Consider the following 57671-nt stretch of genomic DNA (forward strand, 5'->3'; position numbering starts at 1 on the left):
ACCATGCGGGTCATTTCTTTGGCCAGAATACCCTGGGCGCTCTTGCGACCGGAGATCTGGGCATCAGCTTCTTCAATTGAAGTAATCTCTTCGATGCTCAGGAAGGTAAAGAAGCGCAGGAACTTGTAGACGTCAGCATCAGCACTGTTCATCCAGAACTGGTAGAAGCTGTACGGAGAGGTCTTGGCCGGATCCAGCCATATGGCACCGGATTCGGTCTTGCCGAACTTGGTGCCGTCAGCCTTGGTTACCAGCGGAACAGTCATACCAAAAGTCTGGGACTTGTTCTGGCGACGGGACAGGTCGATACCACCGACGATATTACCCCACTGATCCTGGCCACCCACCTGAATCGTGCAGTCATGGCGACGGTTCAGTTCGGAGAAGTCCATTCCCTGCAGCAGGGCATAGGAGAATTCGGTGAAGGAAATACCGGAGCCTTCACGCTCGATACGCTGCTTTACAGATTCTTTGTTAACCATGCTGTTAACAGAGAAGTGCTTGCCGACATCCCGCAGGAAGGTCAGCATGTTGGTTTCGCCGGCCCAGTCCAGGTTGTTAACAACTTTGGCGCTGTTCTCGCCACAGTCGAAATCGATAAACTGGCTGACCTGGGCTTTGATCTTGTCAGCCCAGCCTGCAACGATATCAGGAGTATTCAGCTGACGCTCAGCAGCTTTGAAGCTCGGATCACCAATCAGACCGGTAGCACCACCCACCAGCGCAATCGGAGTGTGGCCAGCCATCTGGAAACGCTTCAGTACCAGCAGCGGAACCAGGTGACCCAGATGCAGACTGTCAGCTGTCGGATCAAAACCGCAATACAGTGCTCTGGGCTCCTTCAAGTGTTCCGCCAGCTCTTCAGCAGCGGTTACCTGATAAACAAGTCCACGGGATTCTAACTCTTGCAGTAATGCATTCTGGCTGGCAGACATTCTTCAACCTGACCGGATAATTCATAAAAATAACGATAAGCTGGCAAGTATACAGACTGGCAGAACAATTTCACCATGCTGCCAGGGAGTGTTGCTAATGAGAGATGCAATCTCTTCACTTCCCGACAGCACGGCCGACAGTTTTGCATATACTTATACTGATGCTACTGCCAAATCACGTGATGAAACCATAAGCACGGCATGAAACACCTTGTTCGTACCGTATTATCGGGGGCTTTTCCCCGGCGGCACTTTCTGCTGGCATCCTGCACAGCCGGGATGATTGGCTTCGCCCTTCTTTTACCTACACCGGAAGTTTCGGCAAAGCGAACAGAGGTTCCTCTTGAGCTGGAAGTCAGTCAACCCAATCCGGATAACTTCACCCTGAAGTCAGAAATTATTGCAGCAGCTAAACATGCTGAAGAGCAGTTATTAAAGCAAGAGAGTAAGCCTGCAGCAGAAAAACCAAAACCCTCCACACCTCCTCGCAAGAAAGAACAGGCCTCGGTATCAGTCGTCGCCAAAGTCAAACCAGCAAAATCCGATACCAAAGCTGCGGTTCCCAAAGCTGAAGTAAAAGAAGTCAGCAAAGCCGTAGCAACAGCAAAGACAACCAAAAAAGAAGCTACACAAAAGACCGGAAAAGATGGGCTGCACTGGAAACACGTTGCTATCAAGAGTGGTGACAACCTGTCAGATCTTTTCCAGAGCCAGGGCGTTTCTGCCACACACGCTCATAAAATCGCCCGCAGTAGTAGTCTTGGTAAAGCTCTGAACTGGATCAAACCAGGGCAAAGCCTGTCATTTGGTATCGACGCCAAAGGACAGCTGGCAGAGCTGAAGCATATCCGCAATAAACTGGAAACAGCCCACTTTATATATAAGGGTGGTCAGTATCACGGCCAGATGATTACCCGCACTCCGGATATTGTTGCTGTAGGCGCTGCTGGCAAGATCACCGATGCCTTGTATCTGGCAGGTCAGAAGGCCGGCATTCCTCACAGAATCACCATGCATCTGGCTGATATTTTTGCCTGGGATATCGATTTTGCGCTGGATATCAGGGAAGGCGATACCTTCCGGGTTTTATATGAGGAACATCGGCTGGATGGTGAACGGATCGGTTTTGGTGACATTCTGGCTGCCGAATTTATCAATCAGGGCGAACGTTATCAGGCTATTCGTTATACCGACAGCCGGGGTAAAACAGCCTATTACGCTCCCGATGGTAAAAGCCTGCGCAAAGCCTTTCTCAGAACCCCGGTTGAGTTTGCCCGCATTAGCTCCCACTTTAATCTCAAACGGCGCCATCCGGTACTGAACCGTATCCGTGCTCATAAGGGTGTCGATTATGCGGCTCCTCACGGTACCGCGATAAAAAGTGTCGGGGATGGCAAAGTGACCTTTTCCGGCAAGAAAGGTGGCTACGGCAATGTAGTTATCATTCAGCACGGACAGCGTTATCAGACACTGTATGCCCATATGAGTGGCTTTGCCCGGGGAGTAAAAGTGGGTAGAGAGGTTCTGCAGGGACAGGTTATTGGTTATGTCGGGATGACAGGACTGGCAACAGGACCTCACCTGCATTATGAATTCAGGGTTAATGGCAATCACGTCAATCCTGTGACGGTTAAATTCCCTAACGCGGCTCCCATTGCCAAAGCCGAAATGGGTCGATTTAAAAAGCATACAACGCTGGTTATGGCGCGCCTGAACAAGTCCTCTCCAACCATGCTGGCTTCATCATCTAAATAAACTCACCTGCTTGCCTCTGCCATCCTTATGGATTTTTTGTCATGCTAGTCCTGAATGAATGACAGGCATGTCAGCTAATGAGCAAGCTCTATATTGGTTTAATGTCCGGTACCAGCATCGATGGTATGGATGGCGCACTGGTTGATTTCAGCAACCACAAACCACAACTGCTGCAGACAGCATCGGTGTCCTTTCCCGACAAACTGCAGGATCAACTGCATCAGTTATGCAGCCCCGGCCATAATGAAGTCCACCAGCTCGGGTTAGCCAGCCGTGAGCTGGGCGATATTGCTGCCGTTACGGTAAACAAGCTGCTTGAGCAGCACAATCTTGAGGCCAGTTCAGTCACAGCGATTGGATTCCACGGTCAGACCATACGCCACCATCCCGAGCTGGGCTTTACCTTGCAGATCGGCGATGCCTCTCGAATAGCAGAACAAACCAGTATTACAACGGTTGCCGATTTCCGCAGCCGGGATGTGGCTGCTGGCGGTCAGGGTGCTCCACTGGCGCCTTTTTTTCATCAGGCACTTTGTGATTCAGATAAGCAATCAGCCGTGGTGTTGAATATTGGCGGACTGGCCAATATCTCGGTGATGCCTTCTGTTCAAAACCCTCAGCTTTGTGGTTTTGATACCGGCCCCGGCAATACCCTGATGGATGCCTGGTGCCGAAAACATCTTGGCAAGCCTTTTGATAGTAACGGCCAGTGGGCTCAAAGCGGGCAGGTGTCAGAAAAGTTATTACAGGCACTGATGGCAACACCTTATCTGCAACTGTCACCTCCAAAATCAACCGGGCGAGAGCTGTTTAATCTTGAATGGTTGTTACAACATTTACAGAATTTTCAGAATCTACCGCCACAGGATGTACAGGCAACCCTGTGTGCCTTCACTGCCGAGTCTATTGCTCTGGCCATCACTCAATATGCGGCAAACCGCCAGCAGGTTTTTGTCTGTGGTGGTGGCGCAGACAACTCCCACTTAATGACATTGTTGCAACAGCAATTGCCGAATATGTCCATCAATACGACAGCCGCTTTGGGCATTGATCCACAATGGATTGAAGCTGCCGCGTTTGCATGGCTGAGTATGCAAACAATGGAATCAAATACTATAGCCCTGCCTTCTATTACCGGTGCTTCCGGTAAACGTATTCTGGGTGCTATTTATCAGGCTTAAGGGCTGAGAACAAAATTAAAGCAGAAACCAGAAATAAATTACCCGGCAATCAGCCGGGTAAACAGGGGGAAGGAAGAAAACCTGCATGGATCTCATGCAGGCTATATTGATTCTTCAGATCGAGAAAGATGAGCCACAGCCGCAGGTTGTTGCAGCATTGGGGTTTTTCACCAGAAAACGCGAGCCTTCAAGACCTTCCTGATAATCTACTTCAGCTCCGACAAGATACTGGAAGCTCATCGGGTCAATAACGACAGCCATACCGCCCTTACGCACGACAGTATCGTCTTCAGCTACTTCTTCATCAAAGGTAAAGCCATACTGAAAGCCGGAACACCCGCCACCTGTCACATAAACCCGCAGGTGAAGACGGTCGTTGCCTTCTTCATCAACCAGGGTTTTAACCTTATTTGCCGCACTGTCTGTAATTGTTACAGGATCGGGAATAAAGGTTTCAGCCGTACTCATCCAACCTCCGGAAATTGTGGCTATCGTCTCTGTTTTATCATATGAATATCTGGCATAAGGCCAGCACACATATAACTGTCAGACGCATTCCACTGTATGCAGTCTGCTCACTGCAGCTACTACTGTGGTGTTCTAATGGTAAAATTATCCAATTACCTTAGCACTACAGTCAACTATTACACATACTAACCAATATTGTGTCAGCCATACCCTTTTCAAGGTAAAGCTGCAGCTAACCGCTATCAGGCGTGTGCTTCTTTCTGCACCGCAGCCTTCTTGTCACCGGTATCCTTACTGGTTTTGTCCGGCAGATGCTTGGTTACAGTCTCAATCCGGTGTTCCAGACTGCCATTAATCTGGGCGCCCCGGGCCATTTCCAGCAGGTTGTAGTAAACATTGCCGCTAATAACCGCTTGTGGCGCCAACTCCAGATGGTCAGTTGCAACCACATCACCTTTCACCGTGCCATTGATCAGCATCCGGGGAACCTGGATATTGCCTTCAACAATAGCGGTTTCAGACAGGGTGATATAACCGTTTTCGGCGTCAATATTACCTTTCACCCGGCCTTCCACGTGCAGGGTGCCAGTGAAACGGATATCGCCAGTGATAGCGGTTTCTACAGAAATCAGAGTCGCGGCATCCGACTCTACCCCTTCTTCACGCGTGCGCTTGTTGTTCCACATCATTAATTAACTTCTCCATCTACTGCAGAAAACTCTGCTGCAGGCCATTCAAAGTCCTGCTCTATCTGCCTGGCCTTGCGTCCGTCTTCAAGTGTGATCAACACATTCAGCAGCGCGGGCCTGAATCCATCCGGCAATTTAAGTTCAAGTACTCCGCCGTCCAGCGGAATCGATTGAAAATAGCGAAAGCCCAGTCTGACCGGATCATCCAGCTCTTCCACCAGTGAAGCCAGCGGCAATTGCTGATCTTCACCATTCTGGTCAACACCGGAAACCCAGGCTTCCAGTGTTCCCTGTTGCAGGTTGTGTTTCTGGGCCACCTGGGTCAGCACCATCTTGAGATGGTAATGGTTCTCCATCTCTGCCGGTCTCAGGTCAAGCCGCTGTACCCGGACACCTTCTGCCAGCTGCTCAGGCACAATGATGCTCTTGTAAAGCACCAGCTCCTTTTCCAGCTGCGAGCGTCTTTCTTCCAGTTGCAGCATTTCCTGCCGGGCCATCTCCAGCGCTTTCTGGTCGACCTTGCGCCCCTGCTCATAGATAGCAACCTGTTGAGACAGGCGATCAATCTGATCTTTATGTTCTCGGGCAAGCGTCTTCAGCCGCTGATTATCAGCGGCATAATCCGCCTGCTTGCTGACAATATCGTAGCGACCATAAAACCAGCTGGATATTACCAGCATCACGGTGACTGCAATCCAGATAGCAGGCCATAAATACTGCTTGCGCGGTTGCTCCCGGACTACCCGGTAATGCCCGCTATCTTTTGTACTCTGCATCCAAACAACTCACTTCATGTTTTGAACAGATCAACAGCTCCGGAAACCGTCAGATACTGGCAACACCCTGCCCCGTTTATTTAACCCCGAGATTCAGGTAAACATAACCTAGGGAGACAAAGGCACCTGCTCCAGCCCCAGCGCCGGTTCCAGACCATACATAATATTGAAGTTCTGCACTGCCTGCCCTGCAGCACCCTTCACCAGATTATCAATCACGGACAGCACGACAACCGTGTCACCATTACCCGGGCGGTGCACAGCTATACGACAAATATTCGACCCTCTGACACTGCGGGTTTCCGGATGGCTTCCTGCAGGCAATACATCAACAAAAGGCTCGTTCTTGTAGCAGTTTTCAAATAACTGTTGTAAATCAACCGAGCGATCCGGCACTGAAACATACGTCGTTGCATGAATACCCCGAATCATGGGTAACAGATGTGGCACAAACACCAGCTCCGGAGCATCACCTGCCATCATCCCCAGCCCCTGACTGATCTCGGGTAGATGCCGGTGACCACTGACCGCATAAGCCTTGAAACTGTCTCCGGCTTCACATAACAGTGAGCCAACCTGAGCCTGACGCCCGGCACCACTTACCCCGGATTTCGCATCGGCGATGATTGTGCCATTACATAATCCGGCGCGCATCAGGGGTAATACCCCCAGTTGTATTGCCGTAGGATAGCACCCCGGGTTAGCCACCAGCCGGGCAGACTCAACTGCTTCCCGATTGAGTTCGGGCAGGCCATAAACCGCTTCTTCCAACAGTTCCGGGCAGGCATGCTCCATGCCGTACCATTCCTGCCAGGTCTGCACATCCTTCAATCGGAAGTCAGCGGCCAGATCAATTACCCTGACACCTTGCTGCAACAGGGTAGGCACCATTTTCATAGCCACCCCGTTCGGGGTCGCGAAGAATACCAGATCACACTCCCCCAGTACCTCCACTGATGGCTCAGTGAAGGCAAGATCGATACGGCCTCGCAGGCTGGGATAAATATCGTCGATCCGTTTGCCCTGCTCTGCCCGGGATGTCACCGCAGCAATACTGACCTGCGGGTGGGAAACCAGCAGTCGCAGCAACTCGACCCCGGTATAACCCGTACCTCCGACAATACCGACCTTGATTTTACTCATTTTTATTCTCGTCTTTTGTTAACATCCCCGGACCATGTCCGGAAGGGTCTAATAATAGAGAGCCTTTCTTCAGGCGACAATTCCCAAGGCGACAATCAGCCGCCTTACGATTACTGCGCGCACCACAGCACTCTCATTTACCACAACAGGGAAGCCATGTCAGACCGATACCCAGCCCTGCATTCTTTCAGACACCGACTGGCTGACGCCGAAGCGCTGCCGCAACTCGCCCTGCTGGGTATTATTTCGGGACTGGTTACCGGCAGCCTGATTATTGCCTTTCGACTGCTGGCAACCCTGCCTCTCAGCAGCTGGTACTGGGAAGCTGAAACAGATTATATAGCCCGCCTGTCCTGGGAGTTTCGGCTGACTCTTCCGCTACTGGGCGCCCTGCTGATTGCCTGGTTTTTTACCCGGCTGCAGCCCCACCAGCGTCAGGTTGGTGTTCCCCATGTTATGGAGCGTCTGGCAACTCATCAGGGACGACTGCCCGCCATGAACCTGATAGCCCAGTTTCTTGGCGCTCTGACAGCTATCGTCAGTGGTAACTCAGTTGGTCGGGAAGGCCCGTCGATTCATCTTGGCGGAGCCAGCAGCAGCCTGTTTGGTCAGTGGCTGAAGTTACCAAATAACAGCCTAAGGACACTGACTGGTTGTGGTTGTGCTGCTGCGGTAGCGGCCGGTTTTAATACCCCGATTGCAGCAGTGATTCTGACCATGGAAGTGATCATGCTGGAGTACAGTTTCAGCAGCTTGATTCCGGTAATACTGGCCTCAGTCACCGGCGCTATCCTGTCTTCGCTGGTATTCGGACAGAGCCCGGCTTTTGATGTTCCTATTCTTCACTTTACCCATACCCAGGAACTGCCTCTGGTCTTTATGCTGGGGATTGTCACCGGACTACTGGCCTTTCTGTTCTGCTATCTGGTACTGAAAATCCAGCGTTTCCCTTCCCAGTCACTGTTTGTAAGACTGGGGATTGCTGGACTACTAACCGGAATCATTGCTGTTGCTGTACCACAGGTACTGGGCATCGGCTACGAATCTGTCGACCAGATACTGCGAGGGGAATTGCCACTGGAATATATTGCGCTGATTCTGGTCGGCAAGCTGATCGCCACGACAACATCCGTCGGTATGGGTATGCCGGGAGGCCTGATTGGCCCGACGCTAGTGATGGGGGTAGCAACCGGAGCTATCACCGGGATGGTGGCCGAGCACTACTTTCAGCTGGAGTCCGGCAGTAATTTTTATGCCCTGCTGGGTATGGGCAGCATGCTGGCCGCCGTACTTCAGGCTCCACTGGCCGCGCTGCTGACCATGCTGGAGCTGACTCGCAATCCTCATATTGTGATGCCGGCCCTGCTGACCATTATCACCGCAACTCTGCTATGCCGTCAGTTATCAGGGCAGCCAGGCATCTTTGCCTCACTGCTGCAGCTGAAAGGTCATAATACCGATACCAGCCCTCTGGCCCAGTCGCTGCAGCGGGTCGGGGTTGCCAGCCTGATGCAGGGCAATATCAGTACCGTCAAACGTTTTTCATCTTCCGCGCTCTGCCGGCAAATCATCGCTGAAAAGCCGCGCTGGATATTGGTCAGTGAAAGAGCTCATATCAAACAGATTATTCCGGCAGCAGATCTGGAAAAGTTTCTGGATGAGCAATGCCTGCCCGGCGATGGCCAAGACACCTGTCCGGATACCGGCACCAGCCTGATCGATCTGATCAGCATTCCGGGAGATCACTACGAAACAGGCACCATCGATGTCAGTGCCACGCTGCTGGAAGCTCATCGTATGATGCAGCAAAACTGTACCGATATTCTGTGCGTCACCATGCAAAGCAAAACCGGCATTCGGGTTCGGGGCGTCATCACCCGACAGTCGCTGGAGGCTTATTATCACTGATAAATAGCGGGAAGCGGCAGAAACTCAAAGGCATAAAGCATATACTCCGAAGCTGATATCAATAATGATGCCTAAGGACGATATATGCTCTGGGTTAAAGCCTTTCATATCATTGCTGTGGTGTGCTGGTTTGCTGCCATTTTTTACCTGCCCCGTCTGTTTGTCTATCACGCTGCCTGTGAAGACGAAGCCGGACGGGAGCGTTTCAAAATTATGGAGCGCAAACTGTATCGCGGCATTATGACGCCCTCCATGATTGCTACCGTAATTCTGGGTCTGTGGCTGATTTCCTACACCCCGGCTTACTATATGGCTGCAGGATGGATGCACGCGAAGTTAACCCTGGTGCTGCTGTTAATTGTTTATCACTTCATCTGTGGTCACTATCTGAAAAAGTTTGCCCGTGATGAGAATCCTCACAACCATGTGTTCTACCGCTGGTTTAATGAAGTACCGGTCTTCCTGCTGATCGGGATTGTGATTCTGGTAGTCGTGCGGCCTTTCTGACAGGCCCTGTTATCAGCATTACAATGGCGCAAGTGCCGGCCCGTTTTCCGGTGCTTGCTATTTTTCCCAGAAGTGAAATGATTGCTGTAGACAATAAAAATAAGTGCCCGGGCGATTGCTTTCGAATATTTTGGGGTGTGGATTTTTTCATCCTTCAAGGCGCAGCGCCGGGAGCGTAGCCATCGCTACGTGACCCTCGCTAGGAAACCCAAGCTGCAACGCAGTAAGGGTGGAAAAAGACGCCGCCAAAATATTCGAAAGCAAGTGTTTGGGCGCACCATAACAAGCCATTAAAGGGATCTTTAATATGGCTCTGCGTCTACTGGTTTTGCTTGTAAGGCACTCCTTTCAGTTTCTCCGTCGCCACCGGCGGCAAATCGTATTTTCCTGCTTTGCCCTTTTTCTAGCCATCTTGCTGACGCTTGCAGCAGGTAAAACCTATCAGATTCTGGATCGTGATAAAGACCGGGGCGGTGTTGCATTGCAAAATGGTGCCTTCGGAGAAAGTTACGATACACCGGTCTATCTGGAGCAGGGCTGGTCAGCGGCCGACAGCTTGTGGTTCTACAACACCACTCAGGGTTCGGCTCTGCTGCCGTATGATTTTTATCTAACACTGGAACAAGCGGGTTCAACCGATCAGGTGCGATCCCAGATGAATATGGACCGCTATCGCTACCTACCCCAGAAACCAACCTTTTTTAATCCGGACGGGCTGGCAGTCGGCTTTGTTAAAGAGACCTATAAAGACAAGGATTATGTCGGTCTGACTTGTGCCGCCTGCCATACAGCCCAGGTCAACTTTAATAATCAGGCGATCCGGATCGATGGCGGTCCGGCCATGGCTGATATGGTCGGCTTTCTCGATAATCTGGAAGCTGCACTGCAACAAACCATCAGTGATGATGACAAGCGCAAGCGTTTTGTGAGTGCCGTCCTGACACTTGAGAATAACTACGATACAGAAACCCAGGTGCTGGACGACCTGTACAAGTGGACGGCCACTCGACAGCTTTACAACACGATTAACCACACCAGCGTTGATTATGGCCATGCCCGGCTGGACGCCTTCGGCCGCATATATAACCGTGTACTTCAGTACGTGCTGAACAAGGCCAATGTCGAACATATTTTGTCCGACATGACAGATCAGGCCGGAATACCGCTGTTTACCCAGCAAGAAATCAACAAGGTGCTTGAAGGTATCAATGACACTATTCTGGGCGACAGCGACTTCAGCCTGATCATCAAGCGTCTGATGTCTGATAAAACGGGCTATCCCGGCCTGGATATGTCACATATGCTGCAGGTACGAAACGCCTTGTTCAATGAGCCCAACGCTCCGGTCAGTTATCCATTCCTGTGGGATATTGCTCAGTCGGATTACGTGCAATGGAACGGGCTCGCATCCAATGCCGGGCTTGGCCCTCTTGGTCGCAACACCGGAGAAGTTATCGGCGTCTTCGGTATTCTTGACTGGAAAGCTGAAGACACCGGATTCAGTCTGGCTGCACGTCTTACCGGGCAGACGCACAAGCGAAAGCACATCAACTTCACCTCATCCATTGATCTGGTCAACCTGCAGCGACTGGAAGCACATTTGAAAAGCCTCAAGTCCCCCGTCTGGCCAGAATATGTACTGGGGGAAATTGACCAGGACAAAGCCCGACGAGGACAGAAACTCTACGCCCGCTACTGCCAGTCCTGCCATGAAGTCATTGACCGCAATAACTGGGATCGCAAAGTTATTGCCAAAATGTCGAGCCTGGAGCATATCGGTACCGATCCGACGATGGCGACAAACAGTGTTCATTACACGGGCAAGTCCGGCAATTTTGAACATACCTATCAGGATGTCGGGGTTGGTACCGTACTGATTCAGGAAACAGCACCTGTCGTGCAGGTTCTGACATCAGCGACCAAAGGCGTTGTCAGCACACCGGATACGGATAAATGGATGATCCGCCGACTGGCAGACTGGGCCTATACCCTGGGCATGTCGTTTTTCACCAACGAAATCAAACCCAGCATGAAAGCCGGTAACTATGAGCCGGATACAACCGCTCAACCCTATCGTTCGTTGCTGGCATACAAGGCCCGTTCACTCAACGGCATCTGGGCAACAGCTCCATACTTGCATAACGGCTCGGTACCCAGCCTGTATGATTTATTACTACCGGTTAAGCGCCCCGGAGATCCGCAAGACGGAGAGTATCGCCCGGATAACTTTATGGTCGGCAGTCGTGAATTCGATCCTGAGAAAGTTGGATTCAAAACCGAAGGTTACGACGGCACGGCATTTGATACCTCCATACCCGGCAATCACAACACCGGACATGAGTATGCCGCCGGCCGTACCGCACAAATGGACGGAACTGTTTTACCGGCCCTGAGCAGGCAGCAGCGTCAGGATCTGGTTGAATATCTGAAAACACTCTAGAAGTTATCTATAAACGAGTCACAAGCGAGCTGAAAACTAGCCACAGGGATGAGGCGGATTCAATGGAAGCGAAAAACTATCGCATTGTTTTCAAGGGCCAGCTGCAGCCGGACCATAAGCAGGAAACAGTCCGCCACAACTTCGCCAAATTGTTCAAGATCAGCGAAGCACAGCTGAACCAGATGTTTTCCGGTAAGCCGGTAATTCTGAAAAAGGGCTTGTCACGTAATGAAGCTCGCCATTACGAACAGGCCATTGCCAGAGCGGGGGCCCACTGTCTGGTAATGCCCGTGGCAGAGCCCGAGACCAGAACAAAGGTCTATTTGAAACCTGACCCACCACAAACAACAACCAGAAACGACAACAGCCCTGAGCAACAGGAAGATCCGATTTTTCCGGAAAGGTCACTCCCCAAAGACCTGCAACCGGCTCCGGATACCGGTTTCAATACACGTGGACGCATGGGGCGAATGCAGTATGCCTGCTGGGGCTGGGGCGGTGTTTTACTGACAACGCTTGCAGCCATGCTGCTACTGACAACGCCTGCACTACATAGCAGCACCGCTCTGAGTGAAACCATGCTTTTGCTGGCTCTTTTATGCTGCAGTATTGGTACGCTGTACATGATGATGCTTACCATGCCCCGCCTGCATGACCTGGACCATTCAGGTCTGATGTCACTACTACTGGTTATTCCCCTGCTGAATCTTGCCCTGCTGTTTTATACGACGTTAGCCAAAGGATCCCCGGGAACCAATCAATACGGCTCTCAACCTGCTGCCGCCAGCCAAGCTGAAAACTTGCTTGGCATTGTATTTCCCTTGATTTGTATGGCCTTGATAGTTGCTGCCTCGGTTTATTACTTACCCATACTGGGCAGCATGATCATGCAGATCATGCCGCTGGAACGTACCTATTAGGGAGTTGGTAGAGGGCTTCTCTGTATTTGAAAATAGAAAATGAATCTGTAACCTGTATTCGCTCGTAAAAGCAGTAAGTAGCCGATCATATGAAAGCATATATTTCTGGCCAATAAACGGGGTGCTCAGTTGGGTTGCAGTGTAGGGAGCATAGCCCAGCTATGTGACCGGAGCTGCAGCACAGCTGGGCAGTCTGGAGATTGCGTCAGAAATATGTGTTTTCATGTGACCGGTTACTGGTCCCCCATTAAAACGAGAATTACGGATGTCACTGACTGAAAAACAAATCCAACTGGTTACCGAATCCTGGCAGAGTGTTGTTCCGATTGCTGATACCGCCGGTAAACTGTTTTACGGCCGGTTGTTTGAACTGGATCCGAGCCTGCGCCCGATGTTCAAGGGCGATATCACCTCTCAAGGCAAGAAGCTGATGCAGGTGCTGGGTGTAGCTGTAAATGCCCTGAACAATCTGGACAATATTATTCCGGCACTGGAAGATATGGCACAGCGCCACGTCGCCTATGGTGTGAAAGAAGAGCACTATGAAACCGTAGGTCAAGCCCTGCTGTGGACACTACAGCAAGGTCTCGGTGACGCCTGCACTGAAGAAGTCATTGAAGCCTGGACAGCTGTTTATACCCTGATTGCCAACACTATGATGGAAGCAGCGGCAGAAACAGCCTGATACATTCGAAGTTATTGAATCTGGTAATGGTGGGTTATATTGACGCCACCATTACCCAGCATTCGGGCAACAGAGCAATACTTGTCCACCGACAGTGAAACAGCCCGTTCCACCTGCTTCTCACCCACATTATTGCCAGTCACAATAAACAGCAGATCAATGTTTGTGAATACAGATGGAATACTGTCTGCACGCTCCGCTTTTACCTTGACTTCACAGTCCACAAACTCCTGTCGGGTCTTGCGCAGCAGGGTCACAACATCAAATGCAGCACATCCGGCCAGCCCCAGCAGTACCATTTCCATTGGGCGGCCACCCTGATTCTGGCCTCCGTGATCTGCCGGGCCATCCATCACAACAGAATGACCACTACCGGTTTCGCCTGAAAACTGAACACCATCAACCCACTTAACGCTGACTTCCACCTCATTCTCCTGTTTATTTTAACTGTGAAAGAAGAAAAGAATTCATTGTAAGGAGGTCGGATTTGAAAGCCAGTATTAAATAATTATTAGGTTATTCTGCTTTTACTCTGATTAAAAACCACCGCAAAACAATAATTATTCACTTAAAAAACATATTACTCATGAACTTTATACATCAAACTGAGTCGAATTGGTCTATAACGAATATATTTTCAATAAATAGCAGGAAATATCATGGCGACTGCATCATCACAGGAGGCATCTGCGGATAGCTCACTGCCAAGCCCCCCCTGTGGCGGCCTGCGTGACCTGTTAAAGTTTCTGATTCCTTCCGGGCTGGGAATTCTTCTGTTCCTGATTCCTGTTACCCATAATGGCCAACCGACAATTATTGTCGGAGTTATCGGGAATCATCTGATCAGCTGGCTGGACAGCTGGATTCCGGTTTTTGTAGTGGGCATGATGCTGATATCCGCCGCGGTATCACTGCTGGTTCGAATCACCGATATCGCCATGATCAGGGACAGCAAACTGCTTTCCTCCCTGTTTTTTACCAGTGACTTCTGGCTGGCTGTCAGATTTATCGGAGCATCTATCGGTTTACTGGTTCTGTTTCAGGCCGGACCGGCGTGGTTATATGCAGATGATACCGGTGGACTGGTACTGAATGAGCTGCTGAAGATTCTGGTGGTTTTCTTTCTGCTGGCGGGCTTGCTGCTCCCCCTGTTGCTGGACTTTGGGCTGGTCGAAATGCTTGGCAGTCTGATGCATAAGGCACTCAGACCTATCTACACCGTTCCCGGATTTGCTGCAGTTGATATTATCGCCTCCCTGTTGGGGGACGGCACTGTCGGTACCCTGATTACCAGTCGTCAGTATGAAAAGGGTTACTATACCGGGAGAGAAGCTGCCGTTATTGCCACCGGTTTTTCAGTGGTATCGATTACCTTCAGCATCGTTGTCCTGAGCTTTGTCGGGCTCGAACATATGTTCCTGTGGTATTACAGCACTGTGATGATTGCCTGTCTGATTGCGGCTGCAATTCTGCCAAGAATAAGACCACTGTCCCGTATTCCTGACAGCTACTACGTAGAAGCTGATCAAGGCACATCAAGAGAACCCACAACGCTGAAGGCGGGGTACAGCAATGCATTGACCAAGGCCAGAACAGCACCGGGTATTCTTAGCCTGTTAAAAAATGGCGTTCACAGTGCACTGGATATCTGGATTGTGTTTCTACCGGTGATCATGACCATCGCTACACTGGGGCTGGTGATTGCCGAGCATACGACTATCTTCCATACCCTCGCCTCACCTCTGGCGTATGTACTGGAGCTTTTCAGGTTACCCGAGGCCGATAAAGCTGCTCCAGCTATTCTGCTGGGTTTTGCCGATATGTTTCTGCCCGCCACACTGGCCAAAGGTATTGAAAGTGAACTGACCCGGTTTGTTATTGCAGCACTTTCCATCACCCAGCTGATTTATATGTCCGAGGTCGGTGTACTGATTTTACGCTCTAAAATCCCTCTCGGTTTTTTACATCTGTTACAGATCTTTTTGCTCCGTACCATCATAACCTTGCCTATTATCATTCTTTCAGGCCATATCTACTTTTCCATGTAAGTGCTGCACTGCCTCATGCTCTGCAAACGGATACCAAACCGAACATGAAGTCGTGCAAGAAGGAAGGTAGCTAGCCTCACCAGAAAATGTTTAAGATGTTTTGACACCCCTGTTGCTGATTGGTCTGTACAGCACGACATAAGGACCCGATAACATGTCGACCAGAACAGTCCCAAAAAACGAAACGTCCGAGCAACAACCTTCACGCACCCTGATTCTCGACTCAGGCACTCCTCAACAAAAACGACAAGAGTTACTTGATTATTTTTGCGAAACTTTTGACCAGTACGACTTGTTATTTGAAACCCTCAATAAAGAAGAAGCCTGGTACGAAAAAGCAATTACGCTCAGACACCCACTGATATTTTATTACGGACATACAGCCACCTTCTTTATCAATAAGCTGGTCGCTGCACGTCTGTTACCTCAACGCGTTGATGCCGATATTGAAGCCATGGTCGCTATTGGTGTCGATGAAATGTCATGGGATGACCTGGACGAAAAAAACTATAACTGGCCTTCGGTTGAGGCCATGAAGCAGTACCGCCAACAGGTTCGCCAAACCATTTCAGAATTTATCAAAACCATGCCCCTCGAAGTTCCCATTACCTGGGATAGTCCCGGCTGGCTGATCATGATGGGCATTGAGCACGAACGTATTCATCTGGAAACTTCTTCAGTACTAATTCGCCAGCTTCCCATTGAATACGTCAAACCCCACCCGAGCTGGAAACACTGCCCTGAATCCGGCCCGGCCCCCGAAAACAAACTGGTTGCCCATCATGGCGGTCACATCGAACTGGGAAAGCCTTACGACAGCCCTCTTTATGGCTGGGACAACGAGTATGGCCATCATGAGGAAACCGTAGCGCCCTTTTATGCCAGCGAATACCTGGTCAGTAATCAGGAATTCCATGAGTTTGTCGCTGCTAAAGGCTACAACACTGAACGGTACTGGACGGATGAAGGCTGGGCATGGGCAACCTTTGCCAGGGCAACACACCCGGAATTCTGGGTACCCAAAGAAAGTGGCAACAGCTATCGCTTCCGGACTATGCTGGAAGAGATTGATATGCCCTGGAACTGGCCTGTCGATGTCAACTGTCATGAAGCACAGGCTTTTTGTCGCTGGAAGTCAGAAGTCACCGGGTTGAATATTCAGCTCCCATCCGAAGCTGAGTGGTATTGCCTGAGAAACCAGATTGAAACTGATCAGCCCTACTGGAAACAGGCTCCCGGTAATATCAACCTCGAATACTGGGCCTCAAGCTGCCCGGTTGATCAGTTCAGAGACGGTGAGTTCTGCGACATTATCGGTAATGTCTGGCAATGGACGACAACGGCTATCGACGGCTTTGAAGGATTCCGGGTTCACCCCTACTACGATGATTTTTCAACCCCGACCTTTGACGGTAAACATAATCTGATAAAAGGCGGTTGCTGGATATCCACCGGAAACTACGCCATTCGCGATTCCCGTTATGCGTTCCGACGTCACTTTTTCCAGCATGCGGGATTTCGCTATGTAGAGTCCTCAGCAGCCAGTAAGTCTAACGTTAACCCCTATGAAACCGATGCTCTGGTTTCTCAGTACCTGGAATTCCATTACGGCAAACAGCACTTTGGCATTGAAAACTACCCTGTAGCCTGCGCTCAACTGTGTCATCAGCTTATGAGCAGCAGCAATATGACCCGGGCGCTTGATCTCGGCTGCTCTGTAGGTCGCAGCAGTTTTGAACTAGCCCGCTGGTTTCGGCATGTAGACGGTATCGACTTCTCGGCACGCTTTATCTCTGCCGCATCAGAACTACAGCACAATGGAAAAATCAGGTTCTTCACACCTACCGAAGGCGAACTGGGGAACTATAACGAGGCCCGGATTAGCGATTTTGCGGAGGATATAGATACAAACAGGATACTGTTCACTCAGGGCGATGCCTGTAACCTGAAGCCCAAATACAATAATTATGATCTTGTATTCGCCGGCAATCTGATTGATCGATTGGCTGATCCCGCTGCATTTCTTGGCCTGATTCATCAGAGAATCAGGCCGGGAGGCGTACTGGTGCTCACATCACCCTATACCTGGCTGGAAGAATATACGGCTAAAGACAAGTGGGTCGGAGGTATCAGGGAAAATGGGGAAGTACTCCACACATACGATGGTTTGAAACGAATACTCAGCGAGCACTTCGAAGAAATTCAGCCGCCGATTGATATTCCGTTTGTCATCCAGGAAACCGCCAGAAAGTTCCAGCACTCGGTTGCTCAGGCAACCGCATGGAGAAAGAAGGCGAATAGCAAGGACCAGTAGGCAAACGATAAAAAGCATCAGCAATCAGGTTAATTGCTGATGCTTTTTCTTTTCCTACAAAGCAGCGTCAAACAAATCCTGCAACCGTTCACCCGGATCATCTGCCCGCATAAAGGCTTCGCCGACCAGGAAACCGAAAATCCGGTTATCCAGCATCAGCGTCACATCATCCGGCGTATGAATACCGCTTTCAGTAATAAACAGAGAACCTTCCGGTGACTGTTTATATAAATCCAGTGTTGTATTCAGCGATACATCAAAGGTGTGCAGGTTACGGTTATTAACCCCCAACAGCTTGGGCTGCAGCTTCAGTGCCCGATCCAGTTCCTGCTGGTCATGCACTTCCACCAGTACATCCATTCCCAGCTCAATTGCCAGCAGGTTAAGATCATGCAACTGGGCATCATCAAGTGCTGCAACAATCAGTAGTACACAGTCTGCGTTGATCGCCCGGGCTTCATAGATCTGGTAAGGATCAACCAGAAAGTCCTTGCGAATTACCGGCAGGGAACAAGCTTCACGGGCCTGCTGCAGGTAGTCCTCATGGCCCTGGAAAAAGTCGGCATCAGTCAGCACAGAAAGACAGGCAGCACCGGCACGGGCATAACTTTCGGCAATCTCTGCCGGTCTGAAGTCATCACGAATTACACCCTTGCTGGGTGAAGCTTTCTTGATCTCGGCAATAATGGCGGCTTTACCTGCTGCTGCACGCTGCTCCAGCGCTATGGCAAAGCCACGAACCGAATCTGCCGTTTCAGCTGCTGTCCGAAGATCTGCCAGTGTTTTGACACGACTGCGCTCTGCGATCTCTTCGTGCTTACGGGCAATAATTTTCTGCAGAATCGTTGGAACGCTCACTCATTCACCTCCGCCATCAGGCTGGAAAAACTGGCCAGCTCACGCATTTTTTCCAACGCCAGACCACTGGCAATGGCATCCTGAGCCATCTCAATACCCTGTTTCAGGGTCATTGTCAGGTTGGCAGCATAAATACCGGCACCAGCATTCAGGGCCACCATATCAGCCGCCTTTTGGGCATATTTGCCTTCTTGCTTGCCCAGAGCGTCACGAATCAGCTCCAGAGATTCAGCCGGAGAGTCAACGTTCAGACCGATCAGGCTCTGGCTGTCGATGCCAAAATCTTCCGGTTTGATGGTGTACTCGGAAATCACACCGTCTTTCAGTTCTACCACATAGGTTTCATTGGCCAAACTGATCTCATCCAGACCATCTGCAGAATGCACGACCAACACATGGTCACTGCCCAGACGGCTCAGAACTTCTGCCATCGGACGACAAAGTTCTTTGGTGAAAACACCTATCAACTGGTTTTTAACTCCGGCTGGATTGGTCATCGGCCCAAGAATATTAAACAGGGTACGAATACCCATTTCACGACGAATACCAACCACATTTTTCATTGCAGAATGGTGAGCCGGTGCAAACATAAAGCCCACACCAACCTCTTCTACACAGCGGGCTACCAGCTCAGGCTTCAGCCCCAGCTTTACTCCAGCAGAGGACAACAGGTCTGCGCTACCGGAAGAACTGGAAACACCATAGTTGCCATGTTTTGCGACCTGGGCGCCGGCAGCCGCCGCAACAAAAGATGAGGCAGTAGAAACATTAAAGATGTGTGCGCCGTCACCACCTGTGCCGACGATATCGACCAGATGATCTGCATTGATGGTGACCGGCAGAGCCAGCTCTCGCATCACTTCTACAGCGGCGGTAATTTCATCAATACTTTCACTTTTCAGCCGCAGCCCCATCAGGAATGCACCGACCTGAGCCGGTGTGCACTCGCCGGTCATGATCAGGGTCATCACCTGCCGCATTTCTTCACGGCTTAAATCCAGGTTTTCTGCGACTCTTGATATTGCTTCTTTGATATCCATTACTGCACCTTCATTATCTGACTAATTGTTTAATTAAATTTGTTATCAGCGTCTGAGGAAGTTCGCCAGCAGCTCGTGCCCCTGCTCGGTCATAATAGATTCCGGATGGAACTGTACGCCCTCGATATCCAGTGTTTTGTGCCGCACACCCATAATTTCATCAAAATGACCGTCTTCGGTACGGGTCCATGCGGTAATTTCCAGACAGTCCGGCAGGCTGTCTTTTTCGATTACCAGAGAGTGGTAACGTGTCACAGAGACCGGATTCGGCAGTCCTTCAAACACACCTTTATTTTCATGCCATACCGGTGAAATCTTGCCGTGCATGACCTGTTTGGCCCGTACTACCTTGCCACCGAAGACCTGACCAATACTCTGGTGACCGAGACATACGCCAAGCAGCGGTAGTTTGCCGGCAAAGTGACGAATCGCTTCCATGGAAATACCGGCTTCGTTTGGGGTGCAGGGACCGGGAGAAATAACAATTCGCTCCGGATTCAGCGCTTCAATCTCTTCAATGGTAATTTCGTCATTGCGAAACACCTTGATGTCCGCCCCCAGCTCGCCAAAATACTGCACCAGGTTGTAGGTAAAAGAGTCGTAGTTATCGATCATTAACAGCATATTTTTTCTCCCCCGAATCACTGCACAGTGTTGTTTGATTCGGGTCAGTCATTCAGGCATCAACTTCCGGACAGAAAACAGCTCACGCAAAACAGCAATCCTGACCAGCTACCGAAAATTAAACGTCAGTCAGTCCCTGCTGGGTCATGGCAACCGCACGGAACATTGCCCGTCCCTTGTTGCGGGTTTCTTTCCATTCCAGATCCGGTTTGGAGTCAGCAACAACTCCGGCACCAGCCTGAATATAAAGTTTGCTGTCCTTAATAACGGCGGTGCGAATGGCAATAGCGGTGTCCATATTGCCATTCCATGCCAGATAACCGACAGCTCCACCATAAATACCGCGTTTTACCGGCTCCAGTTCGTCGATAATTTCCATCGCCCGCACTTTGGGTGCTCCACTGAGCGTACCGGCAGGCAAGGTTGCACGGAGCACATCGAGTGCATTCAGGCCGTCTTTCAACTGACCTTTTACATTGGAAACAATATGCATAACGTGTGAGTAACGTTCGATGGTCATTTTATCAGTGAGTTCCACCGTGCCGGTCTTGGCGACACGACCGACATCGTTACGCCCCAGATCGATCAGCATCAGGTGTTCGGCAATTTCTTTAGGATCGGCCAACAGCTCCTGTTCCAGCTCCAGATCACGAGCTTCTGTTGCACCACGTTTGCGGGTGCCGGCAATCGGACGCACCGCCACTTCACCTTCTTCCAGCCGGGCCAGAATTTCAGGGGAAGATCCGACAACGTGATGGTCACCCAGGTTCAGGAAGTACATATAGGGAGAGGGATTCAGGCAGCGCAGCGCCCGGTACAGGTTTAGTGGCGGACATTCAAACGGCACGGACATACGCTGGGAAACCACCACCTGCATACAGTCACCGGCCAGAATATAGTCACGGATTTTCTCTACCGCGCCCTCAAATGCTTCCTGACCGAAAGCCGACTCAAAATCATCTTCAGCAACAGGAACCAGTCCGGGCTGGGAAACCGGAGAACGCGCATGAGTATCGCGCAGCTGTCGTTCAAGTGTCTGCAGTCGCTGTTGTGCATTATCCAGCGCGTTATCAACAGCAGGATCCGCATGAACCACCAGCATCAGTTTGCCGGCCAGGTTATCAAATACCACCAGCTCATCAGTGAGCATCAACAGAATATCCGGCGTACCGATATCATTTTCGGGAACGGATGCCTGTAACCGGGGCTCAACATAACGCACCGTATCGTAACCAAAGTAGCCGACCAGACCACCATGGAAACGTGGCATATCGGGCAGCTCAGGCACATTGAAGCGGGCCTGATATTGCTCAACCCATACCAGCGGATCAGTCACTTCGGTTGCTTCCACCAGCTCACCGTTGCGGGTCACTTCAACCCGATGGTCGTAGACCCGGACAACTTCTCTTGCAGGCAGTCCGATAAAGGAATAGCGGCCCCACTTTTCGCCGCCCTGCACAGATTCCAGCAAGCATGAATAGGGACCATCTGCCAGTTTAAGATAAGTACTGAGCGGTGTTTCCAGATCAGCCAGAATTTCGCGCACCACGGGAATGCGGTTGTAGCCTTCAGCAGCCAGTTTGCCAAACAACTCCGGAGTCATGATAAATAAACCTGCGATGTAGCTAATACCCAAGTGGTATCAAGATGTTTTAAGAAACTGTTTTATTAAAAACTTGGTCAGGGTGTTTGCATCACAGCCTGAGCTGCAAGCAACAAAAAACGGAAGGCGGCGTATTAACGCCAGTGGCACCATCGCCAGGAAGGGGAGGAAATAGAAGCAGACAGCAGGACAGCTACAGAGGACTGCATTGACTCAAAAGAGGTGTTTTCGGACTGATCACCACGGTTGCCACAACCGGACGCCCCCGTCAGGGATGCACCACTACAGGGCAAGGGTGATAAATATCGGCGTACAGGTATATCCACTCTCTATCGTGTCCTGATCAGGTTCAGGCTCCCGGCTTCAAGATTAAATCAGGGTTAAATCTATAAGAAGCAAAGGAACTGCGTCAATCACTTATTCGCATTACGGCAATATTTTCTACATTCCTATAGAGCCAATTCAGGGCTTTCAGTTCCCTGTTTCAGCTGAATAGCTGCTGCTCTATCCCTGAGTGGACCTAAAGAGATGAAACTTGCCAGCAATAGGTTCAGAATAAACCTGCAGGGTCTGTAAAGGATTCACAACAGGCCGAAGTAGTGGGGGGAGAGCATAATGAAACTACAGTTTCTGGGCGCAACCGGCACCGTTACGGGTTCCAAGTATCTGGTTGAGGTTAACGGCCGGCGTATTCTAGTGGACTGCGGCCTTTATCAGGGGGTCAAGAATTATCGCCAGATGAACTGGCAGGATTTGCCGGTTAAACCGGAAAAACTGGATGCGGTGGTTTTGACCCACGCCCATCTTGATCACAGTGGCTACCTGCCGCTGCTGGTCAAAAAGGGGTTTTCCGGCCCCGTCTACACCACGCCCGGCACCAAAGAACTATGTAAAATTCTATTGCCTGATGCCGGCTTCCTGCAGGAAGAAGATGCCCGTTATGCCAGCCGTCATGGTTATTCCAAACATAACCCGCCGCTGCCTCTGTATACCGAAGAAGATGCCCGCAAGGCCCTGAAGCAACTGCAGCCTGTAGCCTTCAACGATATTCATAAACTGGCAGATGATGTCAGCATTCGTTTCAGGCCAGCAGGGCATATTCTAGGCGCTGCTTCCCTGGAAGTATTCGATGGTCATGAGCTGCTGGTCTTTTCCGGAGATGTTGGCCGGCCGGATGATGTCATCATGTATCCTCCCGAGCCGCTGAAAAGAGCAGATTATCTGGTGATTGAATCCACCTACGGTGATCGTGAGCACCTGGATCTGGATTTAGATGCCTTTGTCCGACTGATCGCAAAAACAGCCAAAGCCGGTGGCTCTGTTCTGATTCCTGCCTTTGCTGTTGGCCGGGCCCAGATGATGCTGCATATTCTGGAACAACTGAAAAGCCAGAACCGGATTCCGCCACTGCCGGTCTATCTGAACAGCCCAATGGCCATCAAGGCGACAGAGGTCTTTCACCGCTTTCATGAAAGACATCGCCTTAGCAAGGAAGACTGTGAACGTATTGATGCCATGACCCATTATGTTCGCACTGTCGAAGATTCCATGGCGCTGATGGAACAGAACTATCCCAGCATCATCGTTTCTGCCAGCGGCATGGCCAGTGGCGGCCGGGTATTGCACCATCTGAAGAAAATGCTGCCCAAACATCGCAATACCATTATCTTTGCAGGCTATCAGTCCATGGCAACCCGGGGAGAAAAACTGGTTCACGGCGCCACCAGCATCAAGATTCATGGCCAGGATGTACCGGTCAAAGCGAATATCTGCCATCTTGATTCACTCTCTGCTCACGCCGATGCCGGGCAGATGATCAGCTGGCTGAGCAGTATCAAAACACCGCCGAAACAGGTTTTTGTGACCCACGGTGAACCTGAAGCAGCGCAGGCAATGAGTGACCGGGTTGCTACCGAACTGGGGTGGAATGCCCGGGTTCCGGTGCTGAATGAGGAAGTCCAGTTGTGACATGGAAATATTCCATGTCACAAACTGGTTGTTTAGCGATTTATGCCGGAATAATTTGCTGATTCATTTCAGCATCTTTTATCCGGTCACTGACTATAAGCTCGCGAATCAGGGGGCGATTGAGCATTCGCTCCCGATAAGCCACCAGGTTGGGATACTCACTGATATCAAGACGGGCATTGTCAGATAATACAAAAAACCACGCCAGATAAGCATCCGCAGCAGAGATACGATCTCCCAGCAGGAACGGACGATCTGACAAGTGGTTATTCAGCAGTTCAAAGCGCTGTGGAGCCAGTGCCCGAATACGCTCTTTTACTTCATCTGTCGCTTCCTGATAAAACACGACCCGAAAAATTTGCTTGTGAAGTTCTGTCGCACAGAAGGCAAGCCAGCGAACCATCTGAAAGTAGTCAGGATCATCCGGGTTGCGTCGAAACTCGGTATTCTCCGACTGCGACTGAAGCCACAGGATCGTTGTCGAGGTTTCTGTAAGAACTTCATCACCCGGTAGCTTGAGCACAGACACTTGTCCCAGAGGGTTGATATCGTACAGCGAGCCACCAAGTTCAAATTCTTTCGTACGCAAGTTCAGGTAAGCAATATCGATTGGAACACCACCTTCTGCTGCCGCAAAACGGGCAGCCAGAGAACAGGTGAGCGGGGCATGCATCAGTGTTGCTGACATTGTTATTGTTCCTTTGGTCAACGTTAAAGTTCAAGCTGCTGTACGCTGCCTAATCCAATCGGATGTAGAGATCACTGTGGCATAGGCAAAACCGAGCGCCGACATATAAGCGGTATGTACATCGGCTGCTTTTACGACTTCACCATTCAACTCCAGATCTTTGGAAGCACAGGCATCTTCAACAACCGATACCGTGTACCCAAAATCAGCTGCTGCACGGACTGCGGCATCAATGCACATATGCCCCATAGCACCAACCACAGTAATCTCTTGTACCCCGCTGTCATCCAGAATGGCTTTCAGGCTTGTATCCCTGAATGAGTTCACCTGATGTTTGAGAATAACAACCTCATCAGCATCAGGTGCCACTTGTTCATGAATCTCTGCCCCATAGGTGCCGGGCTCAAAAAATGGTGCCGGGTCAGTAAGAAACTCATGATGGATATGAATAATCAGGTCTCCATCCCGGCGGCATTGATCAAGGACTTTTCTGGCATTGCTTGCTGCTGTAGCAATGTTATACAGAGGCCACTTGCCTTCCGGAAAATAGTCATTCTGAATATCAATAACGAGCAGTGCACGGTTGGTCATTTTCAGATTCCTGTTGGAGTGAGTGAACCAATCGTATGCTTTTGCTTTAGAAGACGGACTTGGCAAAAATGACATATTTCATGCAGAATTTGCCATAAATTCAGATATGTAGTCACATGAAGAGTTCCATCCAAGTCGGCATCCTGAACTACCCCAATGCTCAGGCATCTGCCATTTACGGTCTGATAGACCTTTTTGAAACTGCAAACCGACTGCAACAGGAACGGTTCGATACGAGTAACTGCCCTGCTCCACTTTTTGCTGTTGAGCGCCTGTCGTCTTTGGACAACACACGACTGTCAGTGATTATCATCCCGCCTTGTCTGGGTGAACTTACTCCAGAGAAAGAGTTGACGCCTTTAGCCTGCAAGCTGCCTGACCTTTATCATGAAGGCACCCTGATCTGCTCAATTTGCGCCGGTGCATTTATTCTGGGTCAGTCAGGCTTGCTTGATGGCCGGCCTGCAACAACCCACTGGGCTTTGCATGACAAGTTTACCGCCAGTTTTCCCAAGGTAATTCTGAACACTGACCAACTGGTTATTGACGATGGCGATATCATCACAGCAGGCGGTATCATGGCCTGGGTAGATCTTGGACTGAGACTTATTGACCGTTTTCTGGGTACATCGATAATGGTTGCTGTCGCACGTTACTTTCTGGTTGATCCCGGTGGCCGGGAACAACGCTTCTACAGTAATTTTTCTCCCCGTTTATCCCACGGCGATAAAGCCGTATTAAAAGCCCAGCACTGGCTGCAGGCTCATAGCCACGAGGCCATTACTGTTCCCATGATGGCTGAAGCAGCACAGCTGGGAGGACGCACCTTTATCAGGCGTTTTCATTCAGCTACAGGTCTGAACCCTTCCGAGTATTTGCAACACCTTCGCGTGGGTAAGGCCAAGGAAATGCTGGAAACATCCAGGCTGAGCGTTGAAGAAATTGCATGGCAAGCAGGTTATGAGGATGCCAGTGCTTTTCGGCGGGTCTTTCAGAAACTGGCCGGTCTGACACCGAGAGAATATCGCAACCGGTTTACCCTCAGCAGCGGTGTCAATCAGGCAGATTCAACATAATAAAATCAATTCGGTAATTGCACTTGGCTTATGGCAGATTGTAGTATCTCCGTGCCTGAAGAATTATAAGTCGAAGATGTAATCGGGCCGGCTCAAGGAGAACAATGATGAAAATGATCACTGCCATTATCAAGCCGTTCAAACTGGACGACGTCCGCAACGCCCTGGGAGATATTGGCATTGATGGCATGACCATCACTGAAGTCAAAGGCTTCGGACGCCAGAAGGGTCATACCGAGCTCTACCGTGGCGCAGAATATGTTGTCGACTTCCTGCCCAAAACAAAAATTGAAGTTGCTGTAAACGAAGACCAGCTGGATCTCGTTATCGAGACTGTTCAACAGGCAGCCAGTACCGGCAAAATTGGTGACGGAAAAATCTTTGTGACTGCACTGGAACAGGTTGTAAGGATCCGGACAGGCGAAACAGGTAAAGATGCCGTTTAACGTAAAGTCAGTGATTTGTTAAAGACACATTGTTTAACCAATTTGAATGCTGAATCGATCTTGATCATTTGGCATTCTTCCCTGACCTCTTCTTTCCGCCTGTATTTTCTTTCCGGTCACTTTCAGCTTTCACCACGGCATTAAAGCTCTTCATGTCTATCCTGATCTTATATACCTCTTGCTCCCTTCTTCCTGATTCATAGCAAACAGTCACCCCCGAACATCCCTGGGGCATTCCCTGTGTATGAACCCTGTACTCAGAAACAAAAACACTCTCAGGAGAGTTTTTAGCTAATGGAAGCGTGATCTCCAGCCTGTATGAAACTGACTGAAATCGGGTGCATGGCATGCACGAACAAAATGAAAATGACGGTGATTCCTGCTCTATACTGACTGTTTTTTGAACAACTATGGGTATAACTATCTGACCACTACTATCAAAAGAATAGGTTTCGATATTGGCCAGACAATAATGATTTGGCAGTCGACACGCTAAAGATGTGGACGAACAACAAGCCTGCCCTTCCCTGAACCTTTTATCCTTACAAAAAACAAACCACGGGGCTTTTTCTTCAGCAACAGCAGTGACATCAACTTTGAGTCCAGCACCAAATGCCTGAGTTAGCACTCCCAAAAGCAAGCAGAAGGCCAGTACACATGCCATCGCTCTTGCCTCATATCACCAACAGCGGTTGTATTTAAGTTCAGAGCGCACCAGTATAGACTCACAGAAACGCTCCTATCATTACAGACACTCATAATAAATGCTGACTACTCTGTGTAATTCATATGAATGGTTTACAGATGTAGTTCACGAATAAAAATATCTGGCAGGAGAGCACCATTGTCTGAGATCACACTGTCTCCGGGAAAGCTGTCACTTGAGATACTGAGAGAGATTTTTGCTGGCCATATAGCCGTCAAACTTTCTAATGCCTGTTTACCTGCCATTCAAGCCAGTGAGAGAACAATCAATAATGCCGTCAGCAGTGGGAAGGTTGTTTACGGTATCAATACCGGCTTTGGGTTATTAGCCAACACCCGGATTCCAGTCGATCAGCTTGAACAGCTACAACGCAGTATTGTGCTGTCTCACGCAGCCGGTGTGGGTGCATTTATGGATGATGCTGTTGTTCGCTTGATCATGGTGTTAAAAATCAATGCGCTTTCCCGTGGCTATTCCGGCATCAGGCTCGAAGTTATTCAGGCTTTGATAGCGCTGGTTAATGCCGAGGTCTATCCCTGCATTCCCGAGCAGGGATCTGTTGGTGCATCCGGCGATCTTGCGCCTCTGGCTCATATGAGTTGTGTCCTGCTGGGAGAAGGTCAGGCCCGCTATCAGGGAGAAATTGTTTCAGGGCAGGAAGCGCTGAAAATTGCCGGTCTGGAACCGGTAAAGCTGGCTCCCAAAGAGGGGCTGGCACTCCTTAATGGCACCCAGGCCTCTACTGCGCTGGCTCTGGCTGGCTTATTTCAGGCTCAGGACTTGTTTGCTGCTGCAACTGTCGCAGGAGCATTATCAGTTGAAGCGGCGCTTGGCAGCCGCCGACCTTTTGATCCTCGTATTCACAAGGCACGAGGTTTTGCACCGCAGGAACAAGCCGCTGCCAACTATCGCCACCTGTTGGAAGATAGCTCTGAAATCGGACTGTCTCACCGCAAATGTGAAAAAGTACAGGATCCCTATTCCCTGCGCTGCCAACCCCAGGTTATGGGTGCCTGCTTATGGCAAATGGAGCAGGCTGCACAGGTCTTGGCAATGGAAGCCAATGCGGTCTCTGATAATCCACTGGTTTTTGCAGAAGATGATGACATCATCTCCGGTGGTAACTTTCATGCCGAACCGGTTGCCATGGTCGCCGATAACCTGGCTTTGGCCATTGCCGAAATCGGTGCGCTTTCAGAAAGACGGATGGCCCTGCTGATTGATTCAAAACTGTCAGGCTTGCCACCGTTTCTGGTTGAAAATGGCGGAGTAAATTCCGGCTTTATGATTGCCCAGGTAACAGCTGCAGCATTGGCTTCAGAGAATAAAATGCTGGCACATCCCGCCAGCGTTGACAGCCTGCCCACTTCAGCCAATCAGGAAGATCATGTTTCCATGGCCACTCATGCCGCCCGTAGATTAGGCAATATGGCTTCCAATACCGCCTACATTCTTGCCGTCGAAATTCTGGCGGCGGCCCAGGGTATTGAATTTCGCCGACCACATAAGACATCACCAAAGCTGGAACAAGCTGTCAGCCGACTGAGGCAGCATGTGCCTTTTTATGACAAGGATCGCTACTTTGCTCCGGATATTGAAGCCGCTGCAAAGCTAATCAAATCCGGTAGCTGGAATGACCTTATGCCTCCCAGAACGGAATCGTAAACATTACCAGCACAGTGATAACTTCAAGGCGCCCCATCAGCATACCGAGACTGAGAATCCACTTGGCAGTATCCGGCAGAGAAGCGAAGTTTCCTGCCGGACCGATAGTGTCTCCCAGCCCCGGCCCCACATTTGCTACCGCAGTGGCCGCACCACTGAGAGCTGTTACGAAGTCGAGCCCCAGCAAACTTAACAGCAGTGTCATCACGCAAACCAGCAGGCCGAAGAAAAAGCTGAACCCGATAAGCGAGCGCAGAATTTCACTGGTAATCTGCTGGCCATTATAAACCTGTACAATACACGCCTTGGGATGGGAAACCTGCTTCAGCTGAATACTCAGCAGCTTGGCACCGATTTCAAATCGGAAGATTTTAAAGCCTCCAGCCGTTGAACCGGAACAACCACCCACAAATGTGAGAAAGAAAAACAGGGTTGCTGCAAAACCACCCCACAGGGTGTAGTCGGTATAGGCGTACCCTGTCGTTGTGATGACAGAGGTTGTATTAAAGGCGACCAGTGTCAGGGATTCAAAGAAGGTATGGTCGGAGTGGGTATAAAGCCAGAGCGAAAAAGTCGCGAAGATAAACAGCAGAAATCCGACAAACTTGCGCACCTGACTATCCCGAGCCAACGCTTCAGTATCTCCGCGCAGAAACTTCACAAACAACACGAAAGGCAAACTGGACAGAATCATAAACAGGGTACTGGTCCAGAAAATGCCGGGATGAGTGAAATGCCCCATGGAACTGTCAGAGGTTGAGTAACCACCGGTCGAAACTGTTGTCATGCTGTGGTTAATCGCTTCAAAAGTGTTCATGCCATACAGCATGTAAAGCAGGGTGCAACCCACTGTCAGCGCTAGATAAACCAGAATAATACGCTTGGCGATACTGCCCGAGCGAGGCATGGCCTTATCTGACCAGTCTGATGATTCACTCTGGAACAGGCGCATACCACCGACTTTGAGAAAAGGCAGAACGGCCACTGCAATCACAATAAAGCCTATTCCACCTAACCACTGTAGTAATGAACGCCATAACAGGATGCCCTTATTCATTGAATCGAGCCCACTTAAAACCGTTGAACCGGTCGTGGTAATACCTGACATGGTTTCAAAAAAAGCATCGGTGTAGCTGACATCCAGCTTCAGCCAGAATGGAAGTGCGGCAAAGCTGCTGAGGGTTAACCAGGTAGCATTGGTCATCAGGAAGATCTGACGCGGCTTGAGGCTGAAATCCCGGACTCGGTTAAAGCCGGCAAGCACAAGACCAGGAATAAACGTCATCAAGGCGGACCAGGCAAAAGCCCGCTCTCCCGTTTCACCTGCTAACAAATCATAAAGTGCAGGACACAGCATCAGGACTGAAAGCACGACCAGGAAGATTCCCAGAACATACAAAACGGGACGAATACTCATTGTGATTATTCTGTAACGGAAAAACAAAGTAAGCGGCGCACTATTGCATGACAGGTAATGCTTGTAATTAGGGGGAAATACCGGACGAACGTGTCGAATGCCGTCACAGATCAGGGAAATATATTCCTGTCAGAGGACAATCAATATGTTGTTTTGACCATATTGACCGTCAGTTCAATGAAGAAAATTATTGTCACATCCCAGAACCGTAGAACGATCACCGGCTATGCCGCCCGGTGTCGTAATTTCAGTGTTTTTATTGTTCAGCCTGAGCGCAAACGCATTATCAGTCGTGAACCTTACGAACTGTTCCGACATGAAACCTATTTTGAAACAGCTGCCGGCCAGCTTCATCCACTTGATGATGCCGATGTATTGATTACCAGCGGGATGGGCAGCGGGTTGCAGCAAGAACTTGCAGGCAGGGGAATAGAAGGGCTGATTACAACCGAACAGGATCCGGTTGCAGCAGTGAAAATGTATCTGCGGAATAATCTGCCGGTTACTGAACCCGCTGATTACTACGACACCGATGAATACATTGAGGACCTGAACAATCTGCCGCCGGAGATCCGCCGCAAGTGCTGTGGCAATACTGATAGTCGTGGCGGATGCTGCGGCCGTGGATTAAAAGGCCTGATTTAACTCACGGTTTTATATGCCCGGCTTGATTCTATTGAAGCTACACCTTCGGCAGACGCTGATCCAGAAACGTATACAGTGCCTGAATTTTAATATTACTTTTCATATCCCGATGGTAACAAAACCACATACCATCCCCTTCCTGCACCGGAAAACAGTCGAGTTTCCATAAATGAGGATACTTGGCTGCCACTTCATCCAGCATGGGGCCAATGCCCATGCCTTCAATCAGGGCGGCCTGCAAATCAACAAAACTGTTGCTTTGATAGGCAAGGCGGTTGTCATCTATCAGGTCGAGCATGCATCTGATAAAAGGAATCTTTTGCTTGGCTCCGGAAGGCATCACCCAGAAATGGTCATTGTACTGGGTTTCATTTTGCGGCATTCCATAGGCTTTCACATAGGAATCCGCTGCATAATAACTGATCCGGTAACTCGTTAATGAGTTCGCAATCAAATCCGGATCATCGGGTTGGTGGCCCATTCTAAGTGATACATGAGCTGACCCCGAGGACAACGGCAGAATATCATCGGTGGCAATAATCTGTAGCTGAACCTCGGGATAAATATCCCGAAACAGCTTGAAGGATGAGGTCAGGCTGGGAATGTAGTCATTGACGGTGGTGATAACCAGTGGCCCGCTAAGGTGTTTTTCAGCACTGTCCAGCAGACTTTCCAGACGGTTAAAACGCTGCACAATATCCGGCATTTCACTAATCAACAGACGCCCGGCATCTGTCAGCTGGTAACCGCGCTGATGCCGCAGGAACAACTTCACATCCAGCCCCTGCTCCAGTGCATTAATATGCCGCAACACCGTCGCATGGTTCATTCCCAAAACCTTGCCGGCTTTACTCAGTGAGCCCGAGACAGCCACTTCATAGGCAATACGCAGATCATCCCAGCGGACTCGACTGCTCATATACTCCACTCTCTCATTCCAATCTCTGGCATGTGTTGTGCATTTCTGCACAACAATTTTTAACTCTTACCGAATACTATCTGACCCAACAATCCGGTACTGTCTTGCTGAAACAGAAATCATTCTCTTTCTACAGCTCTGATTGAGTAGAGATACACGAACCACATGCTGAAGAATTCAACAAAATCCTATGGCTGGGCCACGATCTGCATGCACTGGCTGCAGGCCGTTACCATCCTGTTTATGTTTGGTCTCGGCCTGTACATGGTTGATCTGACCTATTACGACCCATGGTATCGGGGCTCACTGGAACTCCATAAGAGCATTGGCATTATGCTGATGGTACTTTGGGCCGCCATGCTGTTATGGCGCTTTGCCAATACCAACCCCAAACCGGAACCTGGCCCGGCATGGGAGCAGCTGGCTGCCAAAGCCATGCACTGGGTACTTTATCTGACCATCGGCTCATTACTGATCAGTGGTTATCTGATTTCAACCGCTGATGGCCGCAGTATCGCAGTCTTTGACCTGTTTCAGGTACCGGCCTTACCAGCCCTGATTGAAAACCAGGAAACGGTAGTTGGCGAGATTCACGAAATTCTGGCCTGGTCTTTGATCGGTCTGGTCATTCTGCATTTTGCAGCCGCCATGAAGCATCATTTTCTCAACAAGGATAATGTGCTGCGCCGCATGATTCGTCCGCTTGGGCAATCCAGATAATCTGACAAGCCAAATAGCTTGAATAACCCGAATAACTGTCAAATACCTATAACGAGAACATAAGTATGAAAAAACTGTTCAAGGCCGCCGCACTGTCTGCTGCAATGATCGCTGCAACTTCCGCCAACGCTGCAGATTACGTTATTGATACCAAAGGTGCACACGCTTTTGTGCAGTTCAAGATTCAGCACCTCGGCTACAGCTGGCTGCTGGGACGCTTCAATACCTTTGAAGGCGAATTCAGCTATGACGCCAAAAAGCCTGAAGATGCCAAAATCAATGTTGTCATTCAGACTGCCAGTGTTGATTCCAACCATGCCGAGCGTGACAAGCACCTGCGTGGCAAGGACTTCCTGAATGTCAGCAAGTACCCGACTGCAACCTTTACCAGCACCCGCTTTATTCCGGCTGACGACAATAACGGCACACTGGAAGGTGAATTTACTCTGCACGGTGTAACCAAGAAGATTTCCTTCCCTGTGAAGAAGATTGGTGAAGGTAGTGACCCGTGGGGCGGCTACCGTGCCGGTTTTGAAGGTTCAACCACACTGAAAATGGCTGACTACGGCATGACTTACAATCTAGGCCCGGCATCAGCCGATGTTCAGATCGACCTCTACATCGAAGGCATTCGCAAGTAAATCAAACACAATCTGCCCCGGTGTGTGTGACGGGCAGTGAGTGATTATGGCCTGACAGAATACCCATGTTCTGTCAGGCTTTTTTTATTCCCGGTTATTTAACATCAGGGCGCGGTGTATCTGGCTGGGAAGGCGGCAGGATCGGCAGTTTAAAATCAGGCTGATCACCTGTCAGGGTTTTCAGAAAGGCGACAATCTGAGTATTTTCTGTTTTGTTCAGTGTACGTCCCAGCTGTAACTCGGCCATGATATCGACAGCTTCTCCCAGATCCCAGACAGAGCCATCGTGGAAGTAGGGATAGGTCAGTTCAATATTTCTCAGGGTGGGTACCTTGAAGAAGAACTTCTCATACTCATTCCCGGTTACCGCAGCACGGCCGGTTGCCGGATTGTCAGTAATATAGGGCTTTATCAGTCCGAATTTCTGATACGACATACCACCCACAGCCGGACCGGAATGACAGGCTGTGCAGCCAACATCCTTAAATAACTGGTAACCTGACTTTTCCTGTTGGGTCAGGGCCGTTTCATCACCTTTCAGCCATTGGTCAAAACGTGATCCCGGTGTTACCAGTGTTTCTTCAAAGCTGGCAATGGCGTCTGTTACCTGATCAATGGTGATATTTTGATCACCAAAAACATTTTTGAAGCTGGCACGATACTGAGGAATGGTTTCCAGTACATTAACCGCCAGTTCATGGCTGAATGCCATTTCTTTCGGGTTGGCAATAGGGCCACCGGCCTGTTCCTGCAAATCTTTTGCCCGGCCATCCCAGAACTGGGCCAGATTGAAGCTCGAGTTCAATACCGTTGGTGCATTAATCGGCCCGATTGTCCATTGATGACCGATAGAACTGGGTAGATTGTCTGTTCCTCCCATGCTCAGGTTATGGCATGAGTTACACGACAAAAAACCGGATTTCGATAGCCTGGGATCAAAATACAGCTGCTTGCCCAGCTCGACTTTTGCAGCATCAGTGATTTTGGCTGGTTCAATTGGCTCAATGGGTTCTTTAGCCGTAGAGAAAGCAGTTGATGACAACACACAAAGGCCCAGTCCCAAAGAAATAGCGCCGGAAACATGCATAATTTCGCCCCATCTGACGTTTTGAAGAGAAAAACCAAAGTAAATTGAAGCGAAAGCCGGAAGCATGATTTAAATCATGAATTTTAATTAGCTATTTCTATCCCCCTTATTAAGCATCCTTATTAGACAGACTATTTCTTAAATTTGTCTGCATCATATACAACAGTTATTGGTTGGACTTTGCTAATTTGAAGATAATAGAATCGAACATCCAACAATAATAAGAAGCTGTTTTTTTTATGTCTCACCCTGTTATTAAACAATGGCACAAGATCATTGAAACTCGGAATCCAGCACCTCTTAATGATCTTTTGGCTGACAATGTCGTATTTTATTCTCCGGTTGTTCATACTCCTCAGAAAGGCAAGGCTCTGGCCCGGATGTATTTGATGGGTGCAGCTCACGTTCTGCTGGCAGGCCCTTTCACCTACACCAAAGAAGTGGTGGGCGAGAATGTTGCGATTCTCGAGTTTGTCACCAAGATCGATGGCATTCAGATAAACGGTGTAGACATGATCAGCTGGAATGATGAAGGCCTGATAACCGAGTTCAAGGTCATGCTGCGCCCACTGAAAGCGATTAACCTGGTTCACCAGAAAATGGGGGAGATGTTGAAACGGGTTCAACAGGGAAAGGTCGTTGTGCCGGCCTGAATTTTTTTATTAAGCAATCGCTGCCCCGTTACAGGGGCAACGATTAATTACTCAGAGCAGTTTATCGAGACTATCGACAACCAGATCAGGATTATCATTACTGATCGGCTGACCATGGTTATAACCATAAGGCAAACCAATAACTTTGACGCCCGCTGCTCTTGCAGCTTTGATGTCGTTGGTGGAGTCACCAATCATCAAGGATGCATCCTTGTCTGAACCCAGCTTTTCCATCACATGCAGTAACGGAAGAGGATGAGGCTTCATTTCAGCAAGGCTGTCACCGGATATCATCAGCTCAAAATAGTGATCGAGTTTCAACAGCGTCAACAACTGCCGGGTAAACAGGTCAGACTTGTTGGTCACAATGGCCTGTTTAACACCAGCCTGCTTCATGGCTTCCAGAAACTCACGTACGCCTGAGTAGGCGTCACTATATTTGCCACAGCTGCGGGCATAAGCTGTTTTGAAGATGCCAAAACCGGCCTCAAACAGGTCATCGTCAACACGTCCCGGCAGATGTCCGTCCATATCGTCGGCCAGTGCGCGCTTGACCATGACAACAACACCATTGCCAACCCAGTGGGATACTTTCTCGTTCCCTGCAGCAGGACGCCCCAGTGCTGTCAGCATCTGATCTACCGCAGCCGCCAGGTCCGGCACGCTTTCAACCAGCGTGCCATCCAGGTCATACATAATCAGTTCAGGTAAACGGTCCCCGAACCATTCCCTGAGCTTCATACGCCGGCCAGCTCCTTGCGCATTTCGGCTACAACCTGCTGATAGTCGTCAGCGCCAAAAACAGCGGAACCGGCCACAAAGGTATCAGCACCAGCCGCAGCAATTTCAGCAATGTTCTTGACGCCAACGCCACCATCAACCTGTAATCGAATATCTAGACCACTGTCGTCAATCAAGCGACGTACTTGCTGCAGTTTTTTGAGGGTGGAAGGAATAAATTTCTGGCCGCCAAAGCCCGGGTTAACAGACATCAGCAGAATCATATCCAGCCTGTCCATCACATATTCCAGGCAATCCGGAGATGTGGCCGGGTTCAATACCAATCCGGCCTTGCAGCCACCATCACGAATCAGCTGCAGACTGCGGTCGATATGGTCAGATGCTTCAGGGTGGAAGGTAATGGTAGTGGCGCCGGCTTCAATGAAATCACCAATCATGCGATCGACCGGGCTGACCATCAGGTGGACATCAATCGGAGCCGTTACACCATGCTTGCGTAACGCCTTGCAGACCATGGGACCCAGCGTCAGGTTGGGTACATAGTGGTTGTCCATCACATCAAAGTGAACCCAGTCAGCACCAGCTGCCAGAACTGCATCCACCTCTTCTCCCAACCGGGCAAAATTTGCTGACAGAATACTGGGAGCGATGACGTAGTCTTTCATTTATAACGGCCTTCAAGCTCAGTTGCGATTTAACTGCCTTTGCGCGCACTGCGGATAGCGTCGTAGGCAGCCTGAATTTCCTGGGTTTTCTGCTTTGCCATATCCATCATTTCCGGTGGCAGCCCTTTGGCAACCAGTTTATCCGGATGATGCTGGCTCATTAACTTGCGGTAGGCTTTCTTGATCTCGGCATCAGAAGCTTCTGATTCGACGCCGAGAACACCATAAGCCTTGCTCAGGGAGTAACGTTCGGACTGCATTGACTGCTGACGGTAGGAATGACCACCCTGCTGCCATTGCTGCTGACGGGCATAAAATGCCTGCTGGGCCACAAACCGGCGATGAATAATGTCAAAGGCCAGACGACCAATACCCAGACGGTCACAGACATAACCCAGTACGGCACGTTCTGACTGGGATAGCGTATTTCCATCGGCATAGGCAGCCTGCAGCTGTATCTCCAGGAAGATCTGGATCAGACTGCCATCAGCAACCTGCCGGAAAGACTTCAGTACTGCATCAATATCACTGCTGGGCTGTTTGCCCTGGTTAAACAAGTCAATGGCCTGCCGGCGCTGATCCGAAGTTAGTCCCATCCGTCCCATCAGGCCGGTCGCAACATCGATCTCTGACTGGGATACCAAACCATCAGCTTTTGACACCCGTCCCATGACCATAAAAGTGGCCTGAAAAAATGCCGACTGAGCACGCGCCCGTCCCTGGCCAGTTCTTGCCCGGGCTGAACGCAGGATCTGGCGCCGTTGCTGGTTATCCAGCCAGTAACCGATCAGGCCGCCAAATACAGCACCGAAGGGTCCGCCAAATACCAAACCGATCAAAATACCGAGAATGGTTGTTACATGCATTTATGATTCTGCTCTTAAAGTTGCGTCCAGTGTTGCAAGGCGTTCAGGTGTACCCACATCGCACCAGCGGCCGGCGTAATATTCACCGCTGACCTGCTGGTTTTTCATCGCTTCCCTAAGCAGGGGAGCCAGAGGAAATGCCCCCGGGGTGCTGCCGTTTTCAGCCACGCGGTGGAACAGCTCCGGACTGATCACGCTCAGTCCACTGAAGGTGTAGCTGTTTTCCGGTTCTGCTTGTGCCACTACCAGATCATTTTCCAACCCGAAATCACCATTCGGATGCTGGAGAGGATTATCCACTAAAACCAGATGGGCAACACCCTTCGGATTGGAAAGGTTCTGTAAAGGGTAATCAATAAACACATCACCGTTGATAACCAGAAACGGCTCATTCCCCAGTAGTGGCAACGCATTATAGATGCCACCTCCGGTTTCAAGCACCTCTTCCTCGGCAGAATACTGAATATTTATTCCCCACTCACTGCCATATCCCAGAGCTTCCGGCAGCATATGGCCTAACCAAGCCTGATTAATGACGACATCCTGAAAACCTGCAGCGGCAAGTCGTTCCAGATGATAAACAATCAATGGTTTGTCATTTACCGGCAGCAATGGTTTTGGGCAGGACAGAGTCAAAGGTCGCATGCGCTTGCCCAGTCCGGCAGCCAGAATCATTGCTTTCATCAGCGTTTTTCCAGAATCAGTTACATTAGAAGCACGACTAAAACAGTCATGATATATGACAGCCTGAACTAATATCCAACTGCAACATACCCTGCTGCCTTACACTCTGCTGACGTAATTTCTACGTATTTCCTTTTCGGGACTAGCTGAATAGCCGGATCATGCTTTATTATTTCAGTTTTAAAGCTGTCCTCATCACTTAAGCAGTCATCAAGTGAAGGGGCTTTGTTGTTGCCATTACGCACTGACAGCATAACGAAACATAAAATGTTGTAGTGACTGACCGAGCGCAGGATCGACTTGGCAGTCGATGCACAGTCACTGCAGCTGACGCGCAAACAGTTTTTTGCGCAAATATAGTGCGGAAACCTGGAAGCCGAACGGTTAAAGCCAACGAACTGGACGCCGGATTCATCACGCGATGCCCCAGAACAAAATACCCTTTGCTCGCAAGATTCCTCTTGTGGTTACCACAGGATTACTTGCTACGCCACTGTCGCCACTGTTTGCGGCAGAAGTCACCGACGCTGCCAGCTGGCAGTGGAAATGCTCTGCTGAAAACGGCCAGTGGAGCTGTTCCAAGGCGCCTCGCAAGGCCGGACCATTGCCGGCAGCACCGCTGCCGAAAGAGCCTCCTCAGGCCCCGTCACGGAGTCAGCAGGCAACAACCCCCGCAGCCGCTGTGGTAGTTGAAGGTGAAACTCTGGTTGCTCCCCAGCCTGTATCGGCGGCACCTATTGCCGTTGTTTCAGCTCCAAAAGTTCACGAAGCCATCCGTACGCTTGACTGGACTACCAATCTGACACCGGAACAGCAGGCAAAAGATCCATACTGTCGTGGCACCTACGTTGAGCCTGATCGTCCTGGAAAGAACTTCAAGGGCAAACCTGGTGATGCGCCAATTCATGCTGAAGCAGATAACACCACTTATTCAGGTGATGGTCCTGACAAGGGTGTCGCTCAGCTCCACGGTAATGTTGTAGTACGCCAGGGCTACCGCCAGCTGGAAAGTGACAGCACCATTATTGATCGTGATACCCAGATCACAACAATGAACGGCAACGTCGTTATCCGTGAGCCCGGTATGCTAATGACAGGCAGCGCCGGTGAAATCTACATGGACAGCGGTCGTGCCCAGCTGGATGATGCTCAGATTGTGTTGCATGAGTCACATGCACGCTTATCTGCTGACAATATTGAGCGTGGTGAAGATGAAGTTATTGATCTGGAAAAAGCTCAGTTCACGACCTGCCCACCCGGAAATAATGCCTGGACCATTGGCGGTAGTGAAGTCAGTCTTGATCCAACATCGGGTTTTGGTAGTGCCAAGCATGCCGTAGTCCGCGCTGGCGGTTATCCGGTATTTTACTTCCCTTATCTATATTTCCCGATTGATGATCGCCGTCATACCGGTTTCCTGTACCCAACCTTTGGCTCAAGTAGCAAACGTGGTACTTACCTGAAAACCCCGTTCTACTGGAATATTGCACCCAATTACGATGCAACTATTACTCCGCACTATATGAGTAAACGAGGGGCGTTACTTGAACTTGAGGGTCGTTATCTCACAGAGAATATGTCAGGAGAGCTGGGTGGGGCTTACCTGAACAAAGACCAGTTGAAGAAAGAAAACATCAATTACGATGAAGACCGCTGGCTACTCAACTGGCGTCATAAACAAAGCTTTACTGAAAGATGGAAAGCTGAAGTTGATTTCGCCAATGCCAGTGATAAAGAGTACCTGAGTGATTTTGGTACCTCTCTGAAAACCAGTGCACAGGATGTGCTGAACCAGAATGTTTCTACCACCTACATGGGCGGAGAAGGCTGGAACCAGTGGCAGGCCAAGGTAGCGATCGATAAGCACAAGAGTATGAAAAACAATGCTGACGATCCTTATGACAAAGAGCCACAGTTTGAATTCCAGGGCAAGCTGTTCACCGATGCTGGAATCAACATTGATTACTTGCTTGATCACTCCAGTTTCACCCGTGACAAAAACTGGCAGTTCCACGGCTTTGAAACAGATCAGGAAAAAAGTGCATACGACAAGCAAAACGATATCAAACGCAGCAAGTTCGGTTCTGGATCTGGCATAAACAATGCTGTCGGAGATCGCCGCTATTTCGAAACAGCGGTCAGCTACCCAATGGTGGAAACCTGGGGCTATCTGAAACCGAAGCTGAAGATTCGCCATGTCAGCTACAGCCTGGATCGATTGAAGCGTAAAGACTTTACCAACCCTAACGGTCTTAAGTACGACACATCACCTGACACAACAGCACCAACAGCATCAATAGATGCTGGTTTGTTCATGGATCGTCAGGTTTCCCTGTTTGACAACAGCTTCACACATACATTAGAGCCTCGAGCCATGTATGTGTTTACCCCTAAGCGCGATGGTCAGGAACAGAACCCTGTATTTGACAGCTTTGAGCCTGATTTCAGCTATGCAGCACTGTGGCGCGAAGACCGTTTTGCTGGCTATGACCGATTCGGTGACACCAATCATCTGGCATTGGGCATGACAACCCGCCTCATTGAAGATGATGGTTTTGAGCGTGGCCACTTTGGTTTCGGTCAAATTTATTACTTTAGTAACCGGGAAGCATTTATTGATCCTGTACTAGCCAACCAGGGCAAGCAGGATACAAGTTATAGCCCGACAGAAGCACAACAACGCCTTCTGGATCAAAATAAAAACGGATCATCTCCTTTTGCCACTGAATTGGTATGGAACTTCACCCGTACTCTCAGCCTCAGACAAGACTGGGTTTATGACTTTGAAGAAAGTCGCAACAGTGAGTACGCTCTCACCGCTTCCTGGCTGCCAGAGAGAAACAAGGCCATTAATGTTGGCTACCGTTACAGAAACTTGATTGACCGCTATGTGAAGGATAAAGACGGAAACATTGAGTATATAAACGGAAAGCCCAAGACAGCGGATGGCGATCTGGAACAAACCGATATTTCCGTACTCTGGCCACTGGCATACAATTGGTCTTCCGTCGCCCGCTGGCAGTATGATCTGACCAATAGCCGACATATCGAACGGTTGGTTGGTGTGGAATACAACAGCTGCTGTTATCAGGTCCGAGTTGGATGGCGTACCTGGATAGATCCGGCTGAAGATATCGACAATGCGGATCAGGACAAGGGCATTTTCCTTCAGATCGTTCTGCGTGGCCTCGGTTCCGTCATGGATCGCAAGGTTGAAACCTGGTTACAGGATATCAAGGGATACACGAAGCGAGAGAATTGATTGAATGAGTTTTAATCGTTGTAAATCACGGGCCCTGTTTCAGCGGCTGACCGCCGCTGCAGTTTTGTCTGTTTCCGTCTTTGCGCTTCCTGTAATGACTCAGGCTGCGACAACTGCTCCGGCGACAACCGGAAAAGTGGTTCCGCTGGATCGGGTGATTGCCATTGTTGATGACAATGTCATCATGCAGAGTGAGTTCAATCAGCGCCTGGCCGATATCAAGCGCCAGATTGCCAGCCGGAATATCAGTCCGCCTCCGGAATCAACTCTGAAGCAGCAGGTACTGGAACGTCTGATTATTGACGAGCTCCAACTGCAGCGTGCCGGTCGTGCCGGTGTCCGGGTGGATGATCAGGCACTGAACGATGCGGTTCGCCGTATCGCTGGCCGTAACCAGATGAGCATTGAGCAGTTCCGTGCCGCACTGGAAGCTGATGGCGTCAGCTTCGCCCAGGCTCGCGAAGAGATCCGCAAGGAGATGGTCATCAACCGTGTGCGCCAGCGTTACGTTGGCGAACGGATCAATATTTCTGATCAGGAAGTTGATAACTTCATCAGCTCTGAAGAAGGTCGCCAGCAGATGAGCGTGTCTGTACGACTCGGACACATTCTGATTTCTACCCCTGACGGTGCCAAGCCGGAACAGCTGCAGGCTGCCAAACGGGAAGCGGAAGAAATCTATAGCACCCTGAAAGGCGGTGCTGATTTCGCCCAAACCGCTGTTGCCCGCTCCAGCGGTCAATATGCACTTCAGGGTGGTGATCTGGACTGGCGTAAGCTGGATCAGCTGCCAACTCTGTTTTTTGAGCAGGTCAACAAACTGAATGTCGGCGATATTACACCAGCATTCCGCAGCCCGAGTGGTTTCCATATCCTCAAGCTGACAGGCAAGCGCGGTGACGAGCAGCGCATCATGGAGCAGTTCCATGTGCGTCACATCCTGGTTAAACCCAATGAAATCCGCAGCGATCTGGAAGCACGTAATATTGCCGAGAAGATCTACCAGCGTATTGAAGACGGTGAAAGCTTTGCCGAGCTGGCCCGGGTTTACTCTGACGATACCGCTTCTGCACTGAATGGCGGAGACATGGACTGGATCAACCCGAACGATATGGTACCGGCCTTCCGTGATATGGTGTTTGACTCCCAGGCAAAGGTTGTCAGCAAACCATTTGCCACACCGTTCGGCTGGCACATCATGGAAGTTCTGGGTAAGCGTGACACCGATGTCAGCGATGACTATCGTCGTAACCAGGTCCGCCAGATTCTGTTTAACCGCAAGTTTGAAGAAGAACTGCAGGTATGGCTGCGCGAAATCCGCGACCAAGCCTTTGTTGAACTGAAACTGTAACCAACAAGCCCGCAGTTACTTTTACAGGCCCCGCTGGGTATTTCCCACGCGGGGCCTGATTATTTCTTACACTGTCATTTGCCTGCATTGTTTTATTCAGGCTGCCAGTGCCAACCCAGTATTCTGAACGATAAACCACCTCATGACTGACGAACTTTATTCCCACCGAGCCCGCAAGCGTTTTGGCCAGAATTTCCTGCATGACCCGGGTGTGATCCAGCGCATTCTGCGCGCTATCAGCCCGAAACAGGGGCAGAGCATTGTTGAAATCGGTCCGGGCCAGGGAGCCCTTACCGAATCCTTGCTGGAAGGTGCAGGTGCACTGGATGTGGTGGAGCTGGACCGTGATCTAATCCCTATTCTGAAACTGCGGTTTGGCCTGAACCCTGAATTCCGCATACATAATGCTGACGCACTGGCTTTTGATTTCTCCCAGCTAGGCAGTAATGAAGAAGGCGACAAACCGCTGCGGATTGTTGGTAACCTGCCGTACAATATTTCTACACCGCTGCTGTTTCACCTGCTGACCTTTAGCCATCGCATTGAAGACATGCACTTCATGCTGCAGAAAGAAGTAGTACAGCGTATGGCTGCCGGTCCGAATGAAAAGAACTACGGTCGCCTCGGTATCATGATCCAATACTACTGCCGGGTGGATTATCTGTTCGATGTCGGTCCCGGTGCATTCAACCCACCACCCAAAGTCGATTCAGCTATTGTTCGTCTGACCCCTCACAAGGAACTGCCTCATCCGTGCAAGTCAGTCAAAACACTGGAACACGTGCTGCGCACAACATTTAACCAGCGTCGCAAAACCTTGCGTAACACACTGAAAAAAGAAATTTCAGCAGAAGAGTTTATCGAGCTGGGGATTGAGCCTACACTGCGCCCGGAAAGCCTTGCTCTGGACAGCTTCGTCAAAATTGCCGACTATATTTTCGACAAAAAGTCGTCATCAAACGACTAGGAGACTGCCGGATTTAAGCGTACGTAGCGAGGATTGCGAGAAATTGAGGATAAAAGTTTCTGGTTTTGAGGAGAATAGCGAGCTATTTGACGAGGAAGCAGGGACTTTTAGACCAATTTATCGTTACCGCAGTAGGACAGCCTTAAGTCCGGCAGGCTCCTAATAAAATACTTTCGGATTAAACAAGACGATGCAACTGGCTGAAAACCGATATCATATTGATGTCGAAGTTACGACAGAATATGTGGCTCAGCAATCTGACCCTGCTGAAAATCGCTATCTGTTCGCTTATTACATCAACATCATCAACCGCGGCTCCTGTGCAGCACAGTTATTGTCCCGCCACTGGCGAATTACCGATGGCAATCAGCAATTACAGGAAGTTCAGGGTGACGGTGTTATCGGTCAACAGCCTGTTATTCCGGCAGGCAGCCGGTATAGCTATAACAGTTTCTGCGTGCTGAAAACGCCAGTTGGCAGCATGCAGGGCTGTTATCTGATGCTGGCTGATGATGGCCATCGGTTTGATGCAAAGATTCCGATTTTCACCCTGGCCATTCCCAATGCCCTGAACTAAGAGCCTGTTCATGATCTTTCGTGGATAGCGAAAATGTTGAGAAAAACCTCAGGTGCTTCGATTTTTAGAGGCGCATAGTAGTGCTATGTAACTAGGAAAAGCGGAGCACCTGAGGTTTTTATCGGCATTTGTAGCCCACGATAAGACTGTGAACAGGCTCCAAGACCCTGAGCTAAAGCTCTGCCCGGAATCTCCGAAACAGAGCTTCAGGATGTCACGAAATACCACCGCTGCAGAAACAGCGGACAGATAGCTAATAGCACGCTAACAGGGAGTTTTGTTATCAAAGTCTCCAGAACAATTGCAGTAGGTGATATTCAGGGGTGCTTCAGTACTCTGGAAAAGCTGCTGCGCGAAGTTAATTTTAATTCCGGTCAAGATCAGCTGTGGGTGTGTGGTGACCTGGTCAACCGCGGCCCGGAAAACCTTGAAACCCTGAGATTTCTGAAATCACTGGGCAAGCGCTGTGTTTCTGTACTGGGCAACCATGACTTGCACCTGCTGGCTATTGCCATGGGCGGTCATAACCTGAAACGCCATGACACCATCGATGACATTCTTGATGCCCCTGATCGGGAAACCCTGCTGAAATGGCTGCGCAAACGCCCGTTGCTGCACTATTGCCCAAAGCTGGATACCGCCATGGTACATGCCGGTATTCCACCGATCTGGGACCTGAGCAAAGCCTTGCGCCGCAGCGCCGAGGTTGAAGCGATGCTGCAAAGCGATGAGCATCTCTCATTCTTTGCTGATCACATGTACGGCAACCTGCCTGCAGTCTGGTCCAAAGATCTACGCGGCTGGCCTCGGCTGAGGATGATTACCAACTACTTCACCCGGATGCGCTTCTGCAATGCTGAAGGCAGGCTCGACCTGGGCACCAAGTCCGGCCCGGGCACTCAGCCGGAAGGTTATGCGCCCTGGTTTGAGTTTCCCAACCAGCTGGGTAAAACCGAGGTAGTCTTCGGTCACTGGGCAGCCCTGATGGGTGAAACCCGTCACAAACGTATTCATGCACTGGACACTGGGTGTGTCTGGGGTAGCGCCTTGACCTGTATGGATATTGAGAGTGGCGAGCGCTTCTCGGTCGATCCTGACTGAGAAGCTTCTGCTGATCTTTTATTCAAGCCCTGCCGCCCACTGCTGACTTCTGCTCATATATCTCGCTATGAAGCCGACACTATACAGATAGATAGGATTAATCTGTCGGACGGCTATGGCGGAAAAAGCAGGCAAGCTGGTTACCTTTCAGTGGCAGGGCAAGGATCGCAACGGCCGGGATCTCAAGGGCGAGCTCCCCGGTCGCAGTATTGCACTGGTCAAAGCCGAGCTGCGAAAGCAGGGCATTAACCCGACCAAGGTACGCAAGAAAGGCCTGTCACTGAGTTTTGGTGGCAATACCATCAAACCGATGGATATTGCCATTTTCACCCGCCAACTGGCGACCATGGTCAAAGCCGGTGTGCCCCTGCTGCAAGCCTTTGATATCACCGCTGAAGGTATTGAGAAAGCCGCACTCAAGGATCTGGTCAATCAGGTTAAAAATGATGTAGCCGGTGGTACCAGCCTTGCTGACTCTCTTCGTAAACACCCGCAGTATTTCGACGATCTTTACTGCAATCTGGTTGAGTCCGGCGAACAGTCCGGTGCTCTGGAAACTCTGCTGGACCGGATTGCAACCTACAAGGAAAAAACCGAGGCGCTTAAAGCCAAGATCAAAAAAGCCATGAAATACCCGATTGCCGTTATTCTGGTGGCTATCGTGGTATCAGGTATCCTGCTGATCAAGGTTGTACCTCAGTTTGAAGAAGTTTTTGCCGGCTTTGGTGCCGAGCTGCCTGCCTTTACCCAGCTGGTTATCGGTATATCCGAAGTCATGCAGGAGTGGTGGTTTATTGTACTGGGTTCGATTATCGGAATCGTGTTATTTACCAGAGCTACGCTGGCCCGCTCAAAAGCCGCCAGAGATTCACGAGACAGAATGCTGCTGAAAATTCCAGTTATTGGTGAAATCATCGACAAGGCAGCAACCGCCCGCTTTTCCAGAACACTGGCAACCACCTTTGCAGCTGGCGTGCCTTTGGTCGATGCTCTGGACTCCGTGGCCGGTGCCGCAGGAAATGTGGTTTATGCCAATGCCACCAACCAGATTAAAGAAGACGTGTCCTCAGGCCAGCAGCTCCAGTTTGCCATGCGGACCTCCGGTATTTTCCCGCCAATGGCAACCCAGATGGTCGCTATCGGTGAAGAGTCCGGCTCCCTCGATGAAATGCTAGCCAAGGTAGCTACCCATTACGAAGAAGAAGTCGACAATATGGTCGATGGTCTGACCAGTCTGATGGAGCCATTGATCATGGCTGTACTAGGTATTGTTGTGGGAGGCCTGATCATTGCTATGTATCTCCCAATATTCCAGCTCGGCAGTGTCGTCTGAGAAAGGAGTAAAAAAGAAAAATCAGAAGTTTTTCTCATCAAAAACATGTGCCGGTTGAGAATGATTAAATTATTTAAGGTATTACTTAAAGTAGTTTGTCTGGCTTCCCTGTTGTTGAGCAGTTTATCATTTGCTTCAAAAAGACTTGCGGTATATCAGGGCGATTACACCAAACTGGGTAACGTATCTGCTGTAGCAAGAGCATTCGCTGTTGCAGATGTCATTGTGCTTACTCATGTTTCATCTATCAATTTTGGCAATGGCTGCTTTGATGCTTTATATCCTCATATGAATCAACTAATCGCCAAAATACGACAATTAAATCCAAATGCGATGATTTTTGGCTATGTATCATCTACTGCCGATGCACCTGAGGATACATTTTGTGGACAGAAGCCAGCCAGCTCTAACTGGGAATGTCCAGAAGGTATTTGTCAAAACACAATCAAATGGATTAATAATTGGGCGCAATTAACTCATAAACCGGATGGAATATTCTTTGATCTTGTAGCGAGAGATCATATTTCAGCAACGGTTAGAGATAGTATCTTTTCGTATGCGCTTATCAACAACTTTGCTTTGTTACCTAATACATCCATAAAGCTTGATAGTGTACAGTTTGCATATGAAAGCCCCTACTTAACAAATCAATACGTTTTTATTGAAGGCTTTTGTTACTGGGCGGGCAATATAGCAATTTCCGAGTGCGAGCAAATAACTGAATTTATTGCTGCCAACAGAGATCGAAATATAGCCAAAGTGGTACTAGTGACAGAGGACTATATGCAATATCCGGAAGGAATTAACTGCAACTGGCCAAATGCTGTTTTGGCCAGTCGCTTTTATTGGCAAACCGTTTCAGACAGAGATGCCTACCACTACGACACTCATGACTTGGGAACTCTGAGTGGAAGATACCACTCTTGTCCACCGGTATGGCCCTTACCTTAGTGACATGCAAACCTGAATCCTGACCATTAATACACGATTAACGGCATTCAAAGATCTGTGACAAAATCGAATATTCAAGCAGCTGCGGTAATATAATTCTGGTGTAGTTGTAGTGTCAGCGTTTTAGGTCACTGTTTCTAACAAATACAGCAGCTCCAGTTTACCATGGGTACTTTCGGCATTTTTCCGCCAATGGCAACCCAGATAGTCACCATTGGCGAAGAGTCCGGCTCCCTCGATGAAATGCTGGCCAAGGTGGCCACCCACTATGAAGAGGAAGTCGACAATATGGTAGACGGTCTGACCAGCCTGATGGAGCCCTTGATCATGGCTGTTCTTGGAGTTGTAGTGGGTGGTTTGATAATTGCGATTGTATCTTCCGATATTCCAGCTGGGCTCAGTCGTCTAGCTTAAACCAAGACGAATCATAATGAAGAAAAGCTGTTACATGAGTATTAGAGTTCTAGAAACTCTTTACTACTTTGTGCTTTTAGCTTGTGCAATAAAACCGTTCAGGTAGCCAATCTGCTGTTCTTCTCTGCGAATACCGACAAAAATCTGCTTACCAATACCTTGCTCACCAAAACGGATACTCTTGATTGCCATTGATTTTGAGTACTCATCGACTAACCAGCCAGGTAAGGCACAAACACCTCGGCCAGTCGCCACCATCTGCAACATGATCTCAGTTGTTTCAATCGTTTTGTGTTTCTTTACCGAGCACTGTGCCGGATTAAGAAACTGGCTGAAAATATCCAGCCGCTGAGGCTCAACAGGATAGCTGAATAGCACCTCTTCACTCAGCTGCTCGGGTCGAACAAAGTCATGATTTGCGAGTGGGTGGGACTCTGCAACTACGAGCCTGTGCTCATAGTCAAAGACAGGTATGTAGACTATTGAAGGTTTAAACAGCGGGTCAGGGGTGATTATTACATCTATTTCATAATTCAGTAATGCACCTAAAGCTCCAAACTGAAACTCCTGCTTTACATCTATGTCGATGTCTGGCCATTGCTCAAGATAAGGTTGTATTACTCTGAGCAACCATTGGTAACAAGGATGGCACTCCATTCCTATTCGGAGTGAGCCCACTTCACCTTTCGCAATCTGACTGAGTATTAATTCCGTATGTCCAAACTGAGGCAAGACCCTACTCGCAAGCGTTTGGATATGCTCACCGGCAGCAGTCAGGCGCAGGGTTCGGCCATCTTTTTCCCATATTGCAGTAGCAATTTGTCCTTCCAGTTTTTTAATACTGTGACTCAGCGCAGACTGGGATAAATGCAACGAGTCAGCTGCTTTAGTTAGCGTTCCATATTCTTTTATTGCATGCAGTATTTCTAAATGAATCCGCTCTAACATCAAACAGCTCCAGTCTTTATTTTATATATGAGCATTATTCATCGAGTGGTGAAAATATATCATTGTTATTCATGGAACAAGTATTATTACAATTCTTGCTGATATCCAATGCCTTGAAAAACATAAAAATTAAACACCTGAGAGATATCAATAGCATCCATATACCATCATTTTTTACTTCGGAAGTAGCTCAGGCTTAAAGATAGCGCTGCAAAAACTCTCATAAGGCTATTCGTAAAAAGCCCTGAACACTCCTGAACATTACAGCTATGCAACGTTTATCGTGCACTACAGCCACCTAAAAAAACCTGGCTCCACTAGACAAAATCTCTCATATAAATGACTGACAGTTTTTTTGCAGGCTTAAAATAGAAGTGATAGTTAATGATAAACATCGAATTTATAATAAATAATATCCCGACCTTTATAGCATTGGCCGCCACAGGCGTACTTGCCGGCATTTTAGCAGGACTGTTAGGCGTAGGCGGTGGTATCGTAATCGTGCCAGTGCTGTTCTTCCTGTTTCAGGGTTTTGGCGTTTCTTCTGAGTCTGCAATGTTGATTGCGACCGCAACGTCACTGGCGACCATCATACCGACATCTGTCAGTTCAATTCGCTCTCACAACCAAAAAGGAAATGTAGACTTTAACCTGCTGAGACGCTGGGCCGCGTTTATTCTCGTTGGTGTTTTGACAGGTAGTTGGTTAGTGACTCGTGTTGATGGCACCCTGCTCACGGTACTGTTTGGTGTGATTGCAACATTGTCTGCACTTAACATGCTGCTAAGAACCGGGAAGTCAGCATTATTTCAAAAGCTACCGGGTACAATCGGGCAAACGGTGATGGGCACTTCCATAGGCTTTTTCAGTTCCATGGTCGGCATCGGTGGCGGTACCATTTCTGTGCCACTACTCACCCTGTATAACTATCCTGCCCATAAAGCAGTGGGTACGGCTGCAGCGATAGGGTTAATTATCTCGCTCCCGGGCGCACTCACAATGTTAACACTGGGGGAGACTCCAGCTGGCGCACCTGTTGGAACATTGGGTCTGGTTAACCTTATTGGTTTTGTGTGCATTGTGCCCCTGACGGTACTATTCGCACCGGTAGGGGCATCACTGGCAGCTAAACTGGATGCGGCAAAACTGAAGAAAGTCTTTGCCGTGGTATTACTTTTGACTGGCCTGCGCATGTTAGTGCAGGTTTTCCTGTAACCTATGCCGACAGCTCGCTTCGAACAATCTCTGCGCCCGCACTCAAGGCATTAAGCTTACCCCTTGCTACCCGACGGGATAAAGGCGCCATGCCACAGTTGGTACAAGGGTAAAGCTTGTCTGCATCGACATACTTAAGGGCCTTTCGAAGGGTGTTGGCAACCTCCTCCGGGGTCTCAATTTTGTCGGTTGCGACATCTATAGCCCCAACCATCACTTTCTTGCCCCGAATGAGTTCAAGTAGCTCAATAGGCACGTGAGAGTTGTGACATTCAAGAGAGACAATATCGATATTAGATTTTTGCAGTTTTGGAAAAACCTCTTCGTATTGTCTCCATTCAGAACCTAAAGTTTTTTTCCAGTCAGTATTGGCTTTGATTCCATAGCCGTAGCAAATATGCACGGCTGTTTCACATTTCAGCCCTTCGATGGCTTTTTCCAGGGTAGCAATTCCCCAATCATTGACGTCATCAAAGAAAACATTAAATGCAGGTTCATCAAACTGGATAATATCCACACCTGCAGCTTCCAGCTCTCTGGCTTCCTGGTTGAGTATTTTCGCAAACTCCCAGGCCAGTTTTTCACGGCTTTTGTAGTGATCATCATAAAGTGTATCAATCATCGTCATGGGCCCGGGCAGAGCCCACTTGATGGGCTGATCAGTTTGCTGACGCAAAAACTCTGCATCCTTAACAAATACGGGCTTTGGTCTGGAAACAGCACCAACAACTGTGGGCACACTGGCATCGTAACGATCACGAATTTTCACAGTCTTACGATTCTCAAAATCAACGCCATCCAGATGCTCTATAAATGTCGTGACGAAATGTTGGCGCGTTTGTTCACCATCACTGACAATATCCACACCGGCTCGCTTTTGCTCCTGAAGCGAAACACGAAGTGCGTCGTGCTTACCATCAAAAAGCTCATCACCTTGCAACTTCCAGGGTGACCACAGAGTTTCTGGTTGTGCAAGCCAGGAAGGCTTGGGAAGACTACCAGCAGTTGAAGTAGGTAATAACTTTTTCATACTGAAATTCTTATTTTTTGATGCATTATCGGGTGTAATTTGCAGACCACTGCTCAAGCACAGTTTTATAGGGTTTGATGAAGTGCTCTTCAGCAAACTTACCCTGTTCGATTGCTAATCTGCTGCGTTCTTCGCGGTCATAAACAATTTGAGTTAAAGAGTGATCTTGATTCTTCAAACTTGGTTGATAGCTTTTTCCTGCCGCAGCATTGGCATTGTAAATTTCAGGTCGGTAGATCTTCTGGAATGTTTCCATTGTGCTAATTGTACCAATCAGCTCAAGATTGGTGTAATCACTCAGCAGATCACCAAAGAAATAAAAAGCTAATGGCGCAACACTATTGAGCGGCATAAAATATCTAACTTGCATGCCCATTTTCTTGAAGTATTGCTCAGTTAAAGACGGTTCATTGGGTTGATACTCAGTACCTAAAACCGGGTGCTGATTTTCAGTACGATCATAGATTTTGTTATCAGAAACACTTAGACATATCACTGGAGGCTTGCTGAAATTATTTTTATACGTTTCTGAATTTACGAAATACTTAAAAAGATTCCCATGCAACTCACCAAACCGATTCGGAATACTGAACCGGGGTTGGTTCTTATTGTGATCAAGTAGCAATACACTAAAATCATAATCACGCACATAAGAAGAGAAGTTGTTTCCTACAATGCCTTCAATGCGTTTTTTATATTTATGGTCAATAATATTTGTTTTTAATACTTCAATTGAAGGGAAGGTCTGACCATCACGTTCAACCTCCATGTCGACAGAAATAATTTCAAGCTCAACAGAATATCGATCACCCTTTGGATTATCCCAATTCGCCAAAGCATTAAAGCTGTTATCAATCATTTTTAAGGCATTGCGTAGATTTTCCTCACGGTTTTCTCCTCTTGCTAGATTGGCAAAATTAGTTGTGATGCGCGTATTATCTGATGGACGATAGTTCTCATCAAAACAAATACTTTTGACTTCAAAGGTGAGTTCGCTATTCATGATAATTCGTTATCCTATTATCTGAGATAAAACCTGAATCTTATTATTACTCGTTCAAGGCTTTTAATTTTTCTTGTATTCCCAGCCAATAGTCTTCACAGCTGCTTTGATTCTTAGCTAAATAACGAATCAAAGAGCAAACACAATATTGCCTAGAGCTAAGAGCCGTATGTAATTTATACTTCGAACAAACAATGAGTAAAATTGATTTTATCTCATTAAATTATGAATTAATTTCATAGCTTTCATTGCGTATTCGATAGGCGGGGCGAAGTCGATATCTGGATATTTTTTCTTTCAGAAATACTGTGCCCTCTCTCTGTCTACTCCATGAGATGAAGGCACATCTAAAGAACCAGAGTGATTCAAAAATCAGCAGCAAGGCCCAGACTCTGGGCAACAGCTGCAATATACTCCCTGTGAGGCTGAGGTGTCAGGGCCTTGGGTCTCTGATTTTTCACCAGTGCAGACGCCTCTCCCAGTTCAACTCCCCGTTCCAACAAAATTTGAATGGCGATAAGACCGGTTCTTCCGGAACCTCCCTTGCAGTGGATAGCAATACTCTCTCCTTCATCAAGTAGTTGATGGACATCGGGAGCAGCAATTTCCCAGGCCCGCTGAAACTCTTCTTCCGGTGCCTGATCATCACGAATAGGCAATTGAAACCACTTCATTCCATGTACTTTGGTTGCTGAACCGAGCCGTTCCACTTCATTTTTTTGAAGCTCCTGATTTCCCATCAGAGTCAGTACTGCAGAAATTCCTGCCGATTTCAGCGTAGACAGTGCATCGTCGAATGATTCTTCCTGTGTTCCGGGGCAAGGCGTCATACCAATCCGTGCAGATGATCCGGCAACAGAAATAAACCAGACAGGGTGAGTAGCAGTCATAACATTACTTCTCTTAACTGATATCAGAATCAAAATAGTCCTGTCATCGGGTGACAGTTGTTGGAAACATATGGCGCGTTTTATTGGCATATGCCACAAGTGCCAGCATAACCGGAACTTCAACCAGTACACCGACCACTGTTGCCAGTGCAGCACCGGAATGAAGACCAAACAAACTGATCGCAACGGCAACCGCCAGCTCAAAAAAGTTGGACGCTCCAATCATCGCACCGGGTGCCACCAATTCATGTGGCTGATTCCATTTGCGCATCCAGTAGTAAGCAAGCGCAAAAATCAGGACCGTTTGAATAATCAGAGGCACTGCAATCAAGGCAATATCGACAGGGTTAGATAAAATGCTCGGTGCCTGAAATCCAAACAGCAAAATGACGGTACCGATCAAACCACATACAGATAATGGCTTTAGTCTGGTTCCCAACTGCTGCAAGGCTTTTTCGGTTCGAAGTAATTTGCGAGTCAGCCACCCGGCCAGCAGTGGAATAACTACAAACAATCCTACTGACAGCAGCAGTGTATTCCAGGGAACAGTGACATCTGTCACGCCAAGCAAAAATGCTGCAATCGGAGCAAAGGCTACAATCATAATCAGATCATTCACCGCCACCTGAACCAGCGTGTAGTTGGGATCACCTTTAGTCAGCTGACTCCAGACAAAGACCATGGCAGTACAGGGAGCGACACCCAGCAAAATCATTCCGGCGATGTACTCTTCTCCCAGTTCAGGAGAGATCCAGCTGCTGTAAACATATCGCATAAAAAACACTGCCAGTAACGCCATGGTAAAAGGCTTGATCAACCAGTTCACAGCAAGGGTTACAACCAGCCCCTTTGGACGGCGATGGACATCTTTTACTGCCGCAAAGTCCACCTGCATCATCATGGGATAAATCATTAGCCAGATAAGCACACCAATCACAAAGTTGATGCTGGCGTATTCCAGTCCGCCAAGAAAAGCAAACAACGATGGAAAGCTGCTACCTCCAATCAGGCCAACCAACATCCCCAAAGAAATCCAGACACTGAGATACCGCTCAAAAATGCCCATTTTTATTCCCACCTGCAGAGTTCAGATAGATAAAATTATTTATCGAAAATCGTCGAATAACGATAATAAAATTTCAAAAAAAATGGTGATATTTAGTCCCTGTCAGGATCAATATCACCACCTTCTCAGAGTGCGACCAGCAACCCCTTTAATCGCTCAAGTGCTTCCGGCTTCAGACTGAAGCAGGTTCGCGGATGCTGAACTTCGGCATGCACAAAACCGGCAGCTTTCAGAATTCGAAGATGCTCGGAAACCGTTGACTGGGCCAACCCCAGCTGCCCGACCAGGTCACTGCCCAGACATCCGTTATTTGATGCCAGAATACGCAGCAGACGAATTCTGGCCGGATGTGCTAGTGCTTTGGCCAGCGATGCCATTTCCTGTTCTGTGGCTTCATCAAAGGAAATAGCCTTGATTTCATCACAGGTAATACATTTTCCGGGCATGGTCTTCTCTTGATCGCCATTCGACGATCACAAAATATGCTCAAACTGCAACGCAAACAATAAGTAGAGTCCACCATCTACTTCTGATGTAAATGGTGAACTTTAGGTCTAAGTGCATCTAATAAGCGACTGAAGGCAACCAGGTCACTAACTCAGGCCAGCATGCGACAACGGCCAATGCCAGCAGTTGCAGGATAATAAACGGCACAACGCCCCGGTAAATCTGCGACAAAGTTACACCCGGCGGGCAGACACCCTTGAGATAGAACAATGCAAAGCCAACAGGCGGCGTAAGGAATGACGTCTGTAATGTCAGTGCCACCAGCATGACAAACCATAGCAATTCAGGATTATCTACAGAGCCAAAGCCGTTAATACCCAGATCCATCGCTGCCACGACCGGTGCCACCAGCGGCAGAATAATCAGGGTGATTTCAATCCAGTCGAGGAAGAAGCCGAGGAAGAAAACCATCAGCAGAATCAGGGCAATCACACCATAAGGACCGAAAGGTAATCCTGCCAGTGTGGATTCAATCAGCTCATCACCACCCAGCTCTCTCAGAACCAGCGCAAATGCACTGGCACCAATGAAAATGGCGAAGATATAAGCAGTCGTATTGAATGTCTGCTGCAGTGATTCCTGCAGTATTTTGAGATTGAAGTTACCGTTCTTTGCTGTCAGCAGCATCGCACCCAGCGCACCAATACCACTGGCTTCGGTAGGCGTGGCAATACCGGCAAAGATTGAACCGAGTACCATGGCGATCAGCAGCATGGGAGGAATAATATCCCGGAACAGTCCTGCTATTTCTTTCCAGCCAGCAGAGCCCGCATTTTCAGGTACCGGCATATGTTCCGGCTTTACCAAACCCTTGCCAACAATAAACAGGACATAAAACGATGCCAGCAACAGCCCCGGCAGCACTGCTGCCATAAACAGATCGCCTACTGACAGCGCCAGCTGATCCGCCATAATCACCAGCATAATACTGGGTGGAATCAGAATACCCAGCGTTCCCGCACTGGCAACGGTGCCTAATGCCGTTGGCATATGATAATTCTGCTGTTTCATGGCCGGCAATGAGATCAGCGCCAGCAAAACGACAGAAGCACCAATAATGCCGGTGGATGCTGCCAGAATAATGCCAATCAGTGTCACCGTAATGGCCAGGCCACCATGAACCCTGCCCAGCAGAGCCTGCATTGATGACATCAGCTTCTCGGCCAGTCCGGACCGGTCCAGCATAATTCCCATAAAGATAAACATGGGTAGCGCCACCAGAATCCAGTTATCCATCATATCGAACAGCCGGTTGACCAGCAGCCCGAGGGTCAGGAAATCAAGCCCGGTCATGGTGTCAAAATAGATATCGGAGTAATAACCCACTCCGGCAAAGGCGATAGCTACGCCCCCCAGCACCCAGGCGACGGGATAACCGGTCATCAGCAGCAGAATAAAACTGCCGAACATGGCAAGTACAAGGATTGTATTAGCGTCCATTGCGACCACCTCCGGCTTTACCGCTAGCAAACAACAAATCCAGCTTTCTTAACAAGGTGGAGAACATGGCAATCATCAGCAGGCCGGTACTGGCAGGAATCACTGCTTTAATCAACCAGCGCATGGGAAGCCCGGAAGGCGAGGAAGAGGCCTCACCAATACGCCAGGCGTCGTAAACAAAGGGCAGGCTGTGCCAGAACAGAGTAATCAGGAAAGGAAATGCCAGTAACAGCAGGCCGGAGATTTCAATCACCGCCTTGGTTCTCTCACTGAAACGCTGATACAGAATATCAACCCGTATATGGCGATCCTGGATTTGCGCATACGACAGGCCAAACAAAATACCAATGGCATACAGATGCCACTGCAGCTCTTCCAGCGCAATCAGGCCTTGGGCAAACCCCTTACGTAACACCAGCTGGATAATAATTGCGGCAACCAGTAACAGGTAACACCAGCAAACCGTTTTACTGATAGCATCGACACTCCGGTCAATGCCATGGGACAGCCTCAGCAACATGCTGCCCGGTGGGGGTACATCATTCATGCTACTAACCTCTGGGCACTCAACAGCCCCCGCCGGATAATCCGGCAGGGGCGCTAGCTATAACAACAGGATCTACGACAACAAGTTGTTATTTGGTTTTACGGGGCAGGAAGGCGTACTGCTCCCAGAGGTCATAACCATTACGGAAGGCGGTCATATCACCCCAGACTTTATTGAAGAAGGGGTCTTCAGCGGAATATTCGTCAGCAACCTTGGCCCATGTTGTCTGGAAGGTATCCAGCATCTCCTTGCTCCAGTACATATGCTTGACGCCGGACTCTTTCATTGCCCGCATTTCGTTGTACTGACTGGCTTCCCCTTCAGCGATGGAGTCAGCTACGGAGGCTTTGCAGGTGGTTTCAACAATCGCCTGCTGTTGTTTGTCCATCTTCGACCAGGTCTTCTTGTTAATCAGCAGTTCAAATACGGTTGCCTGCTGGTGCCAGCCCGGGAAGTAGTTGTACTTGACGATTTTTTGCAGCCCCAGTCGCTTATCGATAGCAGGCTGGGAGTATTCCGCACCGTCAATCACCCCTTTTTCCAGTGCGCCGAAGATTTCACCACCAGGTAACTGAACCGTACCAGCACCGAGTTTTTCCAGCACCGCAGCACCCAGACCAAAGTAGCGCAGGTTCAGGCCTTTCAGATCTTCAGGCTTATTAATGGGTTTGCTGTACCAGCCGGAAGTTTCCGGGCTCAAAATGGCACAGGGCAGGACTTTCACGTTATAGCCGTTGCTGTCATACATTTCCTGATACAGCTTCAGGCCATTGCCGTAATACATCCAGGCCATATACTCCCCGGCTTCCGGCCCGAACGGCACCGATGAAAACAGGGAGGCAGCTTTCATTTTGCCCTTCCAGTATCCCGCGGTGGCGTAACCGGCATTTACCTTACCGGACGATACAGCATCAAGAATCTGCAGCGGCGGCACCAGCTTGCCCGGTTCATAGATTTTCATTTTGATTGAGCCACCACTGATCAGCTTCAGCTGGTC

At 49.3% G+C, this 57671-nt stretch carries 55 protein-coding genes and 1 pseudogene (2 of these 56 running past the window's edge); 26 read left to right on the top strand and 30 right to left on the bottom strand.

Features of this window, described 5'->3' with window-relative positions:
- On the bottom strand, positions 1-935 hold the 5' portion of the coding sequence (tyrS, locus tag ACYZZ0_RS04675; protein ID WP_461535428.1) for a tyrosine--tRNA ligase. It extends 367 nt beyond the left edge of the window; 935 of the gene's 1302 nt are visible here — the first part of the coding sequence; it begins with the start codon at positions 933-935; the stop codon falls past the left edge of the window.
- Between the two features lie 201 nt (positions 936-1136).
- Between tyrS and ACYZZ0_RS04680 the strand changes: the two genes are divergently transcribed.
- Together ACYZZ0_RS04680 and ACYZZ0_RS04685 are read left to right on the top strand one after the other, a co-directional pair.
- Positions 1137-2690: an OapA family protein gene (locus tag ACYZZ0_RS04680; protein ID WP_461535429.1), complete on the top strand. Its 1554-nt coding sequence runs from the start codon at positions 1137-1139 to the stop codon at positions 2688-2690.
- 77 nt (positions 2691-2767) lie between these two features.
- Complete coding sequence (locus ACYZZ0_RS04685; RefSeq protein ID WP_461535430.1) at positions 2768-3871, top strand: anhydro-N-acetylmuramic acid kinase; 1104 nt, start codon at positions 2768-2770, stop codon at positions 3869-3871.
- A 114-nt stretch (positions 3872-3985) separates the two neighbouring features.
- On the opposite strand, the gene erpA is transcribed toward ACYZZ0_RS04685, so the two are convergent.
- The 4 genes from erpA to argC form a co-directional block, all read right to left on the bottom strand.
- Positions 3986-4339, bottom strand: coding sequence for an iron-sulfur cluster insertion protein ErpA (gene erpA / locus ACYZZ0_RS04690; RefSeq protein ID WP_461535431.1), 354 nt, complete (start codon positions 4337-4339; stop codon positions 3986-3988).
- Between the two features lie 242 nt (positions 4340-4581).
- Positions 4582-5028: a bactofilin family protein gene (locus ACYZZ0_RS04695; RefSeq protein WP_461535432.1), complete on the bottom strand. Its 447-nt coding sequence runs from the start codon at positions 5026-5028 to the stop codon at positions 4582-4584.
- Positions 5028-5804, bottom strand: coding sequence for a DUF6776 family protein (locus tag ACYZZ0_RS04700; RefSeq protein WP_461535433.1), 777 nt, complete (start codon positions 5802-5804; stop codon positions 5028-5030). The genes ACYZZ0_RS04695 and ACYZZ0_RS04700 overlap by 1 nt, the downstream gene beginning before the upstream one ends.
- Before the next feature lie 108 nt (positions 5805-5912).
- Positions 5913-6947, bottom strand: coding sequence for an N-acetyl-gamma-glutamyl-phosphate reductase (argC, locus tag ACYZZ0_RS04705; protein ID WP_461535434.1), 1035 nt, complete (start codon positions 6945-6947; stop codon positions 5913-5915).
- Positions 6948-7103: 156 nt separating this feature from the next.
- Between argC and ACYZZ0_RS04710 the strand changes: the two genes are divergently transcribed.
- The 5 genes from ACYZZ0_RS04710 (at position 7104) to ACYZZ0_RS04730 (ending at position 13407) form a co-directional block, all read left to right on the top strand.
- Positions 7104-8855 carry a chloride channel protein gene (locus ACYZZ0_RS04710; protein ID WP_461535435.1) on the top strand — a complete coding sequence of 584 codons (1752 nt, stop codon included), beginning with the start codon at positions 7104-7106 and terminating at the stop codon, positions 8853-8855.
- Positions 8856-8939: 84 nt separating this feature from the next.
- The gene (hemJ, locus tag ACYZZ0_RS04715; RefSeq protein WP_461535436.1) at positions 8940-9362 is read left to right on the top strand and encodes a protoporphyrinogen oxidase HemJ; all 423 of its coding nucleotides are present in this window, start codon (positions 8940-8942) and stop codon (positions 9360-9362) included.
- A gap of 307 nt (positions 9363-9669) precedes the next feature.
- Positions 9670-11802: a di-heme-cytochrome C peroxidase gene (locus ACYZZ0_RS04720; protein WP_461535437.1), complete on the top strand. Its 2133-nt coding sequence runs from the start codon at positions 9670-9672 to the stop codon at positions 11800-11802.
- A 62-nt stretch (positions 11803-11864) separates the two neighbouring features.
- The gene (locus tag ACYZZ0_RS04725; RefSeq protein ID WP_461535438.1) at positions 11865-12722 is read left to right on the top strand and encodes a DUF805 domain-containing protein; all 858 of its coding nucleotides are present in this window, start codon (positions 11865-11867) and stop codon (positions 12720-12722) included.
- Between the two features lie 265 nt (positions 12723-12987).
- Positions 12988-13407: a globin family protein gene (locus tag ACYZZ0_RS04730; protein ID WP_461535439.1), complete on the top strand. Its 420-nt coding sequence runs from the start codon at positions 12988-12990 to the stop codon at positions 13405-13407.
- A gap of 11 nt (positions 13408-13418) precedes the next feature.
- Here the strand turns inward: ACYZZ0_RS04730 and ACYZZ0_RS04735 are convergent, their stop codons facing one another.
- Positions 13419-13832 carry an OsmC family protein gene (locus ACYZZ0_RS04735; protein ID WP_461535440.1) on the bottom strand — a complete coding sequence of 138 codons (414 nt, stop codon included), beginning with the start codon at positions 13830-13832 and terminating at the stop codon, positions 13419-13421.
- Positions 13833-14066: 234 nt separating this feature from the next.
- Here ACYZZ0_RS04735 and ACYZZ0_RS04740 point away from each other — a divergent pair, with 234 nt between their 5' ends.
- Together ACYZZ0_RS04740 and ovoA are read left to right on the top strand one after the other, a co-directional pair.
- Positions 14067-15455, top strand: a complete 1389-nt coding sequence (locus ACYZZ0_RS04740; protein WP_461535441.1) for a YjiH family protein — start codon at positions 14067-14069, stop codon at positions 15453-15455.
- A gap of 154 nt (positions 15456-15609) precedes the next feature.
- Positions 15610-17769: a 5-histidylcysteine sulfoxide synthase gene (gene ovoA, locus ACYZZ0_RS04745; RefSeq protein WP_461535442.1), complete on the top strand. Its 2160-nt coding sequence runs from the start codon at positions 15610-15612 to the stop codon at positions 17767-17769.
- A 54-nt stretch (positions 17770-17823) separates the two neighbouring features.
- On the opposite strand, the gene trpC is transcribed toward ovoA, so the two are convergent.
- The 5 genes from trpC to ACYZZ0_RS04770 all read right to left on the bottom strand — a co-directional run bounded on the left by trpC (position 17824) and on the right by ACYZZ0_RS04770 (position 22220).
- Positions 17824-18627, bottom strand: a complete 804-nt coding sequence (gene trpC / locus ACYZZ0_RS04750) for an indole-3-glycerol phosphate synthase TrpC (RefSeq protein WP_461535443.1) — start codon at positions 18625-18627, stop codon at positions 17824-17826.
- A complete protein-coding gene (trpD, locus tag ACYZZ0_RS04755) occupies positions 18624-19667 on the bottom strand; it encodes an anthranilate phosphoribosyltransferase (RefSeq protein WP_461535444.1) in 1044 nt (347 codons plus the stop codon). The genes trpC and trpD overlap by 4 nt, the downstream gene beginning before the upstream one ends.
- Before the next feature lie 45 nt (positions 19668-19712).
- Positions 19713-20291: an aminodeoxychorismate/anthranilate synthase component II gene (locus ACYZZ0_RS04760; RefSeq protein ID WP_461535445.1), complete on the bottom strand. Its 579-nt coding sequence runs from the start codon at positions 20289-20291 to the stop codon at positions 19713-19715.
- Between the two features lie 118 nt (positions 20292-20409).
- Positions 20410-21894 (bottom strand): anthranilate synthase component I, encoded by a 1485-nt coding sequence (gene trpE, locus ACYZZ0_RS04765; protein WP_461535446.1) that lies wholly within the window; start codon positions 21892-21894, stop codon positions 20410-20412.
- 134 nt (positions 21895-22028) lie between these two features.
- A complete protein-coding gene (locus ACYZZ0_RS04770) occupies positions 22029-22220 on the bottom strand; it encodes a hypothetical protein (protein ID WP_461535447.1) in 192 nt (63 codons plus the stop codon).
- Positions 22221-22509: 289 nt separating this feature from the next.
- Here ACYZZ0_RS04770 and ACYZZ0_RS04775 point away from each other — a divergent pair, with 289 nt between their 5' ends.
- A complete protein-coding gene (locus ACYZZ0_RS04775) occupies positions 22510-23862 on the top strand; it encodes an MBL fold metallo-hydrolase RNA specificity domain-containing protein (protein ID WP_461535448.1) in 1353 nt (450 codons plus the stop codon).
- Positions 23863-23902: 40 nt separating this feature from the next.
- Here the strand turns inward: ACYZZ0_RS04775 and ACYZZ0_RS04780 are convergent, their stop codons facing one another.
- Entirely contained in the window at positions 23903-24550 is a 648-nt protein-coding gene (locus ACYZZ0_RS04780; protein ID WP_461535449.1) for a glutathione S-transferase family protein, read from the bottom strand.
- Positions 24551-24580: 30 nt separating this feature from the next.
- The gene (locus ACYZZ0_RS04785) at positions 24581-25141 is read right to left on the bottom strand and encodes a cysteine hydrolase family protein (RefSeq protein WP_461535450.1); all 561 of its coding nucleotides are present in this window, start codon (positions 25139-25141) and stop codon (positions 24581-24583) included.
- Between the two features lie 116 nt (positions 25142-25257).
- Here ACYZZ0_RS04785 and ACYZZ0_RS04790 point away from each other — a divergent pair, with 116 nt between their 5' ends.
- Together ACYZZ0_RS04790 and glnK are read left to right on the top strand one after the other, a co-directional pair.
- Positions 25258-26217 carry a GlxA family transcriptional regulator gene (locus tag ACYZZ0_RS04790; protein ID WP_461535451.1) on the top strand — a complete coding sequence of 320 codons (960 nt, stop codon included), beginning with the start codon at positions 25258-25260 and terminating at the stop codon, positions 26215-26217.
- 107 nt (positions 26218-26324) lie between these two features.
- Positions 26325-26663 (top strand): P-II family nitrogen regulator, encoded by a 339-nt coding sequence (gene glnK / locus ACYZZ0_RS04795; protein ID WP_461535806.1) that lies wholly within the window; start codon positions 26325-26327, stop codon positions 26661-26663.
- A 64-nt stretch (positions 26664-26727) separates the two neighbouring features.
- Here glnK and ACYZZ0_RS04800 read toward each other — a convergent pair whose 3' ends face one another.
- Positions 26728-27327: a hypothetical protein gene (locus ACYZZ0_RS04800; protein WP_461535452.1), complete on the bottom strand. Its 600-nt coding sequence runs from the start codon at positions 27325-27327 to the stop codon at positions 26728-26730.
- A gap of 180 nt (positions 27328-27507) precedes the next feature.
- Between ACYZZ0_RS04800 and hutH the strand changes: the two genes are divergently transcribed.
- The gene (gene hutH, locus ACYZZ0_RS04805; protein ID WP_461535453.1) at positions 27508-29034 is read left to right on the top strand and encodes a histidine ammonia-lyase; all 1527 of its coding nucleotides are present in this window, start codon (positions 27508-27510) and stop codon (positions 29032-29034) included.
- On the opposite strand, the gene ACYZZ0_RS04810 is transcribed toward hutH, so the two are convergent.
- On the bottom strand, positions 29009-30451 hold the full coding sequence (locus ACYZZ0_RS04810) for a TrkH family potassium uptake protein (protein ID WP_461535454.1): 1443 nt from the start codon (positions 30449-30451) through the stop codon (positions 29009-29011). The genes hutH and ACYZZ0_RS04810 overlap by 26 nt on opposite strands.
- Positions 30452-30628: 177 nt before the next feature.
- Between ACYZZ0_RS04810 and ACYZZ0_RS04815 the strand changes: the two genes are divergently transcribed.
- Entirely contained in the window at positions 30629-31096 is a 468-nt protein-coding gene (locus tag ACYZZ0_RS04815) for a NifB/NifX family molybdenum-iron cluster-binding protein (RefSeq protein WP_461535455.1), read from the top strand.
- Between the two features lie 37 nt (positions 31097-31133).
- Here ACYZZ0_RS04815 and ACYZZ0_RS04820 read toward each other — a convergent pair whose 3' ends face one another.
- Positions 31134-32015, bottom strand: a complete 882-nt coding sequence (locus tag ACYZZ0_RS04820) for a LysR family transcriptional regulator (protein WP_461535456.1) — start codon at positions 32013-32015, stop codon at positions 31134-31136.
- Positions 32016-32180: 165 nt separating this feature from the next.
- Between ACYZZ0_RS04820 and ACYZZ0_RS04825 the strand changes: the two genes are divergently transcribed.
- Together ACYZZ0_RS04825 and ACYZZ0_RS04830 are read left to right on the top strand one after the other, a co-directional pair.
- Entirely contained in the window at positions 32181-32735 is a 555-nt protein-coding gene (locus tag ACYZZ0_RS04825; RefSeq protein WP_461535457.1) for a cytochrome b, read from the top strand.
- 65 nt (positions 32736-32800) lie between these two features.
- Positions 32801-33376, top strand: a complete 576-nt coding sequence (locus tag ACYZZ0_RS04830) for a YceI family protein (RefSeq protein WP_461535458.1) — start codon at positions 32801-32803, stop codon at positions 33374-33376.
- Positions 33377-33470: 94 nt separating this feature from the next.
- Here ACYZZ0_RS04830 and ACYZZ0_RS04835 read toward each other — a convergent pair whose 3' ends face one another.
- On the bottom strand, positions 33471-34463 hold the full coding sequence (locus tag ACYZZ0_RS04835; RefSeq protein ID WP_461535459.1) for a cytochrome-c peroxidase: 993 nt from the start codon (positions 34461-34463) through the stop codon (positions 33471-33473).
- A gap of 239 nt (positions 34464-34702) precedes the next feature.
- Here ACYZZ0_RS04835 and ACYZZ0_RS04840 point away from each other — a divergent pair, with 239 nt between their 5' ends.
- Positions 34703-35116, top strand: coding sequence for a nuclear transport factor 2-like protein (locus tag ACYZZ0_RS04840; protein WP_461535460.1), 414 nt, complete (start codon positions 34703-34705; stop codon positions 35114-35116).
- Between the two features lie 51 nt (positions 35117-35167).
- On the opposite strand, the gene ACYZZ0_RS04845 is transcribed toward ACYZZ0_RS04840, so the two are convergent.
- From ACYZZ0_RS04845 to murU, 4 genes are read right to left on the bottom strand one after another with little or no spacing between them, the layout of a single operon-like run.
- Positions 35168-35857, bottom strand: a complete 690-nt coding sequence (locus ACYZZ0_RS04845; protein WP_461535461.1) for a phosphoglycolate phosphatase — start codon at positions 35855-35857, stop codon at positions 35168-35170.
- On the bottom strand, positions 35854-36522 hold the full coding sequence (gene rpe / locus ACYZZ0_RS04850) for a ribulose-phosphate 3-epimerase (RefSeq protein WP_461535462.1): 669 nt from the start codon (positions 36520-36522) through the stop codon (positions 35854-35856). Before rpe ends, ACYZZ0_RS04845 begins: the two co-directional genes overlap by 4 nt.
- A 29-nt stretch (positions 36523-36551) precedes the next feature.
- Positions 36552-37388, bottom strand: a complete 837-nt coding sequence (djlA, locus tag ACYZZ0_RS04855) for a co-chaperone DjlA (protein ID WP_461535463.1) — start codon at positions 37386-37388, stop codon at positions 36552-36554.
- On the bottom strand, positions 37389-38072 hold the full coding sequence (gene murU / locus ACYZZ0_RS04860) for an N-acetylmuramate alpha-1-phosphate uridylyltransferase MurU (protein WP_461535464.1): 684 nt from the start codon (positions 38070-38072) through the stop codon (positions 37389-37391).
- 421 nt (positions 38073-38493) lie between these two features.
- Between murU and ACYZZ0_RS04865 the strand changes: the two genes are divergently transcribed.
- The 8 genes and pseudogenes from ACYZZ0_RS04865 to ACYZZ0_RS04900 form a co-directional block, all read left to right on the top strand.
- Positions 38494-41334: an LPS-assembly protein LptD gene (locus ACYZZ0_RS04865; RefSeq protein WP_461535465.1), complete on the top strand. Its 2841-nt coding sequence runs from the start codon at positions 38494-38496 to the stop codon at positions 41332-41334.
- 4 nt (positions 41335-41338) lie between these two features.
- Positions 41339-42685, top strand: a complete 1347-nt coding sequence (locus ACYZZ0_RS04870; protein ID WP_461535466.1) for a peptidylprolyl isomerase — start codon at positions 41339-41341, stop codon at positions 42683-42685.
- Between the two features lie 142 nt (positions 42686-42827).
- Positions 42828-43652 carry a 16S rRNA (adenine(1518)-N(6)/adenine(1519)-N(6))-dimethyltransferase RsmA gene (rsmA, locus tag ACYZZ0_RS04875; RefSeq protein ID WP_461535467.1) on the top strand — a complete coding sequence of 275 codons (825 nt, stop codon included), beginning with the start codon at positions 42828-42830 and terminating at the stop codon, positions 43650-43652.
- 190 nt (positions 43653-43842) lie between these two features.
- Positions 43843-44229 (top strand): Co2+/Mg2+ efflux protein ApaG, encoded by a 387-nt coding sequence (apaG, locus tag ACYZZ0_RS04880; protein WP_461535468.1) that lies wholly within the window; start codon positions 43843-43845, stop codon positions 44227-44229.
- A gap of 300 nt (positions 44230-44529) precedes the next feature.
- The gene (locus ACYZZ0_RS04885; RefSeq protein WP_461535807.1) at positions 44530-45330 is read left to right on the top strand and encodes a symmetrical bis(5'-nucleosyl)-tetraphosphatase; all 801 of its coding nucleotides are present in this window, start codon (positions 44530-44532) and stop codon (positions 45328-45330) included.
- Positions 45331-45445: 115 nt separating this feature from the next.
- Entirely contained in the window at positions 45446-46663 is a 1218-nt protein-coding gene (locus tag ACYZZ0_RS04890; protein ID WP_461535469.1) for a type II secretion system F family protein, read from the top strand.
- 60 nt (positions 46664-46723) lie between these two features.
- The gene (locus tag ACYZZ0_RS04895; RefSeq protein ID WP_461535470.1) at positions 46724-47614 is read left to right on the top strand and encodes a hypothetical protein; all 891 of its coding nucleotides are present in this window, start codon (positions 46724-46726) and stop codon (positions 47612-47614) included.
- Between the two features lie 147 nt (positions 47615-47761).
- Positions 47762-48023 (top strand): annotated as a pseudogene (locus tag ACYZZ0_RS04900) (type II secretion system F family protein); the annotation flags it as partial.
- Positions 48024-48091: 68 nt separating this feature from the next.
- On the opposite strand, the gene ACYZZ0_RS04905 reads toward ACYZZ0_RS04900, so the two are convergent.
- Positions 48092-48976 carry a LysR family transcriptional regulator gene (locus ACYZZ0_RS04905; RefSeq protein WP_461535471.1) on the bottom strand — a complete coding sequence of 295 codons (885 nt, stop codon included), beginning with the start codon at positions 48974-48976 and terminating at the stop codon, positions 48092-48094.
- A 384-nt stretch (positions 48977-49360) separates the two neighbouring features.
- Here ACYZZ0_RS04905 and ACYZZ0_RS04910 point away from each other — a divergent pair, with 384 nt between their 5' ends.
- Positions 49361-50191 carry a sulfite exporter TauE/SafE family protein gene (locus tag ACYZZ0_RS04910; RefSeq protein ID WP_461535472.1) on the top strand — a complete coding sequence of 277 codons (831 nt, stop codon included), beginning with the start codon at positions 49361-49363 and terminating at the stop codon, positions 50189-50191.
- Between the two features lies 1 nt (position 50192).
- Here ACYZZ0_RS04910 and ACYZZ0_RS04915 read toward each other — a convergent pair whose 3' ends face one another.
- From ACYZZ0_RS04915 to ACYZZ0_RS04950, 8 genes are all read right to left on the bottom strand, one after another.
- Positions 50193-51221, bottom strand: coding sequence for a methionine synthase (locus ACYZZ0_RS04915; RefSeq protein WP_461535473.1), 1029 nt, complete (start codon positions 51219-51221; stop codon positions 50193-50195).
- A gap of 25 nt (positions 51222-51246) precedes the next feature.
- On the bottom strand, positions 51247-52224 hold the full coding sequence (locus tag ACYZZ0_RS04920) for a DUF1852 domain-containing protein (RefSeq protein WP_461535474.1): 978 nt from the start codon (positions 52222-52224) through the stop codon (positions 51247-51249).
- Between the two features lie 365 nt (positions 52225-52589).
- A complete protein-coding gene (locus tag ACYZZ0_RS04925; protein ID WP_461535475.1) occupies positions 52590-53114 on the bottom strand; it encodes a phosphatase domain-containing putative toxin in 525 nt (174 codons plus the stop codon).
- Between the two features lie 43 nt (positions 53115-53157).
- Positions 53158-54180: an ACR3 family arsenite efflux transporter gene (gene arsB / locus ACYZZ0_RS04930; protein WP_461535476.1), complete on the bottom strand. Its 1023-nt coding sequence runs from the start codon at positions 54178-54180 to the stop codon at positions 53158-53160.
- 125 nt (positions 54181-54305) lie between these two features.
- Complete coding sequence (locus ACYZZ0_RS04935) at positions 54306-54626, bottom strand: ArsR/SmtB family transcription factor (RefSeq protein WP_461535477.1); 321 nt, start codon at positions 54624-54626, stop codon at positions 54306-54308.
- A 118-nt stretch (positions 54627-54744) separates the two neighbouring features.
- Positions 54745-56127: a TRAP transporter large permease gene (locus ACYZZ0_RS04940; protein ID WP_461535478.1), complete on the bottom strand. Its 1383-nt coding sequence runs from the start codon at positions 56125-56127 to the stop codon at positions 54745-54747.
- The gene (locus tag ACYZZ0_RS04945) at positions 56117-56674 is read right to left on the bottom strand and encodes a TRAP transporter small permease subunit (protein WP_461535479.1); all 558 of its coding nucleotides are present in this window, start codon (positions 56672-56674) and stop codon (positions 56117-56119) included. Before ACYZZ0_RS04945 ends, ACYZZ0_RS04940 begins: the two co-directional genes overlap by 11 nt.
- Before the next feature lie 88 nt (positions 56675-56762).
- A protein-coding gene (locus ACYZZ0_RS04950) for a TRAP transporter substrate-binding protein (protein WP_461535480.1) crosses the window boundary here: on the bottom strand, positions 56763-57671 show its 3' portion. 153 nt of this gene lie beyond the right edge of the window; 909 of the gene's 1062 nt are visible here — the last part of the coding sequence; its start codon lies off the right edge, out of view; it ends in the stop codon at positions 56763-56765.

The sequence above is a fragment of the Spongorhabdus nitratireducens genome (assembly GCA_947387575.1).
Lineage (GTDB): Bacteria > Pseudomonadota > Gammaproteobacteria > Pseudomonadales > Endozoicomonadaceae > CANDOC01.

Coding starts and splice junctions, on each gene's coding strand:
- ACYZZ0_RS04680 (WP_461535429.1), top strand. CDS start 1,137: ATGAAACACCTTGTTCGTACCGTATTATCGGGGGCTTTTCCCCGGCGG.
- ACYZZ0_RS04685 (WP_461535430.1), top strand. CDS start 2,768: ATGAGCAAGCTCTATATTGGTTTAATGTCCGGTACCAGCATCGATGGT.
- erpA (WP_461535431.1), bottom strand. CDS start 4,339: ATGAGTACGGCTGAAACCTTTATTCCCGATCCTGTAACAATTACAGAC.
- ACYZZ0_RS04695 (WP_461535432.1), bottom strand. CDS start 5,028: ATGATGTGGAACAACAAGCGCACGCGTGAAGAAGGGGTAGAGTCGGAT.
- ACYZZ0_RS04700 (WP_461535433.1), bottom strand. CDS start 5,804: ATGCAGAGTACAAAAGATAGCGGGCATTACCGGGTAGTCCGGGAGCAA.
- argC (WP_461535434.1), bottom strand. CDS start 6,947: ATGAGTAAAATCAAGGTCGGTATTGTCGGAGGTACGGGTTATACCGGG.
- ACYZZ0_RS04710 (WP_461535435.1), top strand. CDS start 7,104: ATGTCAGACCGATACCCAGCCCTGCATTCTTTCAGACACCGACTGGCT.
- hemJ (WP_461535436.1), top strand. CDS start 8,940: ATGCTCTGGGTTAAAGCCTTTCATATCATTGCTGTGGTGTGCTGGTTT.
- ACYZZ0_RS04720 (WP_461535437.1), top strand. CDS start 9,670: ATGGCTCTGCGTCTACTGGTTTTGCTTGTAAGGCACTCCTTTCAGTTT.
- ACYZZ0_RS04725 (WP_461535438.1), top strand. CDS start 11,865: ATGGAAGCGAAAAACTATCGCATTGTTTTCAAGGGCCAGCTGCAGCCG.
- ACYZZ0_RS04730 (WP_461535439.1), top strand. CDS start 12,988: ATGTCACTGACTGAAAAACAAATCCAACTGGTTACCGAATCCTGGCAG.
- ACYZZ0_RS04740 (WP_461535441.1), top strand. CDS start 14,067: ATGGCGACTGCATCATCACAGGAGGCATCTGCGGATAGCTCACTGCCA.
- ovoA (WP_461535442.1), top strand. CDS start 15,610: ATGTCGACCAGAACAGTCCCAAAAAACGAAACGTCCGAGCAACAACCT.
- trpD (WP_461535444.1), bottom strand. CDS start 19,667: ATGGATATCAAAGAAGCAATATCAAGAGTCGCAGAAAACCTGGATTTA.
- ACYZZ0_RS04760 (WP_461535445.1), bottom strand. CDS start 20,291: ATGCTGTTAATGATCGATAACTACGACTCTTTTACCTACAACCTGGTG.
- trpE (WP_461535446.1), bottom strand. CDS start 21,894: ATGACTCCGGAGTTGTTTGGCAAACTGGCTGCTGAAGGCTACAACCGC.
- ACYZZ0_RS04775 (WP_461535448.1), top strand. CDS start 22,510: ATGAAACTACAGTTTCTGGGCGCAACCGGCACCGTTACGGGTTCCAAG.
- ACYZZ0_RS04780 (WP_461535449.1), bottom strand. CDS start 24,550: ATGTCAGCAACACTGATGCATGCCCCGCTCACCTGTTCTCTGGCTGCC.
- ACYZZ0_RS04785 (WP_461535450.1), bottom strand. CDS start 25,141: ATGACCAACCGTGCACTGCTCGTTATTGATATTCAGAATGACTATTTT.
- ACYZZ0_RS04790 (WP_461535451.1), top strand. CDS start 25,258: ATGAAGAGTTCCATCCAAGTCGGCATCCTGAACTACCCCAATGCTCAG.
- glnK (WP_461535806.1), top strand. CDS start 26,325: ATGAAAATGATCACTGCCATTATCAAGCCGTTCAAACTGGACGACGTC.
- ACYZZ0_RS04800 (WP_461535452.1), bottom strand. CDS start 27,327: ATGGCATGTGTACTGGCCTTCTGCTTGCTTTTGGGAGTGCTAACTCAG.
- ACYZZ0_RS04810 (WP_461535454.1), bottom strand. CDS start 30,451: ATGAGTATTCGTCCCGTTTTGTATGTTCTGGGAATCTTCCTGGTCGTG.
- ACYZZ0_RS04815 (WP_461535455.1), top strand. CDS start 30,629: ATGAAGAAAATTATTGTCACATCCCAGAACCGTAGAACGATCACCGGC.
- ACYZZ0_RS04820 (WP_461535456.1), bottom strand. CDS start 32,015: ATGAGCAGTCGAGTCCGCTGGGATGATCTGCGTATTGCCTATGAAGTG.
- ACYZZ0_RS04825 (WP_461535457.1), top strand. CDS start 32,181: ATGCTGAAGAATTCAACAAAATCCTATGGCTGGGCCACGATCTGCATG.
- ACYZZ0_RS04830 (WP_461535458.1), top strand. CDS start 32,801: ATGAAAAAACTGTTCAAGGCCGCCGCACTGTCTGCTGCAATGATCGCT.
- ACYZZ0_RS04835 (WP_461535459.1), bottom strand. CDS start 34,463: ATGCATGTTTCCGGCGCTATTTCTTTGGGACTGGGCCTTTGTGTGTTG.
- ACYZZ0_RS04840 (WP_461535460.1), top strand. CDS start 34,703: ATGTCTCACCCTGTTATTAAACAATGGCACAAGATCATTGAAACTCGG.
- ACYZZ0_RS04845 (WP_461535461.1), bottom strand. CDS start 35,857: ATGAAGCTCAGGGAATGGTTCGGGGACCGTTTACCTGAACTGATTATG.
- rpe (WP_461535462.1), bottom strand. CDS start 36,522: ATGAAAGACTACGTCATCGCTCCCAGTATTCTGTCAGCAAATTTTGCC.
- djlA (WP_461535463.1), bottom strand. CDS start 37,388: ATGCATGTAACAACCATTCTCGGTATTTTGATCGGTTTGGTATTTGGC.
- murU (WP_461535464.1), bottom strand. CDS start 38,072: ATGAAAGCAATGATTCTGGCTGCCGGACTGGGCAAGCGCATGCGACCT.
- ACYZZ0_RS04865 (WP_461535465.1), top strand. CDS start 38,494: ATGCCCCAGAACAAAATACCCTTTGCTCGCAAGATTCCTCTTGTGGTT.
- ACYZZ0_RS04870 (WP_461535466.1), top strand. CDS start 41,339: ATGAGTTTTAATCGTTGTAAATCACGGGCCCTGTTTCAGCGGCTGACC.
- rsmA (WP_461535467.1), top strand. CDS start 42,828: ATGACTGACGAACTTTATTCCCACCGAGCCCGCAAGCGTTTTGGCCAG.
- apaG (WP_461535468.1), top strand. CDS start 43,843: ATGCAACTGGCTGAAAACCGATATCATATTGATGTCGAAGTTACGACA.
- ACYZZ0_RS04890 (WP_461535469.1), top strand. CDS start 45,446: ATGGCGGAAAAAGCAGGCAAGCTGGTTACCTTTCAGTGGCAGGGCAAG.
- ACYZZ0_RS04895 (WP_461535470.1), top strand. CDS start 46,724: ATGATTAAATTATTTAAGGTATTACTTAAAGTAGTTTGTCTGGCTTCC.
- ACYZZ0_RS04905 (WP_461535471.1), bottom strand. CDS start 48,976: ATGTTAGAGCGGATTCATTTAGAAATACTGCATGCAATAAAAGAATAT.
- ACYZZ0_RS04910 (WP_461535472.1), top strand. CDS start 49,361: ATGATAAACATCGAATTTATAATAAATAATATCCCGACCTTTATAGCA.
- ACYZZ0_RS04915 (WP_461535473.1), bottom strand. CDS start 51,221: ATGAAAAAGTTATTACCTACTTCAACTGCTGGTAGTCTTCCCAAGCCT.
- ACYZZ0_RS04920 (WP_461535474.1), bottom strand. CDS start 52,224: ATGAATAGCGAACTCACCTTTGAAGTCAAAAGTATTTGTTTTGATGAG.
- ACYZZ0_RS04925 (WP_461535475.1), bottom strand. CDS start 53,114: ATGACTGCTACTCACCCTGTCTGGTTTATTTCTGTTGCCGGATCATCT.
- arsB (WP_461535476.1), bottom strand. CDS start 54,180: ATGGGCATTTTTGAGCGGTATCTCAGTGTCTGGATTTCTTTGGGGATG.
- ACYZZ0_RS04935 (WP_461535477.1), bottom strand. CDS start 54,626: ATGCCCGGAAAATGTATTACCTGTGATGAAATCAAGGCTATTTCCTTT.
- ACYZZ0_RS04940 (WP_461535478.1), bottom strand. CDS start 56,127: ATGGACGCTAATACAATCCTTGTACTTGCCATGTTCGGCAGTTTTATT.
- ACYZZ0_RS04945 (WP_461535479.1), bottom strand. CDS start 56,674: ATGAATGATGTACCCCCACCGGGCAGCATGTTGCTGAGGCTGTCCCAT.